Annotated in this window: 52 protein-coding genes (1 of these 52 running past the window's edge); 27 read left to right on the top strand and 25 right to left on the bottom strand. The window is 40.0% G+C overall.

The window, feature by feature from the left end; translation table 11 throughout:
- The 10 genes from ACWXWT_RS01355 to ACWXWT_RS01310 form a co-directional block, all read right to left on the bottom strand.
- A protein-coding gene (locus ACWXWT_RS01355; protein WP_456039828.1) for a methyl-accepting chemotaxis protein crosses the window boundary here: on the bottom strand, positions 1-1,471 show its 5' portion. The gene continues 476 nt to the left of window position 1, outside the view; 1,471 of the gene's 1,947 nt are visible here — the first part of the coding sequence; it begins with the start codon at positions 1,469-1,471; its stop codon lies beyond the left edge, outside the window.
- 186 nt (positions 1,472-1,657) lie between these two features.
- A complete protein-coding gene (envZ, locus tag ACWXWT_RS01350) occupies positions 1,658-2,998 on the bottom strand; it encodes a two-component system sensor histidine kinase EnvZ (protein WP_456039827.1) in 1,341 nt (446 codons plus the stop codon).
- A 3-nt stretch (positions 2,999-3,001) separates the two neighbouring features.
- Entirely contained in the window at positions 3,002-3,727 is a 726-nt protein-coding gene (gene ompR / locus ACWXWT_RS01345; protein WP_456039826.1) for an osmolarity response regulator transcription factor OmpR, read from the bottom strand.
- A 117-nt stretch (positions 3,728-3,844) separates the two neighbouring features.
- The gene (locus tag ACWXWT_RS01340; protein ID WP_456039825.1) at positions 3,845-4,642 is read right to left on the bottom strand and encodes a hypothetical protein; all 798 of its coding nucleotides are present in this window, start codon (positions 4,640-4,642) and stop codon (positions 3,845-3,847) included.
- 187 nt (positions 4,643-4,829) lie between these two features.
- On the bottom strand, positions 4,830-5,762 hold the full coding sequence (gene cyoE, locus ACWXWT_RS01335) for a heme o synthase (protein WP_456039824.1): 933 nt from the start codon (positions 5,760-5,762) through the stop codon (positions 4,830-4,832).
- A gap of 40 nt (positions 5,763-5,802) precedes the next feature.
- A complete protein-coding gene (cyoD, locus tag ACWXWT_RS01330) occupies positions 5,803-6,132 on the bottom strand; it encodes a cytochrome o ubiquinol oxidase subunit IV (protein WP_456039823.1) in 330 nt (109 codons plus the stop codon).
- Complete coding sequence (cyoC, locus tag ACWXWT_RS01325) at positions 6,132-6,752, bottom strand: cytochrome o ubiquinol oxidase subunit III (protein WP_456039822.1); 621 nt, start codon at positions 6,750-6,752, stop codon at positions 6,132-6,134. Before cyoC ends, cyoD begins: the two co-directional genes overlap by 1 nt.
- Positions 6,752-8,734 (bottom strand): cytochrome o ubiquinol oxidase subunit I, encoded by a 1,983-nt coding sequence (gene cyoB, locus ACWXWT_RS01320; protein WP_456039821.1) that lies wholly within the window; start codon positions 8,732-8,734, stop codon positions 6,752-6,754. Before cyoB ends, cyoC begins: the two co-directional genes overlap by 1 nt.
- 2 nt (positions 8,735-8,736) lie before the next feature.
- Complete coding sequence (gene cyoA / locus ACWXWT_RS01315) at positions 8,737-9,747, bottom strand: ubiquinol oxidase subunit II (protein WP_456039820.1); 1,011 nt, start codon at positions 9,745-9,747, stop codon at positions 8,737-8,739.
- Between the two features lie 182 nt (positions 9,748-9,929).
- Positions 9,930-10,328 carry a hypothetical protein gene (locus ACWXWT_RS01310; protein ID WP_456039819.1) on the bottom strand — a complete coding sequence of 133 codons (399 nt, stop codon included), beginning with the start codon at positions 10,326-10,328 and terminating at the stop codon, positions 9,930-9,932.
- 448 nt (positions 10,329-10,776) lie between these two features.
- Between ACWXWT_RS01310 and ACWXWT_RS01305 the strand changes: the two genes are divergently transcribed.
- The 4 genes from ACWXWT_RS01305 (at position 10,777) to ACWXWT_RS01290 (ending at position 15,402) form a co-directional block, all read left to right on the top strand.
- Positions 10,777-11,295 carry a TetR/AcrR family transcriptional regulator gene (locus ACWXWT_RS01305; protein ID WP_456039818.1) on the top strand — a complete coding sequence of 173 codons (519 nt, stop codon included), beginning with the start codon at positions 10,777-10,779 and terminating at the stop codon, positions 11,293-11,295.
- A gap of 2 nt (positions 11,296-11,297) precedes the next feature.
- Positions 11,298-12,347: an alcohol dehydrogenase family protein gene (locus ACWXWT_RS01300; RefSeq protein ID WP_456039817.1), complete on the top strand. Its 1,050-nt coding sequence runs from the start codon at positions 11,298-11,300 to the stop codon at positions 12,345-12,347.
- A 684-nt stretch (positions 12,348-13,031) separates the two neighbouring features.
- Positions 13,032-14,522: a SulP family inorganic anion transporter gene (locus ACWXWT_RS01295; protein ID WP_456039816.1), complete on the top strand. Its 1,491-nt coding sequence runs from the start codon at positions 13,032-13,034 to the stop codon at positions 14,520-14,522.
- A gap of 28 nt (positions 14,523-14,550) precedes the next feature.
- Complete coding sequence (locus ACWXWT_RS01290) at positions 14,551-15,402, top strand: universal stress protein (protein ID WP_456039815.1); 852 nt, start codon at positions 14,551-14,553, stop codon at positions 15,400-15,402.
- A 140-nt stretch (positions 15,403-15,542) separates the two neighbouring features.
- Here the strand turns inward: ACWXWT_RS01290 and ACWXWT_RS01285 are convergent, their stop codons facing one another.
- Entirely contained in the window at positions 15,543-16,457 is a 915-nt protein-coding gene (locus tag ACWXWT_RS01285) for a LysR family transcriptional regulator (RefSeq protein WP_456039814.1), read from the bottom strand.
- Positions 16,458-16,602: 145 nt separating this feature from the next.
- Here ACWXWT_RS01285 and ACWXWT_RS01280 point away from each other — a divergent pair, with 145 nt between their 5' ends.
- Together ACWXWT_RS01280 and ACWXWT_RS01275 are read left to right on the top strand one after the other, a co-directional pair.
- Complete coding sequence (locus ACWXWT_RS01280) at positions 16,603-16,998, top strand: DoxX family protein (protein WP_456039813.1); 396 nt, start codon at positions 16,603-16,605, stop codon at positions 16,996-16,998.
- Positions 16,999-17,170: 172 nt separating this feature from the next.
- Entirely contained in the window at positions 17,171-17,974 is an 804-nt protein-coding gene (locus tag ACWXWT_RS01275; protein ID WP_456039812.1) for a DODA-type extradiol aromatic ring-opening family dioxygenase, read from the top strand.
- A 241-nt stretch (positions 17,975-18,215) separates the two neighbouring features.
- On the opposite strand, the gene ACWXWT_RS01270 is transcribed toward ACWXWT_RS01275, so the two are convergent.
- Entirely contained in the window at positions 18,216-20,120 is a 1,905-nt protein-coding gene (locus tag ACWXWT_RS01270; protein ID WP_456039811.1) for a methyl-accepting chemotaxis protein, read from the bottom strand.
- Between the two features lie 525 nt (positions 20,121-20,645).
- Between ACWXWT_RS01270 and ACWXWT_RS01265 the strand changes: the two genes are divergently transcribed.
- Together ACWXWT_RS01265 and ACWXWT_RS01260 are read left to right on the top strand one after the other, a co-directional pair.
- A complete protein-coding gene (locus ACWXWT_RS01265) occupies positions 20,646-21,107 on the top strand; it encodes a cache domain-containing protein (protein WP_456039810.1) in 462 nt (153 codons plus the stop codon).
- A gap of 211 nt (positions 21,108-21,318) precedes the next feature.
- Complete coding sequence (locus tag ACWXWT_RS01260) at positions 21,319-22,920, top strand: methyl-accepting chemotaxis protein (protein ID WP_456039809.1); 1,602 nt, start codon at positions 21,319-21,321, stop codon at positions 22,918-22,920.
- Positions 22,921-23,487: 567 nt separating this feature from the next.
- Here the strand turns inward: ACWXWT_RS01260 and ACWXWT_RS01255 are convergent.
- Positions 23,488-24,501: a virulence RhuM family protein gene (locus ACWXWT_RS01255; protein WP_456039808.1), complete on the bottom strand. Its 1,014-nt coding sequence runs from the start codon at positions 24,499-24,501 to the stop codon at positions 23,488-23,490.
- Between the two features lie 85 nt (positions 24,502-24,586).
- Positions 24,587-25,324 carry a hypothetical protein gene (locus ACWXWT_RS01250; RefSeq protein ID WP_456039807.1) on the bottom strand — a complete coding sequence of 246 codons (738 nt, stop codon included), beginning with the start codon at positions 25,322-25,324 and terminating at the stop codon, positions 24,587-24,589.
- 133 nt (positions 25,325-25,457) lie between these two features.
- Between ACWXWT_RS01250 and ACWXWT_RS01245 the strand changes: the two genes are divergently transcribed.
- Positions 25,458-26,792: a hypothetical protein gene (locus ACWXWT_RS01245; RefSeq protein WP_456039806.1), complete on the top strand. Its 1,335-nt coding sequence runs from the start codon at positions 25,458-25,460 to the stop codon at positions 26,790-26,792.
- 127 nt (positions 26,793-26,919) lie between these two features.
- Here the strand turns inward: ACWXWT_RS01245 and ACWXWT_RS01240 are convergent, their stop codons facing one another.
- The 4 genes from ACWXWT_RS01240 to ACWXWT_RS01225 are packed head-to-tail and all read right to left on the bottom strand — an operon-like array spanning position 26,920 to position 29,880.
- Entirely contained in the window at positions 26,920-27,345 is a 426-nt protein-coding gene (locus ACWXWT_RS01240; protein ID WP_456039805.1) for a hypothetical protein, read from the bottom strand.
- Positions 27,346-27,370: 25 nt separating this feature from the next.
- Positions 27,371-27,511 carry a hypothetical protein gene (locus tag ACWXWT_RS01235; protein WP_456039804.1) on the bottom strand — a complete coding sequence of 47 codons (141 nt, stop codon included), beginning with the start codon at positions 27,509-27,511 and terminating at the stop codon, positions 27,371-27,373.
- Positions 27,512-27,566: 55 nt separating this feature from the next.
- Positions 27,567-29,051, bottom strand: a complete 1,485-nt coding sequence (locus tag ACWXWT_RS01230; protein ID WP_456039803.1) for a hypothetical protein — start codon at positions 29,049-29,051, stop codon at positions 27,567-27,569.
- 31 nt (positions 29,052-29,082) lie between these two features.
- Positions 29,083-29,880, bottom strand: a complete 798-nt coding sequence (locus ACWXWT_RS01225) for a hypothetical protein (protein WP_456039802.1) — start codon at positions 29,878-29,880, stop codon at positions 29,083-29,085.
- Between the two features lie 406 nt (positions 29,881-30,286).
- Here ACWXWT_RS01225 and ACWXWT_RS01220 point away from each other — a divergent pair, with 406 nt between their 5' ends.
- The 3 genes from ACWXWT_RS01220 (at position 30,287) to ACWXWT_RS01210 (ending at position 32,780) form a co-directional block, all read left to right on the top strand.
- Positions 30,287-30,826: an OST-HTH/LOTUS domain-containing protein gene (locus ACWXWT_RS01220; protein WP_456039801.1), complete on the top strand. Its 540-nt coding sequence runs from the start codon at positions 30,287-30,289 to the stop codon at positions 30,824-30,826.
- A gap of 116 nt (positions 30,827-30,942) precedes the next feature.
- On the top strand, positions 30,943-31,614 hold the full coding sequence (locus ACWXWT_RS01215; protein WP_456039800.1) for an amino acid adenylation: 672 nt from the start codon (positions 30,943-30,945) through the stop codon (positions 31,612-31,614).
- Between the two features lie 494 nt (positions 31,615-32,108).
- A complete protein-coding gene (locus ACWXWT_RS01210; RefSeq protein ID WP_456039799.1) occupies positions 32,109-32,780 on the top strand; it encodes an inovirus Gp2 family protein in 672 nt (223 codons plus the stop codon).
- Positions 32,781-32,833: 53 nt separating this feature from the next.
- On the opposite strand, the gene ACWXWT_RS01205 is transcribed toward ACWXWT_RS01210, so the two are convergent.
- The 4 genes from ACWXWT_RS01205 to radC form a co-directional block, all read right to left on the bottom strand.
- Entirely contained in the window at positions 32,834-34,294 is a 1,461-nt protein-coding gene (locus ACWXWT_RS01205) for an ATP-dependent DNA helicase (protein ID WP_456039798.1), read from the bottom strand.
- A 118-nt stretch (positions 34,295-34,412) separates the two neighbouring features.
- A complete protein-coding gene (locus ACWXWT_RS01200; protein WP_036957236.1) occupies positions 34,413-34,973 on the bottom strand; it encodes a tyrosine-type recombinase/integrase in 561 nt (186 codons plus the stop codon).
- Between the two features lie 66 nt (positions 34,974-35,039).
- Positions 35,040-35,459, bottom strand: coding sequence for a DUF2787 domain-containing protein (locus ACWXWT_RS01195; protein ID WP_456039797.1), 420 nt, complete (start codon positions 35,457-35,459; stop codon positions 35,040-35,042).
- Positions 35,460-35,530: 71 nt separating this feature from the next.
- A complete protein-coding gene (radC, locus tag ACWXWT_RS01190) occupies positions 35,531-36,007 on the bottom strand; it encodes a RadC family protein (RefSeq protein ID WP_036957230.1) in 477 nt (158 codons plus the stop codon).
- A 187-nt stretch (positions 36,008-36,194) separates the two neighbouring features.
- Between radC and ACWXWT_RS01185 the strand changes: the two genes are divergently transcribed.
- The 13 genes from ACWXWT_RS01185 (at position 36,195) to ACWXWT_RS01125 (ending at position 52,663) form a co-directional block, all read left to right on the top strand.
- The gene (locus tag ACWXWT_RS01185; protein WP_036957228.1) at positions 36,195-36,419 is read left to right on the top strand and encodes an AlpA family transcriptional regulator; all 225 of its coding nucleotides are present in this window, start codon (positions 36,195-36,197) and stop codon (positions 36,417-36,419) included.
- Entirely contained in the window at positions 36,416-37,210 is a 795-nt protein-coding gene (locus ACWXWT_RS01180; protein WP_456039796.1) for a hypothetical protein, read from the top strand. Before ACWXWT_RS01185 ends, ACWXWT_RS01180 begins: the two co-directional genes overlap by 4 nt.
- A gap of 141 nt (positions 37,211-37,351) precedes the next feature.
- Positions 37,352-37,540, top strand: coding sequence for a helix-turn-helix transcriptional regulator (locus ACWXWT_RS01175; protein ID WP_456039795.1), 189 nt, complete (start codon positions 37,352-37,354; stop codon positions 37,538-37,540).
- Complete coding sequence (locus ACWXWT_RS01170) at positions 37,540-38,181, top strand: YagK/YfjJ domain-containing protein (RefSeq protein WP_456039794.1); 642 nt, start codon at positions 37,540-37,542, stop codon at positions 38,179-38,181. The genes ACWXWT_RS01175 and ACWXWT_RS01170 overlap by 1 nt, the downstream gene beginning before the upstream one ends.
- A 204-nt stretch (positions 38,182-38,385) precedes the next feature.
- Positions 38,386-38,562 (top strand): methylation-associated defense system helix-turn-helix domain-containing protein MAD1, encoded by a 177-nt coding sequence (gene mads1 / locus ACWXWT_RS01165; RefSeq protein WP_182732271.1) that lies wholly within the window; start codon positions 38,386-38,388, stop codon positions 38,560-38,562.
- A complete protein-coding gene (locus ACWXWT_RS01160; protein ID WP_456039793.1) occupies positions 38,559-39,491 on the top strand; it encodes a restriction endonuclease in 933 nt (310 codons plus the stop codon). The genes mads1 and ACWXWT_RS01160 overlap by 4 nt, the downstream gene beginning before the upstream one ends.
- Before the next feature lie 54 nt (positions 39,492-39,545).
- The gene (locus ACWXWT_RS01155) at positions 39,546-42,185 is read left to right on the top strand and encodes a type I restriction-modification system subunit M (protein WP_456039792.1); all 2,640 of its coding nucleotides are present in this window, start codon (positions 39,546-39,548) and stop codon (positions 42,183-42,185) included.
- A gap of 1 nt (position 42,186) precedes the next feature.
- Positions 42,187-43,416, top strand: coding sequence for a restriction endonuclease subunit S (locus ACWXWT_RS01150; protein ID WP_456039791.1), 1,230 nt, complete (start codon positions 42,187-42,189; stop codon positions 43,414-43,416).
- A gap of 14 nt (positions 43,417-43,430) precedes the next feature.
- A complete protein-coding gene (locus ACWXWT_RS01145) occupies positions 43,431-47,255 on the top strand; it encodes a type I restriction endonuclease subunit R (RefSeq protein WP_456039790.1) in 3,825 nt (1,274 codons plus the stop codon).
- A gap of 16 nt (positions 47,256-47,271) precedes the next feature.
- The gene (locus ACWXWT_RS01140; RefSeq protein WP_456039789.1) at positions 47,272-47,820 is read left to right on the top strand and encodes a hypothetical protein; all 549 of its coding nucleotides are present in this window, start codon (positions 47,272-47,274) and stop codon (positions 47,818-47,820) included.
- Between the two features lie 3 nt (positions 47,821-47,823).
- Positions 47,824-48,657 carry an ATP F0F1 synthase synthase gene (locus tag ACWXWT_RS01135; RefSeq protein ID WP_456039788.1) on the top strand — a complete coding sequence of 278 codons (834 nt, stop codon included), beginning with the start codon at positions 47,824-47,826 and terminating at the stop codon, positions 48,655-48,657.
- A gap of 69 nt (positions 48,658-48,726) precedes the next feature.
- The gene (locus ACWXWT_RS01130; protein ID WP_456039787.1) at positions 48,727-49,560 is read left to right on the top strand and encodes a Hachiman antiphage defense system protein HamA; all 834 of its coding nucleotides are present in this window, start codon (positions 48,727-48,729) and stop codon (positions 49,558-49,560) included.
- Positions 49,550-52,663, top strand: a complete 3,114-nt coding sequence (locus tag ACWXWT_RS01125) for a DEAD/DEAH box helicase (protein WP_456039786.1) — start codon at positions 49,550-49,552, stop codon at positions 52,661-52,663. The genes ACWXWT_RS01130 and ACWXWT_RS01125 overlap by 11 nt, the downstream gene beginning before the upstream one ends.
- A gap of 21 nt (positions 52,664-52,684) precedes the next feature.
- Here the strand turns inward: ACWXWT_RS01125 and ACWXWT_RS01120 are convergent, their stop codons facing one another.
- Together ACWXWT_RS01120 and ACWXWT_RS01115 are read right to left on the bottom strand one after the other, a co-directional pair.
- Positions 52,685-53,905, bottom strand: a complete 1,221-nt coding sequence (locus ACWXWT_RS01120) for a tyrosine-type recombinase/integrase (protein ID WP_456039785.1) — start codon at positions 53,903-53,905, stop codon at positions 52,685-52,687.
- A gap of 197 nt (positions 53,906-54,102) precedes the next feature.
- Positions 54,103-54,966, bottom strand: coding sequence for a YicC/YloC family endoribonuclease (locus tag ACWXWT_RS01115; RefSeq protein ID WP_456039784.1), 864 nt, complete (start codon positions 54,964-54,966; stop codon positions 54,103-54,105).
- 176 nt (positions 54,967-55,142) lie between these two features.
- Here ACWXWT_RS01115 and rph point away from each other — a divergent pair, with 176 nt between their 5' ends.
- Both rph and pyrE read left to right on the top strand, forming a co-directional pair.
- Positions 55,143-55,856, top strand: a complete 714-nt coding sequence (gene rph / locus ACWXWT_RS01110; RefSeq protein ID WP_456039783.1) for a ribonuclease PH — start codon at positions 55,143-55,145, stop codon at positions 55,854-55,856.
- Between the two features lie 72 nt (positions 55,857-55,928).
- Entirely contained in the window at positions 55,929-56,570 is a 642-nt protein-coding gene (gene pyrE / locus ACWXWT_RS01105; RefSeq protein ID WP_456039782.1) for an orotate phosphoribosyltransferase, read from the top strand.
- A gap of 86 nt (positions 56,571-56,656) precedes the next feature.
- Here the strand turns inward: pyrE and folE are convergent, their stop codons facing one another.
- Positions 56,657-57,307: a GTP cyclohydrolase I FolE gene (gene folE / locus ACWXWT_RS01100; RefSeq protein WP_456039781.1), complete on the bottom strand. Its 651-nt coding sequence runs from the start codon at positions 57,305-57,307 to the stop codon at positions 56,657-56,659.
- Positions 57,308-57,671: the final 364 nt, after the last annotated feature.

Raw genomic sequence — 57,671 nt, 5'->3', positions numbered from 1 at the left:
TGCCAATGACATCAACTATTTTCGCCGCATCATTAACAGATGTACTCAATTGGGTTAGTGAGAGATTACACTGATGAACCTTGCTGACGGTGTGGTCTGTAGCGCTTAACACTGCTTGCGCTTCATTTTGACTCGATTGCATATCATACATGGTTTGTTCAGCGGTTATTGTTAGTTCGCTAGACGACAGGTTTACTTTATTTGCGAGTTCAATTAAGTCAGTGGTTTGGGCTTGGGCTTGTTGTACTACAGCTTGTGTTTGCTGAGTGCTATTTGACAGAGAGCCAATTCTGGCAACTAATTCGCTTAACGATTGTGACACCTTAGCGATATTATTTTTTTGCTGTTCGTCTTCTTGTTCAAACCGTTGCAACAGGTGATTAAAATGTGCCGCAATTTGGCCCGTTTCGCATTGACTTGTCACGGGTAAAGGCTCTCGTTGATTTGATTCACTTAACAGAAAGAAAGCTCGATTTAAGCGCCTTAAGGGAGTGACTACTCTTCGTTGTTGTAAGATTAGGTAACTTATTGAAAATAAAGTAAGCAAGGTCACCATGCCATACAATAACCATTGTAGATTAATCTTTAATTGTTGGTCGGTTTGAGTTTGTATATTTGCCAGGGTGACGAGTTGCTGCTCAACTTGACTAGTGGCGTGAATTAGGGCCGTTTGTACCTGCAAATTGTTATTGAGCATTTGCTTAGTATTAGCCACTTCTTTGCTGTAGCGCTGACTTAGACTTAACAATTCTGCTCGTGGGGTTTCACCTATTTCTAGGGGGGTGGGTTCATCATTACCCAAAGCAAATTCATCTACTTCTTCAGTGCGGTAAATACCTAATAATGGCAACTTAGCCAGTTGATCATGCCAGTGGTTGAGTGCATTAATGGAGAAGTTAAGACTTTTTTCTACGCTGGTATCTTTATCGATTAATAAGGCCTGAGTTTGCTGTGACAATGCGTAAACCAAGCTGGGTAGCTCACTACTGAGTATTTGATATTGCTGAGCGACATCGGAATGCGTAAGGTTGGCTTGAGCGTAACGGTGTAAACTATGGCTATAACTGAGCATTTCTGATTCAGCAAAAGCCAGTAGCTGGCGTGGGTTACCGGCCAGTTTTCCTGCGGCACGGTATTTAGTGTCTAAATCGTCCCTTAATTGTGTCATTAAGTTGGTTAAAGAGGTGCTGTTTAACTGCGGGTGTACCAGATGTAATTGAGTAATATTTTCAATAATACTGCTAATGTCAGTGCGCGCTTCTTCAAGATAATTGCTTTGGCCCGTTTGCAGGTAATTGTCTATGTTACGGCGCACATTATACTGATATATATGCTGGATTTGCTGTAAATTCTGATTGAGTTGCTCGCTGACTTGCCTTTGTTGGTTGCTCCACAGCACGGTTGCAGCTAGCAGTGCCGCAATGATAAGCAGTAATGCTGACGCACCGAGAGATAACGTTGATATTTTCATGTCACCAATACTTCAAATAAAAATCAATATGAGTATTTTATGGCACTAATGTTACAGTTTTTGGTGTCTGGCAAGGCTGGTACTTTTGAGGCTATTTACGAGTGTTGAACATGTATGAAAGGAAAGGGGGGGAAATTCATCGACGTAAATGGTTGAGGTAGATGTTGACCAAAACCGTGTTTAAAATTAGTTATATTGGTTTCTATCGATTAACGGCAGCCACACTTGTGCTTTTAAACCTCCTTGTGGGCGGTTAGATAATTTAACCTTGCCATGATGGCGATCGATAATGCGTTTAATAATGGCTAAACCTAAGCCTGAACCTACACTACCTCGTGCAGTATCGCCCTGAGTAAACGGTTGAAATAGCTGTTCCATTTGGTCTTCGTTAATTCCTGGTCCGTTGTCTTCAACACTAAAACACAAGTAATGACCTTGGTTGTATGAGCTTATCCTTACCCAACCGTTGCCATATCGAAATGCATTTTCGACCAAGTTACTTAATACGCGTTTAATCGCTACACTATTGATGGCAATTTCTGGGCAGTCTGCCAGAGATAATTCTATAGTGCCTTCTCGGTGAGATTCTTGTTGGCTGATTTCTTGGATCAGGCGGTTAATTTGATCAGGCTCGCGAATGCCTTCTTGGTCGTTACGGATATAAGCAATAAATTGATTAATAATGGCATCCATATCTTCAATGTCGGTAACGATGCCTTCTTTTAAATATTGATCGTCTTCCACCATCATTTCAGATGCTAATCGAATACGGGTTAATGGTGTACGTAAGTCATGTGATATACCCGCCATCAGTAAAGCGCGATCTTGCTCTAGTTGTTTCATGCTATAAGCCATTTGATTAAAGGCATGAGTGACTTCAACTATTTCGGTAGAACCGCTTAGCGGTAGCGCGGGAGGAAAGTCGCCCTTTGATACTGCGACCGCGGCTTTTTGCAGTCTTTTTAATGGGTGGTTTTGTCTGCGGGCGAATAACCAACCACCAGCGACACTGAGGGCCCCAATGACTAATAAATAGAGGGTTAATGGTGATAAGTCTGACTCATTAATGCCAGTAAGTGGCACTTTTATCCATAAGGATGGCGCTTGTGGTGGCTTTATCCACACATCGAGATTTTCACCCTGCGAAAAACGCACTTCGGCTTCGCCGCCAAGGTAAACCGACATTTGTTCAGACAAGAAACTGTAATAAGTGGCTTGACCCAATCCCGCTTCTTGAGCTTGTTTTTGGTTATAAACCGTCATGCCATCGTCACGCACCTTGGCATTCAAGGCGTCAACCATGGTGAGGTGTTCACGGCCAACATCAACCCCATCAACAAATAAAATATTAATCTGGCGAGCAATGAGTTGGTTGATTTGCTCGTAACTGGGCTTAATAAAGTAAACGGCGACAGACCAATATGATACTAATTGGTTGATTAATAATAAGCTACCAATGAGTAATACGGTTTGGCTAAAGGCGCTTCTGGGTAAGAAGCGCTGCCACCATTTCAATTTTAGCTTCATGGATTATTTTCGCGTGGTGCCGTCGGGTACAAAGACATAACCTAAGCCCCAAACCGTTTGAATGTAACGTGGATTAGTGGCATCTTTCTCAATCAGTCGACGTAGGCGTGAAACTTGTACATCAATTGAACGCTCAAGGGCTGAATAATCGCGACCTCTGGCAAGGTTCATTAGTTTGTCGCGAGACAGTGGTTCGCGAGGGTGGCTCACGAGTACTTTTAATACTGCAAATTCACCGCTTGTCAGGGCAATACTCTCATCGCCATGAAACATTTCTCGGGTGGCTAAGTTTAGTGAAAACTCACCAAAGGCAATCATTTCTTCTTGCTGCGCTGGTGCGCCAGGCACTTCGGCAATTTGGCGACGCATGACCGCTTTAATACGTGCTAATAACTCACGTGGATTAAATGGTTTAGGTAAATAATCATCTGCACCAAGTTCTAGACCAATAATACGGTCTACTTCATCACCTTTAGCGGTAAGCATCACAATGGGGATGGGGTTTTCTTGTTGGCGCAAACGACGGCAAATTGATAAACCATCTTCACCAGGTAACATTAGATCGAGTACTAAAAGGTGAAAGTTTTCACGTTCAAGTAATCTATCCATTTGTTCTGCATTGGCTGCGCTACGAACTTGGAAGCCTTGCTCAATCAAGTAACGTTCTAGTAATGAACGCAATCTCATGTCGTCATCGACAACGAGAATCTTAGAGGTTTCTTGGCCCATGAAATATCCTTTTAACACTAAATTGATACAAGTAATGACTCAGTATGAAGTGTAATCGCTTGAATTTGAATAGCTGATTGTGGCAGAAATTGTAACTAAATAGCTGTAAATGAAAGTTTATCGCGTAAATAGCTGGAAACGGTCACTTAAGTTGTCTTTATCGCTGTCAAAGGATAGTGCTAATTGTTGGCTGCGTTGATGATAAAAAATGCTTTGCAGTATGCCGAGATGACTAACACTTTGCTGTGGATGGTTATCAAAAATGGGATTGATGAAAAGTTGATGTTGTTGGATGTCGAAGTGTCCCCATTGTAAGTGAGTATAATGGGAATACGTTTGTGGGTCTTGGTGTAGGTTAATATTCACCACGGCGTAATAACCATTGTCGAGTAACAGCAAGCTGCTTAATGCTGAGGTCATTTGTTGGTGCCATACACCGTAGATTGATTGCATGGGGTAGGCTTGATAATCATGTTGTTCATCCACCACGCTGTCAGCATTAGTGTCGATATTAAAGACTAACCTGGCTGACTCGACAGTAAGTGCTATGTGCAATTTAGGATGAGCTATTTGATAGGCAACTAGACCCTGTTGTTGATTACTACTATAGCTTGGGATAAAGCGTACGCCTGAGGGGTGTATGTCTATTCGTCCCCATTCTGCGACGCTATTTTGTGGTTTAAGCAAGTTAAATTCAATGTGTAAGTAACTGAGATCCGGATTCAACTGCAACAGTGTTATTTGCTCTGGCGTGTCTATTATCCAATTGCCAAAGAGGTCATGATTGGATTTGGTGAGCAGTAATTGTGGGTTCGCATGCGTTGGGGTAAGAGTGAGTGCTAGCGTTAACAGCAGAGTGATGCTTTTAAAGGTGGTAAGCAAAGACGATATGAGTTGATTGCTATGTGGCACCATAAACATAAGATCCTTTTATGTTTGCTGCAGAAATTCCGATTTTTATCACCGTGAGCGGCAGTATTAGGTAGGTACTACATTAAGTGAGAACTAAATCTAATAAGAGCTAATCCTAGTCAAAATCGCCAATTAATCAAATAAAAAAGCCCGCAACATAATGTAGCGGGCTTAATTTTTTAGTATTAATTTATTGCACCCATGTCAGTAACGGCGTTTGGGCAACGACTTGAAAATCCAATGCCATCGTGACGCTTAATGCCGTGATGGTGATAATGGAAAATCCAAATACCTGTCTAGCCCAAGACTGCAAATTGATGCCGTGACGATAACCTTTTAACGCCATGGTTAACCACCACAAGCTGGTGGCACAGGTAACGGCCATAAAGGCGACACCTGTGTAACCCGCTAACGGTAATAGCGCACTCACTAATGCAAACACCGCAATATAGAGCACAATATGCAATTTTGCTTTAGCCATGCCCTCAGCCACAGGTAATACTGGAATGTTGGCTGCGGCGTAGTCGTCAAAGCGAAAAATCGCAATCGCATAAGAGTGGGGCATTTGCCATAGACTAAACATCAACAGTAAAATAACCGCGCCCATATCCATTTGCCCTGTGACAGCGCAATAACCCACAACGGGTGGAACCGCACCCGAAAAGCTACCGACTAAAGTGCCGTAAACCGAGTTGCGTTTCATATACAGGCTGTATACTCCGACATAAACCACATAACCAATGGCGGCAAATAATACCGCTAAACTATTAGTGAATATCGCCAGCATAGCAAAGCCAATAATCCCTAGCCCAATACCAAAGCTCAATACAGCTTGTACTGATATTTCACCGGTAACGGTAACTCGGTTACGAGTGCGCTGCATCTTGGCGTCGATGTCGCGATCAATGCAATTATTGATTGCGCAACCCGACGCTACCACCAAGGATAAACCTATCATGGTGGCAAACATCAAGGTCAAATCAACATTACCTTGAGCCGCGAGTAAAAATCCGCCTGCGACAGAAATTAAATTGCCCATGATGATGCCAGGCTTAGTGACCTGAACATATCCTCGTAAGCGTGAGGTTAATTGTGCTGACATAAATTGACCTTGATTATTCATGATGACTGTTTAGTTATGTACTGTGATTGCATTGCTCTGGTTACATCATCAAATCATTGGCTGCGTAGATAATCCACACAGACAAACCCACGACCATGACAATAATCAAGGCCGTGAATAAGAATGAAAATGTATTGAGCTTACCTTCTTTAGAAAAATCTAAATGAAGGAAGTATTTTAAATGCACCACGATTTGCACTAACGCCGTTATCACCACAACCCATAGCGTTGTCATGTGGTCAAACTGGTGCGTCATCACCGACCAAAATGGAATACCGGTTAACATTACCGATAACACAAAGCCGACCAAATAAGATTTAACGCTAGCGGCAAAATCGCCTTCGCCATGGCTTGCATGTGCATGACTCATCACAACACTCCTAACAAATAAACAACGGTAAACACACACACCCAAACGATGTCTAAAAAGTGCCAGAACAAACTTAAACAACTCAGGCGAGTAATGCTGCGGTTAGTTAAGCCAGTTTTGAGTACTTCAGCCATCATTATCAGCATCCAAATTAAGCCCGCAGTAACATGCAAACCATGCATGCCGACTAAGGCAAAAAATGCTGATAAAAAGGCGCTGCGATCTGGGCCATTGCCGTGTTCAATTAAGTGACTAAACTCGTACACTTCCATCGAAATAAACGCACAACCTAATGCGAAGGTGACCAGCAACCACATTAATGTGGCGGCCTTCTTTTGGTGTTTAGCGCAAATCATGGCAAAGCCATATGTAATACTACTGACCAACAAGGCAGCGGTTTCGATAAGCACGAAATCTAATTCGAAAATATCTTTACCCGACACACCACCATCGGTGTTCATGTACAGCACTGCATAAGTCGCAAAAACAGAAGCAAACAAAATACAGTCGGTCATTAGATAAATCCAAAAACCGAATAAGGTGCTACCACTAGTGTCATATTCATCATGGTGATCTGCAGCGTGAGCCACGTGTAAATCTGCTTTAATAGCAATACTCATTATCGACCCCTTGCTACGTTATCTATGTGTGCATTTTCAATACGCGCGACTTCATCTGGCTGCACGTAGTAGTCAACATCATTGTCGTAAGCACGCAGTAAGAACAACACAAATGCACCCGCAAAGCCGACAATGGCTAACCACCAAATATGCCAAATAGCAGCAAAGCCCATCGCGGTAATAGCCGCTGCCATTAATATTCCGCTAGCAGTATTTTTAGGCATATGGATAGGCTGGTATGTTTCACGACGTTGATAGGCTGTGCCTTTTTCTTTCATGTCGGTGAACGCATCAATGTCTGTTACGGGATCTAACTGGGCATAGTTATAGAACTGTGGTGGTGAAGAGGTTGACCACTCAAGCGTATTGCCATTCCACGGGTCGCCTGTTGTATCGAGGTTTTGCTCACGGTCTCGGAAGCTCACATACAATTGCACAAACTGTAAAATGATACCCACTAGAATGACAAAGGCACCCACAACCGCAAAATAAATCCAGAAGTTCCACGCTGGGTTATCGGTATGATTAAGACGACGTGTCATACCCATAAAGCCAAGCACGTACAGCGGCATAAAGGCCAAATAGAAGCCAATTTGCCAGCACCAAAAAGATGCTTTACCTAAACGTTCATTGAGTTTGAAGCCCATTGCTTTAGGGAACCAGTAGGCAAACCCCGCCATGTAGCCAAATACCGCACCGCCAATAATGGTGTTATGGAAATGGGCGATTAAAAACAAGCTGTTATGCAGTACATAATCAGCGCCCGGTAATGCTAACAATACTCCGGTCATGCCGCCGATGGTGAAGGTCACCATAAAGCCTAATGACCACAATACTGGCACGGTAAAGCGTAAACGGCCGCGATAAATGGTAAATAACCAATTAAACAGTTTCACCCCAGTCGGCACCGCAATCACCATGGTCATCACCCCGAAAAAGGCGTTAACGTTAGCGCTCGACCCCATGGTAAAGAAATGGTGTAACCACACAATAAAGCCAAGCACTGAAATGGCACCCGTCGCCCACACCATAGAGGTGTAACCAAATAAGCGCTTCGAGGTAAAGGTTGAAAACACTTCAGAGAAAATACCGAAAGCCGGTAATACCAAAATGTATACTTCAGGATGACCCCAAGCCCAAAATAGGTTGATGTACATCATGGCGTTTCCGCCACCATCATTGGTAAAGAAGTGGAAGTCTAAATAACGGTCTAAGGTCAACATACCTAAAACAGCGGTTAAAATTGGGAATGACGCAACGATTAGCACGTTAGCCCAAGTACAAGCCCAGGTGAAAATGGGCATTTGCATTAACTTCATGCCCGGAGCGCGCATTTTTAACACAGTGGCGATAAAGTTCACCCCGGTTAAGGTTGTCCCGATACCGGATATCTGTAAGGCCCAGATATAATAATCAACCCCCACACCCGGACTGTATGCCAACTCTGACAAGGGCGGGTAAGCTACCCAACCAGTTTTAGCAAACTCACCTAATCCGAGCGATATGTTAATTAACACAGCCCCAGATGTAGTGAGCCAAAAACTTAAGTTGTTTAAGAAAGGGAATGCCACATCGCGGGCACCAATCTGCAGCGGTACGACCAAGTTCATTAAACCAATCATAAATGGCATCGCCATAAAGATAATCATAATCACGCCATGGGCGGTGAAGATTTGGTCGTAATGTTCTGGTGGTAAATAACCCGCTGCGCCATTAGTGGCAAGAGCTTGCTGGGTTCGCATCATAATCGCGTCAGAAAACCCACGAACCAGCATTACCATCGCTAACACGATATACATAATACCGAGTTTTTTGTGGTCAACTGAGGTTAACCAGTCGTGCCAAAGCACACCCCATTTTTGATGTTTAGTGATTAAAGCCGCAATAATGACACCAATAATAGCGACAGCCGCAAGGGTCACCATAATAATGGGTTCGTGATACGGAATAGACTCGAGTGTTAATTTTCCAAGAAATGGCATGATTACTTCGCCTCCCCAGAAGCAATTGAAGAATGCTCTGTGGTTGAGTGTGTAGGGGATTGTCTAGAATGTGGTTCAGCGTCTGTGTCAGTCATGTGCTCCATGTTTTGCATATACTGGGTATGATCCATACCAGACATTGATTCCATATTGCCCATTGATTTCATGTTCGAGTCTGGATGCATGTACTGCATAACAATGTAATTAAACATGCCGTGTTGCACTGTCCCATAATATTGAACAGGGTTGTTTTCGCTTTTTTCAGCCAGCTGCTTATATTGTTCAACGTCTAAGGTGTTACCTTGTTGTTTTACCTTAGCAACCCAGGCATCAAAATCACCAGCAGTTGCCGTTGCAATGGCGTTAAACTTCATACCAGCAAAACCAGCACCACTGTAGTTAGCTGAAATACCTTCAAAGGTACCCGGCTCATTGGCAATGAGGTGTAGCTTGGTTGCCATGCCTGCCATTGAGTATATTTGGCTGCCTAACTGCGGAATGAAAAATGAATTCATCGCCGTATCTGAAGTGATTTTGAAATTAACTGGAACATTGGCAGGGAAGGCCAATTCGTTAACCGACGCAATGCCATATTCTGGATAGATAAATAACCACTTCCAATCCAGTGACACCACTTCTACGGTAACGGGTTTAGCGTCATGCACTAGCGGTTTATAGGGATCTAAATCATGAGTCGAATTCCAAGTGATAACACCCAAAATGATCACAATAACAATTGGAATGACCCACACGACAACTTCAATCGCGGTAGAGTGTGCCCATTTTGGCGCATAAATTTCTTCATCGCGGCCATCACGATATTTCCATGCAAAATACAAAGTCATGAAAATGACTGGAATGACCACAATCAGCATCAGCAATGTCGCCACAATAATGAGATGCTTCTCATCTATGCCTATCTGGCCTTTGGGATCCAGCACGCCGCCTTCACAACCCGCGAGCATAAATGCTAATGCAGCCAGCGCTAGTTTACTTAAATTTCGAATTAACAAAGGAAGATTCCTCTCACCTTAAAAGCTTACTACCCTGCCAATAGGGGGGATCGGCAGTTGCAGAATAATCATCGAACGCAAATAACCTCACCCAAGGACTAACCCAAATCAACTATTAATGATTTTGGCGAAGCGCTTAAGGCAATATCGTTTTTGCGAATGATGTATTTAAATTAAAAAATTTAAGCTTGTAGAGGTGGGGCGCGGCAACCGTGTGCCGTGTATTCAAGAGATTTAGGGACAACAACAGATAAGGCACTTAACGCGTAACTAAGTGCAAGGAGATTACAAAATGTAGAATTGAGGTTGAATAAACGCCAAAATTGCTGGATAACCAATGGATTTAATATCAACAGGCCCAGTAAGCTAGCGCCCATAATTTCAGCTAATAAGGTGTCAATAACGGCAATAAATTCACTGATGTCGATGAAGTGTCCCATCGACATAGACAATGAATCTGCCAAAGGTTGCAGCAACAGTAACCCGAAACACAGGGTTAAATGTGTTTTACTTAATTTGGAAAGCCTTGCGACGCGATTAAGCGGCTTAACAAGGTATTGGCAAAGGGTTAGGTTCAACAAACGTTTCCGGTTGAGCTCAAAGGAGTGGGCAGTTGAATCAACAGATCCAGCTAGTAATTATCATTGGCAGGAGAATAACAATAAGGGGCTAGTAATTGGAAGTAAATCACGCTAGGAAGACCTGGGAATTATTAAATAAATCTTAATTAGAACAATACTTAAACGATTATTTTACACATTTAACTCTTTGGTCATGATTTGATAGTGCAAAATGCACAAATTTGTGACTGAGCGCACTTATTTCAAATAAGAAACCGTGATCGGGTTTGCTGCCCTCTGGCCAGTAAAAACCAGCAGATACTGTTACAACTGGAGCGTCATATTCGCTATTAAACATTATAGAGATGCGCTGATACTTTAAATCAATATGATAATGGCTGTAAATTTGACAAGGTAGAACAAGTGCTCTACCTTGTAAGTAGAATACTTGTTCTACTTAATGGTTGTTATGTTAAAACATCAAATTGCGGCGAGCCTTGAACAGGCTTTTAGCACCCACGGATTTGCTGAGCCGAGCGTGGCTCAATTGAAAGCGGCATGTAATGTCAGCTTACGTACACTCTATAAACATTACCCATCAAAAGAAGCTATGATCGTTGCGGCGCTAGAGTACAGACACCAAAGATATCTGGCTTTTTTGCTTAACGACAATCCCCGTAAAGGCATCGAATCCGTCATACATATTTTTCAAATGCTCGAGCTATGGATGACAGAAAGTGCCCCGCATGGGTGCCTCTCAATGAATGCCATTGCAGCCTTTCCCGACAACGCGCTTATTAGTAAAGCCGTAAAAGAGCACAAAGCCGAAGTTCGTCATATGTTAGGTCAACAAAGCAACAGAGAAGATCTTGCTACAGCCCTTTTTATATTGCACGAAGGGGTATCTAGCGCATGGCCAGTATTAGGTACAGAGGCGGTAATATCTGCTCAAAAAACCGTACTACAATTTTTTAAACAGGAACAATGAATATGATGATCCCCAAAACAATGAAAGGCGTTCTACTGACCGGCCATGGCGGCCCAGAAGTACTCCAATACCGAGATGATATTGCCGTGCCGCTACCCAGAGAAAATGAAGTGCTTATTCGGGTTCATGCCGCGGGGGTTAATAATACTGATATCAATACTCGAATTGCATGGTATTCAAAAAATGATGGCGGTGACACCGACGCAAGCTGGTCTGGTAATGCGCTGGTTTTTCCTCGTATTCAAGGTGCCGACGTCTGTGGTGTGATTGTTGCTGTGGGCGAGAATGTCAGTGCTGCACGGATTGGTGAACGTGTACTAATTGAACCTTGTATTCGTGAAGCTAATGGCGAGGCACTTGAATCTCCTTGGTATAATGGCTCTGAGTGTGACGGTGGATTTGCTCAATACACTGTTATAGCAGCCAAACATGCATATGCAGTGAACAGCGCTTTGTCTGATATAGAACTGGCTTCATTTCCGTGCTCTTACTCAACCGCCGAAAATATGCTTACTCGGGCTAACGTAACAGCCCAAGACCGAGTGTTGATCTCGGGTGCTTCTGGTGGTGTTGGTTCTGCTGCTATTCAACTTGCCAAAGCTCGCGGAGCGCGGGTAATCGCGATTACTAGCCCAAGTAAAAATCAGCAATTGTTGGATCTAGGGGCTGATCAAGTCATATCGCGAGATGCTGATTTTGTTGACACATTAGGTGAAAACAGTATTGATGTTGTCATCGATCTGGTTGCTGGCCCACAATGGCCGCAGTTTTTACAAGTATTAACACCAGGCGGAAGATATGCCGTGTCGGGTGCGATTGGCGGCGCCATAGTTGAGTTAGACATCAGAACTCTTTATCTAAAAGACTTAAGCTTTTTCGGCTGCACCGTGCTTGAACCTAACGTTTTTCAAAACTTAGTTCATTGTATTGAACAAGGGAAAATCAATCCCATTGTGGCGCAAACCTTTCCGCTAGAGGCGATCGTTCAGGCCCAAGACGTGTTCTTGAAAAAGAAACATGTTGGTAAAATTGTATTAACGATACCTGAGTAACCATTGTTGGTTATTTTTCACAATTAACGATTCCCCCGAAGGCCATGGCTATACGGGGGCTCAAAATGATGACGCTCAATGATTTGGTTTAGTGCCGTAACATCCATTTTCTTTATTATCTAACACCTCTTAAGTATTGTTGTTTATTTTGTGTGGTTGAATTACTACTGCTTATTGAAAAATGATTATTGAAAAGATGATGGTTAAGCGGACTGACGTTGAACGGATAAAAACGGCTTTGATAATGAACAATAAAACCGTTTCTATTAGCGATCTAAAAGAGTGACAATATTGCTTTTTGTTATCACCTACGCAATTCAACTCACTGTAGATTGAATTGTTTGGGGTTAGGCATTTTGACTTTTAACCCGTTCAGCGCTATTCTTCTGCGCTGTTTTAGGTTGTACTTGTATAATTTAAAACCAAACCTTACGCTTTTTAGCGTTTAACGAGGTTATTTTTTATAATGAACATTAAGCCGCATTAGTTAATCCTTCCTTCTTGGATCACTACGATCCATCTGTAGTGGCTACCTGCTTGGTGGTTGTTTTGCTTTACCCCATAATCTCAATAGCATCTCGTCGTTTGACGAATCAAAATCTTAGTAGGTGTACGCAGATGTATATGTCTAGCGTTGACGGATGTTGTTGGAATAAATGACTAATTTTAAACAGAGTGAATAACATGATACAAACCATGAAGAAAGAGTGGTTCTCCAACATACGCGGAGATCTGTTAGCCGGTATTGTGGTTGCACTGGCGCTAATCCCAGAGGCGATAGCCTTTTCTATTATTGCAGGGGTAGACCCTAAAGTCGGCCTATATGCTTCGTTTTGTATTGCGGTTGTGATTGCCTTTACTGGTGGCCGTCCAGGGATGATCTCTGCTGCAACAGGTGCTATGGCACTGTTAATGGTGACCTTGGTTAGAGAGCACGGGCTTGAATACTTACTCGCGGCAACCTTATTAACGGGTGTGCTGCAAATTGTTGCTGGTTACTTAAAGCTAGGTAATTTGATGCGTTTTGTTTCGCGCTCAGTGGTGACAGGCTTTGTAAATGCCTTGGCTATTTTAATCTTTATGGCTCAAGTGCCAGAATTAATTGATGTGACTTGGCATGTGTACGCCATGACCGCAGCAGGGCTTGGCATTATCTATTTATTCCCATTAATTCCTGTTATTGGTAAATCCTTGCCTTCGCCTTTAGTGTGTATTGTTGGGCTGACCATTTTTGCGGTGTTTATGGGTATCGATATCCGCACCGTAGGTGATATGGGCCAGCTGCCTGACACCTTGCCTATTTTCCTATGGCCTGAAGTGCCATTAACCCTTGAAACCTTAATGATCATCTTCCCTTATTCAGCGGGTCTTGCCGTAGTGGGTTTATTGGAATCGATGATGACAGCCACAATTGTTGATGACTTAACCGATACCCCAAGTGATAAGAACCGTGAGTGTAAAGGCCAAGGTATTGCCAATATTGGTGCGGGTTTAATGGGCGGTATGGCTGGTTGTGCCATGATTGGTCAATCTATTATCAATGTTAAATCTGGTGGTCGCGGACGTTTATCAACATTCTCGGCGGGTGTCTTTTTGCTTATCTTGATCGTATTTCTCGGTGAATGGTTAAAGCTTATTCCTATGGCGGCATTGGTTGCGGTAATGATCATGGTATCTATTGGTACCTTCTCTTGGGATTCAATCCGTAATCTTAAACATCACCCAATGTCGACTAACCTTGTGATGGTGGCCACGGTTGTGGTGGTTGTTGCTACCCATAACCTCGCGATTGGGGTATTTGTAGGGGTGTTATTGGCATCGTTATTCTTTGCCAATAAAGTCGGCCGATTCATGGTGGTTAAAAGTTCAGATATCACGGTAGAAACAGGCCGTCATTATCAAATTATTGGTCAAGTCTTTTTCGCTTCGGCGGATAAGTTCAGTAACTCATTTGATTTTAAAGAAGTGGTTGATAAGGTCACTATCGATTTGTCTCAGGCGCATTTTTGGGATATTACTGCGGTATCGTCACTCGATAAAGTGGTAATTAAGTTCCGTCGTGATGGTACAGAGGTTGACTTGATCGGTCTTAATGAGGCCAGTGCCACCATTGTTGACAAATTCGGTGTGCACGATAAGCCGGAAGAAGTTGAAAAAATGATGGCTGGTCACTAACCCTGAGCAACACAATAAAAGGAGAATAATGATGACAAATGTGATTGCCTGTATCGACGGTTCAAAAGCGACTTTGGCCGTATGTGATGCCAGTGGATGGGCTGCTATGCAATTAAGTGCCCCAGTGACCTTATTACATGTATTAGATAAATCAGTCTATCCAACCGAACTCAATTTATCGGGAAATATTGGTTTAGGCACGCGTGAGCACTTGCTTGATGAAATGGTTGAGCTGGATGGACGCAGGAGCAAATTGGCACTCGAGCAAGGCAAGTATATGCTTCAAGATGCTAAAATGCGTGTTGTTGACCAACAACCTGCTGCAACAGTTGATATATTACAGCGTCATGGTGATTTGGTTGAAACCTTGTTAGAGCAAGAAGCAAATGCAAGATTGGTTGTGATGGGGCGTCAAGGTGAGCAACATCAAGACCAAGCTATTGGTAGCCACTTAGAAAGTGTAATCCGCACGCTTAAGCAGCCGATATTGGTCGTTATGGCCGAGTTTACGACACCAAAGAGATTTGTTTTTGCTTATGATGGTAGTGCCACCGCAAAAAAAGCCCTTAGCCGCGTCGCAGTTAGCCCATTACTTAAAGGGTTGGATTGTCATCTGGTTATGGTGTCAGACAATCAATCTCAGGCTGAAGCCGAATTGGCATTAGCAGTCGAAACGCTAAACGAAGCTGACTTTAACGTGGTCAGTGCAGTCTGCCAAGGCGACGTTCAAAACGCTTTAGAGGCTTACCAATCGACACATAAAATTGATCTTATGGTCATGGGGGCTTACGGTCACTCACGTATTCGTGAATTTTTTGTCGGTAGCAATACCACCAAAATGATCAGCAAAAGCAAGATTCCATTGTTGTTATTGCGCTAATCAATATTTGATTTTTGCCACTGGACACTTGAGCTCGTTAATGCTCATTTATAAACATTATGCAGGGCCTTGCTCTGCATAATGTGATAAAGGATGTACAACATCATTAATTCTTAAAATCGTAGCAACCTTGTACCAATTTATAACGACGGAAGGGAGACTACTGGTTGGTGCTTTAACAGACTAATTTGGTCCCATAACTTATTTGCAACGGGCCCTAACACTTGGCCTTTTAACTTCATTACATAACTGTTAACTTCAATTTCCATTTTGCTATCGACAAGCTCAAACGGAATAAGTCTACCATTTTCAATATCTTGTTTTACCATGGAATAGGGTAAACGTCCCCAGCCAATTCCACTTAAGCACAAAGTTCGTTTACTATGAAAATCATTTACATACCACTTTCTTTGGCCTATTAGCACATCAAGTTCGACATTTTGGGTTAAGCTTCCTGAGTCTTGTACGATAATTTGATACTCATCTTTTAATTGGGATTGTTCAGTCAGAACGTTATGTCTTGATATCATCTTTGGTGCGGCAACATTAACAATACTTTGGGTGTTTATGTGTTGAGTCACTAATTTGAAATTCTTCAAAAAATTCGCTTCTGAGGCCGATATCGCTAATTGCGATCTTTTATTCACAACAGAATCAATACCGCCAGTGATAAATTCTTGCTTCAAAATAATTTGTGTTTGCGGAAATTCATTTTGAATATGTTCAAATATTGGTACTAACTTTTCTAAATCAAACATTGCGTCCACTGCAATGACAACCTTGGCTTCATAACCGGTTTTATAATGCTTTGCCATTTGACTTAGCTGATCACTCTGTTCAAGCAGCATAAGAGCTTTTTGATAAATGAGTTCCCCTTGTTGAGTGAGTTTCAATTTATGGCCTGAACGGTCTAATAAGGTGATCCCTAAAGCTGACTCTAGTTGTTGTAAACCCTTACTAATAGCGGGTTGAGTTTTAAACAGTCGTTGACTCGCGCCTTGCAATGAACCTTCTTGAATCACTGCTTTTAGCATCGTTAATTGCGCTAATGTCATGGGGTATCCTCGCTGCTGATAGACTCATATATTTGCTTGCTTGAATATAACCTAAAGTTAAGTACTACATGAAATACAATCAATTTTAATTAAGTATCCTTGCCCTATAATCTTTAAAACCAACCACTACCCATACAAGTGACTTATGAATAAATTTAAAAAATACGGACTCTGGAGCATCATTATATTATCAGCGTTAGCTTTTTTTGCTGGTGGAATCGGAAAATTAATGGGTGTTGAAATGATGCACCAATCATTTGCAACGCTTGGTTTGCCAGTATTCTTCGGTTACTTCATTGGAGTATGTGAGCTTGCTGGTGCTATTGGGCTCTTTATAAAGCGGTTTAGCGCAGTAGCTGCAATGGGGCTAGGGATTATCATGATTGGCGCTATTTATTATCACATTCAATATGATCTACAAGGTTTACCTGCAGCAGCCTTACTATTTGTTTTTTCTATTGTCATTTTCTTTACTCGCAAAAAAGACAGTATTTTACGAGCGAAGAAACAAGATCAAAACGCTCAAGTCTCTTCATCATAGATACAAGATTAACGCAAAGTCGTATTTCTGAGTCAATAAAGGGCCAAGTGCTAGCGCTTGGTTTTTGTCTAAGAATGCCTATTAGCGTGTTAAATCAAACTCTAATGTTTTGCAGCGGTGTCATGTATACGATGACATTATCACGATATTACTCGCTAGAAAGGTATTTTTGATGACTGAATTTAATAATATTGATGAAAACACGTTAATGCCGGTTTTATATTTACCCCATGGGGGTGGGCCTTTACCTATTTTGGGCGAACCTGGTCATAAAGATTTGATCAACTTTTTAAAAAGTGTGCCAGAAGTACTACCAAATCCAAAAGCCATTTTAATGATAAGTGCTCATTGGGAAAGCCATATTGTTGCCATCTCATCATCTTCCCATCCTAAGATGATTTACGATTATGGTGGATTTCCACCTGAATGTTATGAATATGAATACGCAGCGACAGGAAATGTTGCGTTAGCTCATTCTGTTGCTGAGTTATTAAGGTCGCACAATATAGAGTATGTTTTAGACGACACTCGTGGTTATGACCATGGTACATTTGTACCGTTAATGATGATGTATCCAAACGCAAATATTCCCGTAGTACAATTATCGTTATTGAACTCTTTAGATCCTGCAAAACATATTGAATTAGGACAAGCGATAGCTTTGCTACGTGAGCAAGGAGTGTTAATTATTGGCTCTGGAATGTCGTATCATGCCCACAATGGAACCTTTGAACATAGTGTTGAGTTTGATGATTGGTTAACAGAAACCCTAGTATCTTCTCCAGCTGAAGCCACAAAGACCAGACTCATCAATTGGCACTCAGCACCTTCAGCGAGAGATTGTCATCGTAGGGAGGAGCATTTATTGCCTTTGCATGTGTGTTTTGGTGCGGCGGCGGCTCACACTTATCATGTTCAAAAAGTGTATTCTGGGTTGTTGTTTGGTAAAAAAATATCCGGATTTTTATGGCGTTAAAAGTTTTTTGATGGTTATAGAGGAGGTGATAAACAGAGTTTACCTCGATTGATTCCTCGTCACTAACTCGTACGCGGGAAGCGACGTTTCAAGCATTTCTACATCACAAGCCTTGAATTTGAGTAAACTTGAGACACTCTGAATCGATAAGCATAGTCATAAGTAAATGAATTGAATATGACTCTATTATAAGTATTAGCGCCGTAAATATATTTCAGCGACGCTAATCTCGTGATGAACCCTATAATTTAAAACGTCCTAATAATCCTTTTAATGTAACTCCAAGGTCTGCGAGCTCTTCTGCTGAATGGGCTGTTTCTTCTGCTCCTTCTGCGGTTTGCTCTGCAATATCGCGTACTCTTACCACACTTTTGTTAATATCTTCTGCAACGGAATTTTGTTGTTCGGATGCGGCAGCTATTTGATGAGTCATGTCTTGAATACGGTTAACGGCTGTCGCAATATCAGCTAACATAAGTCCTGATTCTTGCGATAATGAAACAGCATCATCGCTTAAAGTACGGCTTTTAGCCATCATGTGTACCGACTCTAATGTCCCTTGTTGTAGATTTATAATTAGATCTTCAATTTCTTTTGTAGAGGATTGAGTCCGGCTAGCCAAACTTCTAACTTCATCTGCTACTACCGCAAACCCTCGGCCAGCTTCGCCAGCTCTTGCAGCTTCGATAGCTGCATTTAATGCCAATAGGTTAGTTTGATCTGCAATTGATTTTATGACATCTAGAACAGAGCCAATACTGTCACTCTCAGATTGTAATCGCTCCATAGCTTTTGCGGCCGAAGTAATTTCTTTCGCTAGTAGTTCTATTTGGCTTACAGCTTCTACAACTTTTTTATGGCCAGTTTCGGTGGTTACATCGGCTTCTTTTGCTGCTAAGGCTGCTGTTTCAGCGCTGATAGACACCTCTTGTACGGTCGCCACCATTTCATTAATGGCAACTGCTACTTGATCAGTTTCACTACGCTGATTTTGCATCCCAGAGCTATTTTGTTCAGTTACTGCAGACAGTTGTTCTGCAGAAGATGCCAGCTGTACTACGCTATCATCTATTTGGATTAACACTTCTTTTAGGGTGCTATTCATGTCACCTATTGCACGTAACAATTCACCCATCTCATCTTTGCGATCAGAGCTAATATTTTTACTCAAATCTCCTGTGGCAATTGTTTTTGCCGTCACAAGAATTAGCTTTAGTGGGTCGACAATCAGACTAGTTATAAACCAAGTAAGAAATTGTCCTACTAAAAACGCTATGATGACAATAACAATGACCTCTGTTTTTGCGTGACTGTTGGCTTGCTCGCGTTTAATGCTCAGATCGCTAATCATCGACTGAATGTTAGCCATTAGAGATTTTGCCGCTTGTGTCATAGATTTATCAGCACTATTTATATTTTGGTTTACAACAACTAATGCATCGAGATCGCGCTCATAAGTCTTTAATATCTGTATGGCTTCGGTATTATTTTCGTCTGTCAGTGTGATAGTTTTTTGCAATAAAATGGCAATTGCATTTTTGACGGTAGCCAAATTTCTATCATTGGCATCATAAACATAACCTCGCATATAGTAACGCAGCATAGTCATTTGCTGGCTGACGCTAAAGGCTTCGTGAAGTAATGCTGTATCATTTGTTTCCTGTGCTTTATTTGTCATTTGGTCGACTAGCTGAGTGTAAGCGGTTACTAACTTGTCACCGACCTCAGCTCCGGTGACTTTGAGAGCTTGTTTCTGCTGGAATACTTTTTCAAATTGTTCAATCGCATGATTGTAATTTTTAATCATAACCAATGATTGCTGTAATAGCTTTCTGCCTTTGATATCGCTTACATGAACTAGATGTTGCTGAAGATTATTTCGTACTTCCTCAATTAGTCTATGTAATTCATCTAATTTTGTTGTGTCGCCGTTACTTATGAATTCCATTCGGGTTGCTTTTGCTGCCAGTAACGTGTTGTCTATAGTGGCAATGGATTCTAATTTTTTTGTGTCATTACCTATCGAGATAAGACTCCAATATCCTATCGCTGCAACAATCAATACCAATAATAGGAGTGTACCAAAACCCAATCTTAGCTTATTGGCTACTGATATATTGTTAAGCAGGCGTCGTAAGCCTTTCATTTAGTTATACCTCATATCTAATGTGCAACTCAGTTGCAAATGCATTTATAATGGTAACGTTTTTGAGTTTTCATTTTTTGAAGTAGTTAACTAAATTTGAAAATATCTTACATGGATAACATTTTTTTAGTGGTTAATTATACGCAGTACACATAATTGAGTGATGACGCCAAAGAAGAGTAATGGTCAAAAGTGTAATTCCCCTTTTTATAGGGCTGTGGCTTGCCTCTAAAGCTATCACCACGAGTTGATTCAGTGAGTACAAACGATTTACCTAATGAGTCAGCTAACTATCCCCGCAAACGTTTTTGGTAAAGATCACATGAATAGCCTCTTCGTTAAGTGATTTTACTCACTAAATTTCGTATCCCTCACACCATTATTGATTGCCGTTTGACTTACAACGGTTAGGTTCTAGACTTGTATTCATTAGGTTGCTTTTGTGTGAAATATTTGCTGATAACTTAATAAAGCCAAGGTTTATATTTGTAAGCTATCGATTAATTATTCAATAGAGGTGATGTTGTGAACTTAACTACTAAAAAGATTATATTTATTTTTATTACTTTTTTCCTATCTGTTCAAGGAGCGTTTGCTACTCAAGAGGATGAAGCATGGAAACTTGTTGATAAAGCTATCGCTCATATTGAAGCTAATGGTGTGGAAAAGGCTAAAAGCGACTTTATGGATCGAAATGGCGCATACCAAACCGATGAACTATTTGTATTTGTGATTAGTTTCGATGGTGTGATGCTTACGCACGCAAGAACAGGGGCGTTAAATGGACGCAACGTAATGAATTTAAAAGATCCAAAAGGCAACTTTTTTGTTAAAGACATGATCGATGCGGCTAAAGCAAACCCTGAAAAGGCTGAAACTGAATATATGTGGACTCATTCAGAAACAAAAAAGCTATCTAGAAAGCTAGCGCACATCAAAAAGGTCCCTTCCATGGATGTGCTTGTGGCTGTTGGTGTTTATCAATAAATAAACAAGCACTTGTATTGAATGAAATAAGCTAGGCTTAATAGCTTTCAATTATGTTGACGCTTATCACTTAAGCTTCCAAGGGTGCTTATCGGTTTACGGTTGAGATTGTTTGAACCTTTGATGAATAAACAACAAAAATGATAAAAGGGTTACATTTCCAATATTACTGGTAATGAGAACTCTTTTATCATAGCCATAGGTGTGCGTTATGAAAGTAAAATATAAGTTACTGTTCAGTCCGTTAATTGTTCTGTTATTTCTCGTCATTATGACCATAAGCGCTTATTTGATTTTGAATAATCAGAAAGAAGAGTCTTTTCCCAATCTTCGTTCAGATTCGCAAAAACACAGCGAAATATCTCTTATCGTTAACCAGCTTTTAGTTATCCATGGTGAAATTTATCGAAGCTTCAACTTTCTGATGTTAGGTAGTGATGCAGGGATAGTTTATCCAAAATTAAAAGCACTTCCTGAAAAGGTAATCAAATTAAAAGAAAAATTTGAACTTCTTGTTAAAGGTGATGGTTTACAGTATCAATCCATTTATGGGCTTTTCGACAAATATCATGCTGAAATATCAGAAGCGATCACATGGGCTGAAATTGAAGCGGCAGGGGCATCGATGATGGCTGAAAATGCTGGGACAACTTTTGAAGCGCTATATGCTGAAACTTCATCTGTTTTGGACAAAACTAAAGCCTCTACTGAAATGAATCTTAGTAATGAAATCGTCAAGGCTGACAGAGCGATCCAGCTTTATGTCACTCTATTTTTTATTGCGTTAGTCACGTCTTTAGCATTTACATTCTTTATAACGCGCAAGATAACTACCCAAATTTTATTGTTAACCAATGGTATTCAGACCGTGTCGAACGGTAATCTTAACATTACTCTCGAGAGCAACAGCCAAGATGAAATTGGTGAGACACTTTTGCTTTTTAATCAATTTGCAGAAGAGCTCAGGCAGGTTATTGGGACAATCGGTAAGTCAGTCAATAATACCCGTTTGTCTTCTAGCCACCTAGAAGACATCACAATTGAAAGTAATAATGCCTTGGTCAAAGAAAACGAGTATATCAATGAAATGGCTGACTCGATTCAAGGTATGGTTGAGATGATTGAACGGATATCTCAAGCCGCACAATCAACAACTGTGTTTGCCGATGAAGCGACTCAGCATACAGAGGAAGGAAACCGAAAAGTTGATGAAACCATTATATTTATCGAAAAACTATCCAGTGAGCTAAAAGACATATCCGTTGTCGCAGAAAATTTAAAATCTGAATCAAAAAGTATTGTTGATGTAGTTGCCGTTATTCGTGACATTGCAGAACAGACTAATTTACTTGCATTAAATGCGTCAATTGAAGCGGCTAGGGCAGGAGATCAGGGACGTGGTTTTGCCGTCGTTGCTGATGAGGTACGTAATTTAGCGAGTAGAACTCAGGAAGCGACACAACGTGTTCAAGATATGAACAGCCAAATACTCTCATTAGCCTCTGAAATGTTTAATGGTATTGCATCCATTAATGATATATCGGAAGAAACTAATCACAAAAGCTCCGAAGCTCAGACTATTTTGAGAAAAATTAATGACACAACCAAACAGATACATAATATGAACTCTGAGTATGCCTCCATGACCGAAGAGTACAGTACAAATACATTGCAAATTAGAGACAACATAGAAAAAATTCGTGAGCTAGGGGAAACATCTAAAGGTAAAGTTGCACAAACGAATACAGCAAGCAAACAGCTGTCAGATCAAGCAAAAGAGTTAGAAGAGCGAATTCAGCACTTCCGTTTATAGTCGTATCGACTGCAGCAACTTCAGCTACAGTCATATTGCTTGTTGTAAGGTTTGAGGTCCACTAACTTGTTACCGTGCCTAAATAACTACTTCAAATACAGTAACGCATCATTGGCAGTTGTTGGTTTGTTTTGAGTAATTTTCTGAAGATAACCCTAATATCCCCAGCATTGACTTGAATTAAAGGCATTTCTCCTATGGCGGCACTTTATAAGTGCAGCATCTAATAAGGAGTGGCATTGTGTCTTACTACGAAGTAGAGGCCGCCATATAGTGGCAGCCTTATTGGAGACAGTTTGTATTTGTTGTGATTATTGCCATCACTTTGCTTGCCCACCACAAATATGACAACAACTGCGATCAAACAAAAAAGCCTCAATATTTGAGGCTTATAGAGTTTTTAATGTTCTAGCGTGACCGCAAAAACATTATTCAACGTTTTGGATCTGAATATTTTTATATTTAACTTAGTTTTTATTTATCAAGTGCTTGCAAATTTATTTGGCCGGAATGTAGAGTGGTACTCACCAATTAACTCACCACTGTTATTTAAAGCGCTTTGGTGAACTATTTTTTCTGAGTTAATTGCTTTTCTTTATTAACTAACTCATCAAAATCGCTGACTTCATTTTTCAGCTCAACCCTGCGTATTTCGACAAATTTCTCGTATTCACTTTCAGCCAGTTGTTGGGCTACTTTATGTGAGATTTTTCCTGCATTGGTTAATACATTTTGATCGTTAAACTCTAAAAATGCATCCAGCTTAGTCGCCCACTGGGCCATTGTCATAGGAACTTTTTTCTTAGCTTGTAAGTCAGCAAAGTCTAAGTACATAGTGACAATTTGGTTTAACTCACTCAACTCTTCTTGCGTTAAATAGTTTTTAGCTACCGATACATCTTTTTTAGTAACTCGTTCACCGCCCCAAGACTTGAGGCCCATATTTGGTAGCTCGCTATTAGCACGTTCTTTAACTAGCTCAGCAGCCGTATGTCCATGTATTGCCCAATGAAGCTTATTTTGAACAGTGGCGAAGAAGCTTTGACTTTCAGGAGCATTTTTATTGTAGTCACTTGCAGTAGCGTAAATGTCAGTGATTTTTTGATAAAATCTGCGCTCTGAAGCACGTATATCGCGAATGCGTTCAAGTAATTCATCAAAGTAGTCTGAACTCAGATCTTTATCAGGGTTTTTAAGGCGTTCGTCATCCATAGCGAACCCTTTAATTAAAAACTCTTTTAGTACTTGATTAGCCCACTGCCTAAACTGTGTACCTCGTGACGAACGAACTCTGTAACCAACAGAAAGTACCGCCTCTAAATTGTAATGATCTAGCAGCCTTTCTACTTCCCTTGCGCCTTCTAGGGCAACTGTCCGGAATTTCCGGATAGTTGAAGTGGGGTCTAACTCACCTTCATCGTAAATATTATTGATATGTTCACTGATTGTTTTATTTGAACGCTCAAATAGATCTGCAATTTGTTTCTGCGTTAACCAAAGCGAGTCCTCTTGCATACGAATTTGTAGGCGAGTTTTACCGTCATTAGACGTAAACATTGCAAGAGGTGGATGCTGGGCCATTTAACTTCCTTTCATCAACAAATAAAGTGAGAATTTCATTTTCAAAGATTTTACAGAAAAAAGCAGCATCATCCTAATTTAAATACTAAGCAACTTTAGTCGCTTTATTTCTAGCATCTTCAAAGGATGCAATCATACTTTGAGCTAGTTCTTTAGCTTGCTTTAATTCTTCATCAGATAAAGGGTCAATACCATTGGATTCGTATCGTTCAAGAGTGATGAGTTGCTGTGAGAACATCTCTGTCATCGTCACCAGTTTTTGTTGTGCAATTTCTAATTCTTGCTGCAATTTATGATTTTCTTTTTTTAGCTTTAGTAGTCTAGTATTGTTAAGCAAACCAGAAACCATTGTTTTATCTTTCATTGCCGCTTTGCTTTTCGCAACTATATCTCTGTCTAGTTTTTTATTGGCTAGCAGCTCTTTATGTTCGTTATTCAGAATAGAAGACACTACATCACTGACTGATGATAACCCAGCTTCTTCAGCTAACACCCTCATCTTGTTTTTGTCTGAGTCAGTTAACTTAACATTAGTGTAATTTCCGGAACTCCTATTAAGAGATTCTTTATGATGCCTACGCCATGCTTCTTTAGTTCTTCTTATAATGCCTCGGGTATCAAATTGAGTTTCCTGTATAAGCTTGCAAAACAAATTATGAACAGAGTTTTGTTTGCTATCACTCCAATTTGGTGGAATGTTTTGAGCAACCTCTAAAGGCCACCTTGCTCGGATATACTCAATAGCATAGTCGTACTTCTCTTCATTTTTATCACTTAACCAAGCCTCATCCCACTTGGATAGTTTGTTACTGTTTCCAACCATATTCCACCACCAGTAATCTGCGTACAAATACGCAAATCAATACGCAACATAGATAAACTATAGTTTATTTGTGTTTTAAGCACCAGTACTTCATTATGTAGCTAGGACATCGAATATTAACTATAGAAAAGTAATGATGAAAAAAAGCACTTTAGGAGCGAAGCCTCTGCTCTTTTTAAGGAAATTATTAGCGCATTATCCGGGGCTTACTTTCTCTGTTCCTCACAAAGCAATTGCTGATAACTTTGCTATGCCACCATCTACGGTTAGCAAATACTTAAAGTTATTAGTTGAGTCTGGTTTAGTTATTCAAAAAAAAGTTGAAGATATCTTTAAGGATAAGGGTGTAGCAAAATATCGATATCAAATATCTGAAGCTGGCGTTAAATTAGTAAATTCACTCGCACCTACCAACTCAGCCCATCAAGAATTAATAGCTCAAATTCAAAGTGACGACTTTAAAACAAATTTAAAAAAGCTATACGAAAACCATACATTGCCAGAAGAAGATAAGCGATATGCGGTTAATACCGATGACTGTGTACATCTGTTAGGTGTATTGCTGAATCAAGCTAACCAATATGGAGTGGTATTAGGGTTAACTAGAAGCAACTTATCAAATATCGTTGGGTTTAAAGTTGCTAAAATACAACGTCTAACGAAGATTTTGCGATCTTTGGGTTTAATAACCCAAGTTACTCCTGGGCTTTCTGGTTTTTTTGGAATCCAACCTAGCATTTATCAAATAGCTTTAACTCATCCCCTATATGAAGCTAAAAGTGCTACCCAATTGCTACCTAACATAAGCATCAACTTTCAATACGGTGAAAAACTAAAACTTCCCGCTGCTGATTTAATAGAACAAATAGTTTATATCGACACACTGAAAGAAGCTGTTGGCCCAAAAGCTATTGATGAAAAATATCAACAAAGATTAGACACGCTGGATAAACTGAAAGAACATTTAACCGCATCTAGAAACAAAATGATCACTTATTGCAATAGCTTAATGACAGCCTTTGCCGTGCAAGTACTTAGTGAAATCGAAGAGTTTAATAAACTTGAAGCTGTTTTGAATAATAGTGAGGCGGATGATGCAAACGAGATAAAAGCTAATGTGCTTAGCCAATTTAAAACATTTTTGGAATTAACTATCTTATCAAGCACAAAAAAAACAAGTGATATTGATGCTGTTGTCAGAGTACTTATGCCATTTTTTTTAGAGAATTTATTGCATATTGGCTTATTATTGAGTGAGCTAGAAAAGCTTAATGACAGAAAAACAATTTCGATTAGTAGCACTATCGTCGCCTTACGTGAGCCACAACTAAATATATTGGTAACTTTTGAATCACAAGATTCAATAAAAGGCTTAGAGTGCATAAACTACAATGGGAAGCTTTATCGCCAATGGCAAAATCAACAGTTGAAAGTAAGCTTAAAGCCCGATCTTAAAGGACTAATATAAATCACCAAATAGACACTAAAAATTATTTTTATAGAATAATATGCATTTAAAAATGATTGGTTACTAATGTTAAAATTAAAGAAAACAGGGAGATGTCTGAGCTATTTCTCCCCAAATTGTAGGCTTCTTACATTTCAGACCACCATACCTGATCTTTGTTATCGTAAATATCATACTCAGTCAGTTCGTAGGATGTATCGCCATTAGAAGTTTTAACAACAATGATTGCCCAAGGCTCTAGTTCATCATAATTAGAAACCAACTTTTGCTGGCAGGAAACAAACAGCTCACGATTCATCCCACGCTTAGTTTCTATATTAGGGGCGATATCATCGTCGTACTCAATTTTAAGTTTTAGTTTAGCTTTAGTGCCCATCTCCAGAAATTTATCTTCGAGCAGCCCTTCATTCTCATCAAATGCATCTTCACACATATCAGCTAGTTCATTACGCAAAGCTGCTTCTTTTGATGTATTACCTGTTGCCATTGCCCATAAGGCAGCTATTACACATAGGCCTAGCCAGCCGACTATAATTTTCTTTATCAAAGTCATGTTACGTTCCTTATTTAAAACTGAGTTATTTTTTGTTTTTGCTACCACTAAATAAAATAATGGCAATTACAAATAGCCATACAGGTAAACTTTTAATACCGAACAATGCAGAGATACCAAGCCCAATCGCAAGTGCGGCTACCAAGAAGCCTGCTATTAATTTCATCGATAATCCTTTTGATATAAGGGGCAATAGCCCCCAAGAAGTAAAAGTGTGGTTTTTATTCAGTACAATCAACCAAACTAGATTCGCCACCAGACCATGTGCCGCAAAGCTTGCTGTGTGTACCATCTGGACGATAAGTTGTCACAGTGTACTCATCAACAGAGTTGTGCATGTGAACGACCTGGTCTTCTTCCCAAAAGTTTTCTGAGGCATAACGATTATCTCGACGCTCCCATGTATCAGCATTGTAACCGTAATTATCTTCGAAACTTAAAGAGAGATGAGACATAGCATCGCTTAATACACCACCATTCAAGTCATTTGCATTAGCGCCAATCATATCGGTGAGTTTGAATTCATTGTCCTTAAGGTACTGATGTTGTGACTGAGTTTTCACGGTTGAACCATCACTGTAGAAGGTTTTAGTAATAAAAAGTTGAGAAGAGTTATTTGTTAAGCGGTCTAGGTTGTAACATTCGTTCCAACTTAAATCAGTCGCGCCAGCAACATTTGCAAGTCCATAGCCAGAATCGCCATTAAACTCAGTGAAATATTCCGTTATCGTGCACTGACCACTGTTAAAACTAATGGCTACTTCTGTTTCAAATCCAGTTGATTTAGATGTACGTTGCTGGTTTCGGTATATTAAAGCCCCGATGCTTTGTAAGCCACCACTCATAGCATTAACAGCTTCATCCCAGTTACCAGGGCTCTGCTGAATAAACTCACGGCGACTCCAAGCTTTAGATGATAAACCGCCGCCATTTTCCGTATCAAAATAGTATTCTACGAAAACGTAGTCGGCATTGGGATTGGCATTTTCCAGTGTAACAGTGTCAGCATAAGACTTAGCAAGTCCTGGTACTAAAGAGCGTGCTAGACCATGTAAGTCAGAGTTGCCGTTAGCAACATAATCACTGTAAAGCGAATCTACAGTTATGTTGTAACGCTGTGCTACTCGTATCCCTTGAGCAATGAGACGCTGTTCAATATCTTGACGTAATTGTTGATTATCAAGGATTGATTCACATGACAGTTCAGCACCACCAGCATAAAGCTCCTGCTCAACCGAATTCCAAATTACGGTTGTAAGTGGCGTTACGTTAAGTAAGTCTTCATCCGTTTGCAAAGCAAAACTTGGCGGAATGACGAGGTCATATGCCTCGGCTATTGGATTGTCAGGGTCATCTAAATCGATAGCGCCAACAGGAACATGCGTAATTAATGGAACGTATTGACCGCAATCCTCATGCACTGCTGGAATTTCTATAATCCAACTAGGATTATCTTCAGTAGGCTCTACGGTCACAGCTGATGGCTCACCATCATCATGGGCACCATTAAAGTTTAAATCCATAAATATTGTTGCACCAACAATATAACCATCGATGGCCATGCCTTTGATTTTGGTAAGTTCGACTATTGGAGGAGTTGTTGAGGTTGGTGATTTATCTGTAGTTGAGGTTTCGGAGCCGCCACCGCAGGCAGTAAGGGTGGCACTAATTACCACAGCTAAAGTTGTTTTTACTATATTTTTCATACGGATTCCTTTTAGTTGTATGAGTGTGATGTTATTTGTTGTTTTGATTGTTCAAAAGATTAATAAATCGAATGGGCTCATGATGAGCCTGGTTAGCAGAATTGCTTGCTAAGTTTGATTTTGAGATGTGTTGGTCTTGATAATTCTTGAGGTTAAAGTCATCAGGGTATTTAAAGTTAAAGGTAGATAAGTTGGCATCTTGAATTTTTTCTATTTCAATGTGCTGGTAATCATACTCAAGGCATCGAAAGACAATAAAAAGTGTATTGCTATGAATCCACAAACTTAATGGTTCAATACTTAGTTCACTCTCATCAAGTACAATATTCACTATTTGTTGTTGAATGATGCCGTATGTCAGTTGTTCAAAGACCGCATTAAACTTTGTGCTGTAATTTTTAATGAGTGACTGTGATTGAACATCTGAATAGGGTTGGTGATTGTCGTTTTGGGTAGAGGCAGATTGAGTTTTTACTTGATGTATCTCGGTAAAAATTGAGTTGATAATTGATTTATATTCAAGAGGAAAAATTTGAGTTAACCAGCCTTCAGCAAGCTGAAGAAGCATACTTTCTCGTGGCCCAAATGTTTTAATTGGTAGAGATGCACGATGATAACCATAAGGTCGGTCTCGCGTGTCTTTATAAACATTAAGGTGACGCACCAATACGTCAAGGTTTCTTTGTACTGTTCGAATATCACGCACCACAGCAACATCAGCTAATTGCTGCTGCAGCTCAATTGCCGTTACTCTACTTAAACGAGGGATACGATTATACAGCTCAAATAGTAGCGATACGTGGTCATTCAGGTTTGGTTTTGTTGCCATAACTGACTGCCTTTTATGACAAAGCACAGCTTCTGGCTAAGATCAAAAGATCAGCCGATTATGCTATGAATGAAAGTTAAATAAAGTGGATGTTATTGATTGATGCGGCATTACTTGCCGGATGGATTTTAAAAGTGGTTTTTACAAGAACGACAAAAAGGCCTAGGTTAAACTTAGGCTATTATGCTGGTGGCAAATTGTGGTGAATTTATATACTCCTTATCTAATTAGGTTACTATAGCAGGGGAGTAATATAGGTTTGAAAATTATTGGGATCAGATTATTCAAAGTCAGTCTCCGCAGAACCTTCGACTTCATTGTCAGTAACAAATCAAACTGGAAGTAATAAAAGGGGGAAAAATATTGATCAATGCAGTTTATGATTTAAAGGAACGATTGTATAAGGTTGAATACCGCGATTGATTTATTTAAGTATAAAGTAGATGAGCAGGCGGAAAAGATTAGGCTAGAGATTAACAATGTGCAATCAATTGCTAAAGCTTTACATAAAGGCCGTGAGGAATTAGGTTCTTACTTACAATCTGAGCAAGCCAGAAAAGAGCTTGAGCTATCGTTTATAAGGCAAAGTCGTTTAGTACTGATGCTTGGTGATATTGCTACCCAGATGAGCCGAGAAGATGGATGGGCTCTAATAAGCACCGCAGGAAATATCGTTAAACAACATGCCCCAGAAGAGCTGGTGGGTATGAAAGAAAAGTACGGTTATAACTCACTAATGAAACTAATCCAGGCAAGTAACTTATTTGACCTTTATGAAGAGGTTACTCCTAAAGGAGGGCGTAGAATTTTATATAGGTTAAAAACTGGTTGGGAGATTTCATCGATTAAAAGCCGTTTTGTAAGTAGTCATTTTGATGTATTACGGCGAAAAGACAGCTTCAGACTGCTAATTATACTAGAGGCCTTGATATATCTGGCTTCGTAAGGGCTCATTATATCAATAAAGGACCTTTCACACCTACGGGCATTTAATTGTACTTAATCACCATTTTTACTTTAGAATATTAGCCATAAGCAAACAAGCATCTTAACCCCAATATCATGCAGTTATTCTATTCAACAAGCAAAACTCTGGATAAGTGGTTAAAAGCCGAACTGCCTACCTTAGAGGGAACTCAGAAGGGTCGAAATACCATAGTATCTGATGCAAATACATTTAGTTGGCAACTGCATCTTATTGATAATAGCTACAGGTCATCTCACAAGACCGTTATAGCAACAGAAGCACATAGTCGCTTTACCTGCTTTCTTCCTGTATACGCACCACTGAGCCTAGCTGAATTGCATCAACAGTTATCAATGCAATGGCAACAGTTATTAGTCGAAATGATAAGAGCTAATCAACTCCTACCCAATAGTGATGCTGTTATATTACTAAGTAAGTTAGATGAGCTGAAATTTGATATTAGCTGGGCTAAGAATACTGATTTAAGCATCAATGGTCATATTACCGATGCCGCCTTATGGGTAACGCAAACACTAGCAGAGCAAAGGTTAGATGCTATGCCATTAGAGCTAGCAGATGATTTAGCTATATACCTTAATGGGCAAGTTAAACGTATCAAAAAACGTAAAGAAAAATTTATCCCTTTAGATAGGCTCTTTGAGTATTGCCAAAACATGACGCAACATGATGGCGGTATAACGCCTGAGATTAAGTCAAACGATGCTTTACCTGCAAATGTTCTAAAGTTTAGTGATTATAAAAAATAACTCAGGAATATTATTTCCTATCCATAGTTTATTGAATTTAGCTTTATTATTTAATTAGTATTTACAGGGTAGACTTCAAGAGTCTACCTAATGGTTTATTGTTAATATTTAAAAAAGAAATAATGATGGTTTCATTGCATGAAACGCTATTAAAGACTTTTCACCCCCAAACCCCCATTAAGACATCATGAGCAGTTTTCATATAATAGGTATAAACATGTAAAAAAATTAGGAGGGTCAATACCTCCTAACCAGCAAGGTTGATACTTCTTTTGCTATTAATGATTTAGCACACAAGTAAATCGAACTTTGTATTTGTTATCAGAGTAATCTGCAATCAGTAAAACCATTTAAACACGGCAATTCAATTTTCTTTACAATAGTTATGACCTGAACTCAAAAACAGCTAACTGTCTGATTGTTAATATATAACACTTCTCTTAAATATTACTCAAAGGTTACTTCTAGTGATAATTAATCAATAGGAGTCAATCATGACTAAATACTCAAACAATCGAAATCTAACTATTCACGATGAACCTAAGTTTAATAACTGGGATGTACTAGCCTATTACCAGTTAAGCCAAGAGTATCTTGGTAAAATACAAAACGTATTAAATAACTCATTACAACAATACCCTAGAACCTTTGTGGTCCGAGTCGATTTGCACTTACCTAAAGTTATGTCCTGTCCTGATAACCCTTCAGGTTTTAGCACTGAAGCTATTACTCGATTTATTGAATCGTTAAAATCTCAACTTAAAGCACATCAAGAACGAAGCAGGCGTGAGCACAAGCGAGTTCATCCTAATACTCTGCGTTTCATATGGGCTAAAGAGCAATGCGAATCAGTGATGCCTCATTACCATTTAGCGCTATTGTTAAATAATGATGCTTACTACACATTAGGTGACTACAAAACTGTTCAAGACAACCTAGCCGGTAGGATATATACAGCATGGGCAAGGGCCTTAAATATTGAACCAGCAAAGGCAATGGGCCTGGTGCATTTTCCTGAACGTAACCCTACATATCATTTGAATGCTAATTCATGTGATTTTGCAGATAGTTTCAACAGTATTTTCATTCGTGTCAGCTATTTAGCTAAGTTTCATACGAAGCATTTTGGTGATAGAACAAAAAATTTTTCATGTAGTTGGCGATGACTAATTAAGAGAGGGATAACCCCTCTCTTATGCTGACTTGATATTTAGTTGATTTATTGACTGATGTACAGCTTATCTGATGTTCTTGTAATCGCAGTGTATAGCCAACGATAATCCTTAGTTATTTTACCATGGTGATAAGCATCAACAAAAACATGTTGCCACTCGCTACCCTGAGCCTTATGGCAGGTAATAGCATAACCAAACTTAAGATGAAGAAAATTTAAATAAGGGTCATCCTTTTTTAATTCTTGGTAATCATCACCTTGCGGCTTGTAATAAGTGAAAAATCGTTCGTTAAAATCTGCACGTAAAGCTTGATATAAAACCCCCTCTAACCTAGGAGTTGGCTCATACATCAAATTTAACAGAACTTTATGCTCAAGAAGAAAAGGTTTTCCGTAGTCATCTCTAAACTCGATTGACAAGTCCACAAATTGCAATTCGATTGGCGTGACCAAAATCCCACTAGGCAATTTCTCCTGAACGTTAATGCACCTGGATTCAACCGCAGACAGAACTTTAATTACGCGACCAAATTCACCATTAGATATAAATGTATCACCAGCATAGTAGTTGTTTGTACACATTACCTTTTCATTTACCTGAATAGGAGCCCTAGGAAAAAACAACCTAGCCCTAATATCACATATATAGTCATAAACTTTCCTGTTAGTGCGAGCGATAATAGTCAGGTTATCAGTGTTCTCAACCTTTCCGTCACAAAGGTCAAAATATTTATCAATAAAACTTACGCTTGGTAGGCGGCACACGTCTTGGGAAGAAACATCAAATTCAAAGTCAATATAGTCCTCAAACTCCATAGCATCTCGCAAAGTTTGAGCATTTTTCATTACGCCTGATTCAGATTTTTGTCTGACAACTTGTGTTAGTTCAAACGACCGACATGCAAGTCTATAAACGCAATTGAGAACATTTTCACTAAGTGCTGGAGAATAAAAATTTCTAACAGGAGGTAGCTGCGCGTTATCGCCTATAAAAATGACTTTTCTTTGAGGGTTATTTTTAAAGTCAATATACTGTATCAAATCTTGCAATAAGTACCCTGAACCAAATTTTCCTATATGAGAAGCGCTAAACTTATCTGAAATCATTGATGACTCATCAACAATATAGATGGTATCAGGCTCATCACTGTTGGCGTTAAGGTAAGAGAAACTATCAGGCGTTCTCTCAAGGTATTCATCGATTGGTTCCTCGTCTTTTTCATAGAATTTGTAGATAATCCTATGAATGGTTGTAGCTTTGAATTTAGTCTTATTAGCAATTACTTTTGCCGCCTTACCTGTTGGGGCAATAATCACAAACTCCTTACCCAGCCAACTTAAGTATCGTGTAACTCCTGCCATAATGTAAGACTTGCCTGTCCCAGCATAACCTTTCAATAAAAAAACGGGCGCATAACGGGCCTCCAAGAAAGACTCCAACTCCGTAAGTAATTCCTGTTGGTCATTGGTTAGTTCCTGACCATTAAAGTGATTTAAAATTGACATGCAATTCTCCTGGTTAATTCAATCAGAAAAATTGTGTATTAATTAATTTTTGGATTAATTGCGGATTACTCGCCGCCAGAAGGCCAGTGGATATTAAAAAAAATAGAGGCCGAAGCCCCTAGATTTCAAGCTCAACAAAATCAGTATCTATAACTTCCTGGTCGATGCCTATATAACGCAATGTTACGCCTTCAGAACTATGCCTGAGCATTTTCATTACTCGGGCAATATCATTAGTTTTCTTGTATAAATGAAAACCACGTGACTTGCGCATGGAATGGGTACCTAACCTAATGCCTAACTCTTCACCCACTAACATAAAGGCTTTAGTGACAGACCTCCTATTCAGTGGTTTAGGCTTTCGGTTGATAGATTGCCGGTTTCGATAGGATTGAAATAAATAGATGTGGTTTCGGTGCTTCAACTGAATGTTGTTAATTAAAAGCTGCGCTTTGTCATTTAACTTTATTTCAGCTCGCTTGCCAGTTTTCCCCTCGAAGATGATTAAACGACCATCTCTGATATCAGTAAATTTAATTGATAATAAATCTGATATCCGTAATGCCAAGTTAAGGCCAATGTTCCAAATATCTGCCATCTGTTTTGAGCATCGTATTTCAAGCAAGTGGCTTATTAGACGAACCTTGTCCAGGTCCTTTATTGCTTCAACTTCTGCCATAATGTTAACTCCTCACATAAAAACGCCAGCATCATTTAAAGTAATAATGCTGGCGCTATAGGTTGCTTAATCAAAGCTCACGCTTACCTGGTAACAATCATTGATGTAGTACTCAATAAAATTGTTAACAAACAGGGTAAGTAGTTCTTTGGCATTTCTGTTTTGCAGCCAGCCAATAAACAAATTGAACACTTGCTTACTAATAAAACAGACATCAATTTCTTTAACCAGCTCTGGGAAAGGTCCTCCCTGGTACGAAAAGTCTGTTATATAAACGAGTTGCCATAACTCATTTTGTTTCTCCATACGTATTTCAACCGGATGATATCCACCAGCATCAGCAGAGTAATCGGGGTCCCGAAAGTTAAGTGTAATGGCAGTAAAGGCATTGTTCGGTGCTGAAGTGCCAGCTAGTGATTGGTTAATCAGTTGAAATAATTTTGCAGGTACAGGAAAACCCTGCACTTCATTAAAGTTCAGTTTCATGGTGTTGATCTCTTAAGTTGTATGCCAGGGTTCGTCCGGCATTAAAGAATTAATTTGAGGAAGTAAAAAGACTAAAGCAGTCCGCGTTCGGCAAATGACGTTGCACCATTACCAACAACAATGTGATCAAGCACCTGAACATCTATTAAGGCTAAGGCATCTTTTAATCGTTTAGTTATGGCAATGTCAGCTTGTGACGGCTCTAGCTCACCAGATGGATGGTTATGCGCAAAAATAACTGCGGCACCATTTTGATGTAATACTTCTTTCACTACTTCTCGCGGGTATACGCTAGCGGCGTTAATGGTGCCAAAGAATAACTCCTTGTACTCAATCAACTTATGCTGACTATTAAGCACCAAAATCGCGAATACCTCCTTTTCATATCTACCCAGTTTAAACTGTAAAAAGTCGAGTGTTGCTTGGCTACTAGTAAACGCTTCGCCAGACATATACTTGCTCTGCAATATCTCAGCAGCTTTTTCCAGTACCTGTTCAGCTGTCATGGGCTCTTCGGTGATGTATTTAATTGATAGGTCATTAGGCATAACACACTCCTTTAATGATTCGTTGGTCTATGCCTTTTAGTAATATGTGTTTGATTATTTTTGGAATCGATAAATTGGCCTTGCAGACCTAGAGTAAACACATCAGGACGTCTACGAACAAAAATTACATAACATGCTCTTTTGATGAGTGAGTACAACTCGCAAAAATTCAAATGAGGATAATGTAATGCAAACAAGATTAATTAGATTAAAAGAAGTCATGACGCTAACAGGCTTAAGCCGTTCAGGAATTTATAAATACATCAGTGAAGATAGATTTCCAGAAAATGTCAGCCTTGGCGGTCGAGCTGTAGCTTGGGTAGAAAGCGAAATTCAGCAGTGGATTGACAATGTTATCGGTCGTCGTGATGACAATCGATTAACAGGCTACGACATGGAGACTGAGCTATGATTTTTTCAGATAAATATAGCGGTAATAAAAAAGAATTAGTAAAGAGTGATAAGTATAAAGAATTCAGTTTAATTCAGAGTGAAGTTGAATACACAACTCGTTCACTAGGATTAATTTATGATATGTATTGCAGATGGCTTAACACTAATCACGGGATTTATTTGGTAAAGGCTAACCTGTCTATTCCTGATGATTCTGATGAATGTAGCGAGTCAGTAATAGACTACTTATTCCATATGGTTCAAGGAAACATCAAACATCGAAATGTACGTTCTGACAATTCGATAGGTTTGATATGGAAAACTTATCGCAAAGATTTTTCAACAATTCATGAAGGCTACTTTTTGATATCAATGACTGAGGCTGAATATGATAAGCCACGAGATAAGAAGATGTCCTTATTTTCATTGGATGTTTTTAACTCTGTTGGAGATACCATGTCTCAACTTAAAGCGAAATTTGATAACGAGTTTGATAAAGAACCTGATAAAAAAATAGGACTGTACTTTGAGTTCTTATTTAGCAATAACGGGAAAGGTGGGTTATTTCATGATTCAAGCTTTGAAGTACATGAACAAGGCTTTGCTACGCTTTGTGAAATAGCTCAACTTTCAATAGATAAACCAGATACTGAGTTTCCTCTATTGAGAACTAGGTATGGTTATAGCCCAGTTCACTGGCATTTTGGTAATGATTCTCTTGAACCATTTGTAGCTCAAACTCAACGAGCTAAACCATTTTTAGATAGTGACTGGGGAGAGTACAAGGTTAACAGCCAACAACTTTGGTGAGCTTAGTAACGCCAGGTTTATTCCTGGCGTTATTCGATTAAGTAAAACATATCACATAGACATCTACGAACAAAAAATACGCAACTCGCTTCTCTATTGATTAAAGGCAACAAAGCCAAAAACAACCAATAGGAAATTAACATGGCGAGTGAATACATCAGATTACCAGAAGTTTTATATCTAACAGGATTAAAACGAACAAGCATATATAAGCTAATGAAAAATAATACCTTTCCCCAGGCGACTTCGTTTGGGGCAAGACGTATTGCATGGAAACGTAGTGATATCCAAAACTGGATTGAGAGCAAAATCCAAGCGAGGAAGTCATAATGAGCAACAAAAAAAGTGCAGAAGTTAAGCGTTTAGAGCGAGGGTATTACAAAAGCTACTCAGTTGATATCGATTCGGGAGAGCTGTCTATCCCCCTATTACAAAAGTTAACCGCGGGCTTTGAAAATTCCATCCGACGATTACCAAATTGTTATGTATTCAGGTTTAAGTTAAGGGTTCCTAAAGCCTATCAACAAGATGCGAATAAAAAATTAAACAAATGGTTTTATTATTTATCTAAAAAAATCTCAGTATCTGAGGCGATGAATATGATTTGGGCAAAAGATATGTCTGATGACGGCTCAGTATTTTATCATATAGCGCTCTTTTTTAGGGCACCAGAATGCGCGACTGAAAAGGGGGCACTTAACACAAAAGCGTTTTTTACAAAGACAATAAAAGCAACATGGCCACATATTTTATTTATCAGCGACTCTAATGCTGATTCGTTGTGTTCATTTACAACCGCAAACATAATTCCACTAAACCCCAGCAAGAAGTCGTACAACCAAGACGCTCGTTACTGCTTCTTCATTTTAAGCAAGCTAGCAAGAAAGTCTCGTTACCCTACTAACAATCTTGACGATGTGTTTGGCATTAAATACAGCAGAAATCCAAACAAGAGGAGGAATAGACGTTAGTAAAGGGACCTGATACTAAGCCAGGCATGAGAACAATAACTAAGGATACCTTAAAGTAAAAACCACCAAATAGCCCAGGTCATCGATGGCCTGGCTTTTCTGCCGTTTATTATCAATTTACCAAATAGGCGTAATTGGGTAATTACATTGACCATTCCGCAATTTTCTCATATGCTGACTTTGTTCACAGTTAGAGATGAAGCAATGAGTGACGAAATACTGACGATTCAAGAGCTTGCAGAATACCTAAAGCTTAATGAAAAAACTGCCTACCGATTAGCTGGAGAAGGAAAACTACCTGGCTTTAAAGTAGGTGGTTCATGGCGTTTTAAGCGAGTAGATATAGAAGCATGGATAGAAAAACAAAAGGATAAGGAATGATACCTAGCTATAAACAATTTATGCGACCTTTTTTAGAAATAGCAAAAGAAGCTAACGGATCAGAAGTAAAACTTAGAGATGTTATCAATCAGCTCGCTGATAAATTTAATTTAACAGATGAAGAACGCGCAGAAACTTTTTCTAGTGGTAAGCAGACGGTATTAGATAACCGTGTTGGTTGGGCACGAACCTATATTACTAAAGCTGGATTATTAGAAGCCACTAAACGCGCACACTTTGTTATTACCCAAAGAGGTTTAGATGCTTTAGCAGACCCAAACACTGTTATTGATAATAAATACCTCAGCCAATTCGATGAATTTGTCGCTTTTAAAGGACAAAAATACGATAACATTTCTGCAAACATTGATGAGCAAGTCCTAACAGATGACAGTGCTGATGAAGATGCTACCCCTGACGAAGCTTTACGCATTGCATATAAGAAAATCAATGATGCATTATCCGCTGATATCCTCGATCGTACACGTAAAGTTACTCCTGCTTTTTTTGAAGATTTACTCATTAAATTACTTCTTGCCATGGGCTATGGCGGTACAGGTGAAGGTGCAGCGCATGCGTTAGGGCAAAGCGGAGATAATGGTATTGATGGTGTTATAGATCAAGACCCTCTAGGTGTTGACCAAATTTATATACAAGCGAAACGTTATGCTCATGGGAATAATGTTGGCTCTGGTGATATTCGAAATTTCTTTGGTGCGTTAAACCTTAAAAAAGCACAGAAAGGTATTTTTATCACCACCTCTGATTTCACACCATCCGCAGTACAAACCGCCAAAGACTTAGGCATGCGCATTGTACTTATCAACGGAAAAGAATTAGCCAAGCTCATGTTGCGTTACAACATAGGTTCTAGAGACGAACAGGTATTACACCTGAAGAAAATAGACGAAGAATTTTTTGACGTGTAAACAAACACAACCATGTGCTCACGCGCTACTTAAGCATTAGGAATAGTTTTATATATGAACAAGCAACAACTGGCCGCAAAAATCTGGGAATCAGCAAACCAGATGCGTTCGAAAATCGAAGCCAACGAATACAAAGATTACATCTTAGGTTTTATCTTTTACAAGTATCTAAGCGACCAATTAGTGCAGTTTGTCACCAAAGAGGGCATGACCCCTGAAGACATTAAAGCCCTAAACGAAGAAGACGCGGAAACGGTCAAATACATTCAAGACAATCTAGGCTATTTCATCGCTTACGATAATTTGTTTTCTACTTGGGTTGATCCTACCTTCGAGTTTGACGAGTCCAACGTGCGCGATGCACTCTCCGCCTTTGGTCGTTTAATTTCCCCTACCTACAAAAAACTGTTTGAAGGCATTTTTACCACCTTAGAAACAGGCTTAAGCAAACTCGGTGAAAGCGCAGGCAAACGCACCAAAGCCATTAGCGATTTACTGCACCTGATTAAAAGCATCCCCATGAATAGCCAGCAAGGCTACGATGTACTGGGTTACATTTACGAATACCTGATTGAAAAATTTGCCGCCAACGCCGGTAAAAAAGCCGGTGAATTTTACACGCCCCATGAAATCTCGGTGTTGATGTCGCACATTATCGCCCACGAATTAAAACACAAAGACACCATCGAGATTTACGACCCAACTTCCGGCTCTGGCTCGCTACTGATCAATATCGGTGAAGCCGTCGAAAAATACGCAAAAAACAAAGACTCCATTACTTATTACGCCCAAGAACTAAAAGCCAACACCTACAACTTAACGCGCATGAACTTAATCATGCGCGGCATAAAAGCCAGCAACATTAAAACCCGTAATGGCGATACCCTAGAAGACGATTGGCCATACTTTGATGAAAACGACCCGCAAGGCTCTTACCACGCCCTGTATGTCGATGCGGTGGTCTCTAACCCGCCTTATTCGCAACAGTGGGACCCAAGCTTTAAAGACAGCGATCCGCGCTATTCCCGCTTTGGCCTCGCGCCTAAAGCCAAAGCCGACTTTGCCTTTTTGCTTCACGACCTTTACCACCTAAAACCCGATGGCATTATGACCATTGTATTGCCGCATGGCGTGTTGTTCCGTGGCGGTGAAGAAGGCGAAATTCGCAAGCAATTAATTGAGCAAAACCACATTGATGCCATTATCGGCTTACCTTCTAATATCTTTTTTGGTACTGGTATTCCTACCGTTATTTTGGTGCTTAAGCAGAAGCGTGAAAACAATGACGTATTGATTGTGGATGCCTCCAAGCACTTTGTTAAAGAAGGTAAAAACAACAAACTGCAAGCCAGTGACATCAAGCGCATTGTTGATTCCGTCATCAATCGCGACAGCATCGAAAAATTCTCGCAATTAGTCAGTAAGCAAACTCTGCGCGACAACGGCTATAACTTAAATATTCCCCGTTATGTCGACTCGTCAGCCGCCGCGCCAAGCTGGGATTTACACGCCACCATGTTAGGCGGCATTCCCAACAGCGAAATTACCGAGCTAACCAACTACTGGCAAACCCTGCCAGCGTTACATGCCGCGTTGTTTACGCCAACCTCCAGCGCTTACAGCGAGCTAGCCATTACTAAAGACGCGGTAAACGCCACCATTACCCAGCACCCGCAAGTCATCGAGTTTATTAATACTTACAACCAAGCTTTTGAAGGCGGCAGTCATGGTGTTAGTGGCAACAGCAGCTTTGATGACTATTTAAACAATTCCCTTATTCAAGGCTGGCAAGCCGTTAACCGTAACCAGCAAGAGCCTGAATTAAGCACCGAGTTATTCACACGCTTAAGCAGCATTGCCCTCATCGACAAGTACCAGGCCTATCAGTTTTTAAACAACCAATGGCAAGTTATCAGTACCGATTTGGAAGTGATGCAAACCGAAGGCTTTGCCGCCACTAAGCAAGTTGACCCCAATATCGTGGTTAAAAAGGTTAAGGGCAAAGACACCGAAGTACAAGACGGCTGGAAAGGCCACATCATGCCATTTGATTTAGTACAGCAAACCCACTTGAGCGAAGACCTAGCGGCTCTGGCAAAACAAGAAAACCGCCTTGTCGAAATCGCAAGCCTACTTGAAGAAATACTCGAATCCCTAAGCGAAGAAGACAAAGAGCAAGACACAGTAAAAGAAAGCAAAGACGGCTTTGCCAATGCCGAAGTCGCCAAGGCGGCGAAAGCTTTCCTAAAAGAGCAAAAAGAGACCAAAACTAAGTTCTCAGCCGACAGCCCTGAGCCAGAAGAAAGTTATAAAGCGAAAATCATTAAGGCCAATAAACTCATTGATGAAGAAAAAGCCCTGAAAAAAGCGGTCAAAGAAGCACAAGTCGCCCTGCACTTAAAAACGAAAACCACCATCGAAGGCTTAACCGACGAGCAAGCCAATGAATTACTGCACTTAAAGTGGATAACGCCATTAAGTACGGAGCTCGCTGCCATGCCAAGTGCCGTGATCACCCAGCTCACCAGCAAAGTACAAGCCCTTGCCGATAAATACGCGGTGACTTATTCGCAAGTCGCCAATGAGATTAAAACAACCGAGCAAGAACTGGCCGAAATGATGGGCGAACTGACGGGCAATGAGTTTGATATGCAGGGTTTGACAGAACTTACCAGTTTGTTGAAGGGTGCATAAGATGATCATTGAAAATAAGTCACCTGAAATTCGCCACCAAGGGTTTAGTTGTGATTGGCAGAATAAAGAAATCGGAAGCATCTTGGCTGAAACAAAGCGCCCAGTTGAATTGCTTGATAATGAATTATATCAATTGGTGACAGTGAAGCGCCGCAATGAAGGCTTAGTGCCTAGAGCTACGCTGAAAGGAAAGAACATATTAGTTAAAAACTATTATGGGGTTAAAGCTGGTGATTATCTGATATCAAAGCGGCAGGTTGTCCATGGTGCTAACGGGATAGTGCCAGAGAGCTTGGATAATGCTGTTGTCTCCAATGAGTATCTTGTCTTAACTGATAGTGATGAAATTACTGCCAAATTTTGGACTTTGATTTCAAAAAGACCTGAAATGCATAAGCTTTTTTTCATTAGTTCTTATGGGGTCGATATTGAAAAGTTAGTTTTTGATGTTTCTGACTGGAAAAGTAGATCTATCACAATCCCAGATGTGGCAGAACAAAATGCGATAACAAATCACTTCCAAAAACTCGACAGCCTAATCAACCAACACCAACAAAAGCATGACAAGCTCAGCAACATTAAAAAAGCCATGCTGGAAAAGATGTTTCCCAAGCAAGGCAAAACGATCCCTGAAATTCGCTTTAAAGGGTTTAGTGGGGAGTGGATGGAAGTTCAATTTAAGAGCATTGCTGGAGTAAGGAGAGGACTTACTTACAAGCCAGATGATATCGCTGAAAATGGAATTATTGTTTTGCGTTCATCAAATATTAATGTTGACAGATTCGAATTAAGAAAAGATGACGTGCAAGTCAATAAAAATGCAGTGAATATTAACCGTGTTAAAAATGGCGACATATTAATAACATCAGCAAATGGCTCAAGCAATTTAGTTGGAAAACATGTTGTAGTGTGCGGCTTAACTTTAGATGCAGTGCATGGAGGCTTTATGTTGCTAGCCGAAACAGATGTACCTCATTTCTTAAATGCTTCAATGAATACATATTGGTACGATCGATTTCGTTCTATAAATGTAGCCGGTGGAAACGGAGCTATTGGAAACATTAAAGGAAGTGCTTTAGAGGAAGAATATCTTTATATCCCTAAAAAGGAAGAGCAGATCGCCATCGGTAACTACTTCCAAAAACTCGATGCGCTGATTAACCAACACCAACAACAAATCACCAAACTCAATAACATCAAGCAGGCCTGCTTGAGCAAAATGTTTGTTTAGCAGGGAGCCAAACCATGACGACGTTTAAAACCGAAGCACAATTTGAGCAGGCCTTTATCGAGGTACTGACCCACAAGGGCTGGGAAAGCGAGATACTCAAAAACAAAACCGAAGCGGATTTACTGCAAAACTGGGCGAATATATTATTTGAAAACAATCGCCAGCAAGATCGCTTAAACGACGTGCCACTGACGGCAACGGAAATGCAGCAGATTATTGAGCAGATTAAAGAACTGAAAACCCCGCTCAAACTCAACGGGCTAATCAACGGTAAAACCGTGGCCATTAAGCGCAATAACCCCGCAGATAAGCTGCATCTTGGCAAAGAAGTCAGCCTAAAAATCTACGACCGCCAAGAAATTGCAGCAGGCCAAAGCCGTTACCAAATTGTGCAACAGCCTAAATTTGAACGTGGTAGTCCACTGCGCAATGACCGCCGTGGTGATGTGTTGTTACTGATTAACGGCATGCCGGTTATTCATGTGGAGCTAAAGCGCAGCGGTGTGCCAGTAAGCCAAGCGGTTAACCAAATTGAAAAGTATTCCAAAGAAGGTATTTTTAGCGGGCTGTTTTCACTCATTCAAGTGTTTGTTGCCATGGAGCCTAATGAGGCCAAATACTTTGCTAACCCAGGGCTAGATGGCAAATTTAACCCAGATTACCAATTCAATTGGGCCGATTTTAACAACGAGCCCATGAACCATTGGAAAGACATTGCCTCGACGTTGTTATCCATCCCCATGGCGCACCAGTTGATTGGCTTTTACACCGTTGCTGATGATACCGATGGCGTGCTTAAAGTGATGCGCAGTTATCAGTATTACGCCGCCAATGCGATATCGGATAAGGTAGCCAAAACCAACTGGCAACAATTGGGTAGCGCTGCTAATAACCCAGACCGCTTGGGCGGCTATGTGTGGCATACCACAGGTTCTGGTAAAACCATGACCAGCTTTAAATCGGCGCAGCTGATTGCCCAGTCAAAAGATGCCGATAAAGTCATTTTTTTGATGGATCGCATCGAGCTGGGCACACAATCGCTGGCGGAATACCGTAATTTTGCAGGCGATGGTGAAGATGTACAAGCGACCGAAAATACCCATGTATTGGTAACTAAGTTAAAAAGCACGTCGCCAGCCGATACCCTCATTGTTAGCTCTATTCAAAAAATGAGTAATATTTTTGAAGAAGTGGATGATGAAGGCACTGCAACTAACTCGGCCGACATTGAAAAAATCCGCGCTAAACGCTTGGTATTTATTATTGATGAGGCGCATCGTTCAACGTTTGGCGACATGCTGATTGTTATTAAACGCACCTTTCCACGCGCCTTGTTTTTTGGTTTTACTGGCACTCCGATCCAAGAAGAAAATGAAAAAAACGGCAATACCACCAGTACCGTATTTGGCAACGAGCTGCACCGCTACAGCATAGCCGATGGTATTCGCGATGGTAACGTACTCGGCTTTGATCCCTATAAAGTACCTACTTTTAGGGACGGTGACTTGAGGCAGGCTGTCGCCCTAGAGCAAGCTAAGGCGGGATCTGTAGCGGAAGCAATGGATAATCCTGCCAAAAAGAAAAAATTTAATTATTTTATGAATGAAGTGCCTATGGCTGGCTACAAAGACGCTACAGGTAAATACTTCAAAGGTATTGAAGATTACGTACCTAAAAGTCAGTACCTAAGCGAGACTCACCAAGCCAAAGTGGTAGAAGATATTCTGCTCAAATGGGATGTGCTAAGCCAAGGCAATAAATTTCATGCGATTTTGGCTACTAACAGTATTGCTGAAGCCATTGATTATTACCGTCTGTTAAAGGCTGCTAAGCCTGATTTAAAAGTATCAGCTCTGTTTGACCCCAACATTGATAATGACGGCAGTGGCGACCGTGGGCCAACGTTTAAAGGTGATGGCTTGGATGAGATTATGCGTGACTATAATGCGCGTTATGGCCACGATTTTAATTTTGCCCGTCATGCAGCATTTAAGAAAGATCTAGCCGCACGCCTTGCTCACAAAAAACCTTATGAGCGTATTCATACTGAACCCGCAAAGCAGTTAGATTTACTCATTGTTGTGGATCAAATGCTCACCGGTTTTGACTCCAAGTGGCTAAATGTCTTGTATTTAGATAAGGTAATTAAATACCAAAATATCATCCAAGCCTTCTCTCGTACCAATCGGTTGTTTGGCCCCGATAAGCCTCATGGTGTTATCCGTTACTATCGTTACCCGCATACGATGGAGCAACATATTAACGATGCGGTAAAACTATACTCAGGCGACAGACCCATAGGGTTATTTGTTGATAGGCTAGAAAGTAACTTAGAAGCAATGAATGAACTATTCGGTGATATTACCGAGTTGTTCATCAGTGCCGGTGTGGCAAATTTTGAAAAACTGCCAGAAGATGTTGAAGCGTGCGCAAAGTTTGCTGAACTATTTAAAGTATTTAACCAGCATCTAGAAGCCGCGAAGGTACAAGGTTTACATTGGGAGCAGTCGGTTTATACATTCACGACGGACGCTTCAACAGGCGAAAATGGCACTGAACATGAGGTTACTCTCGCCATTAATGAACAAACCTACCTGAGCCTTGCGCTGCGTTATAAAGAGCTCGCATCAAAAGGTGATGGTGGTGGTGCGGGTGGCGGCGATGTGCCTTTTGATATTAGTGGCTATTTGACGGAAATTGATACTGGAAAGATTGATGCCGACTATATGAATAGTCGTTTTGATAAATATTTAAAAGAGCTAAATCAGCATAATGATCAAGCCAGCATTGAGCGCACGCTTAACGAACTGCATAAATCGTTCGCATCGCTGACACAGGCCGAGCAAAAATACGCCAAACTGTTTTTACACGATTTACAGCGCGGCGATGCGCAATTAACCGAAAACCACAGCTTTAGAGATTACATCAACGACTACAAAGACAATGCAGAAAACGCGCAAATCAACGCAGTGGTAAACGCTTTAGGGTTAGATAAAAACAAGCTGATGGCCTTAATGACCGATAAGGTAGCCGAGACAAACCTCAACAACTTTGGCCGTTTTGATGCGCTAAAAGAAACGGTGGATAAAGAAAAAGCCAAAGCTTATTTTGAAAAGGTAGACAGCGTTAGCATTCCACCTTTTAAGCTCAATATCCGCATCGATCAGTTTCTAAAACAGTTTATTTTTGCACAAGCAGACAGCGAGTTTATTCATGAACTAGGTGATGCAATTATTGACGCTACAACCTCTTTGCCTGTCCCCTTAGTTTTTGGTGATAAAAAGCTTTATAGGGCTTCTCAAATATTTAAACTTAGCAATACTCAAGAATTAGGTGCTATAACGTTAAAAACTGATTTACCGTTTGAGGATAATCCAGCGTCTTTAATGGCGAGCGGCCATTATGCTGAATTAACAAAACTTGGTGTCGTTTCGTCGCGTGTGTTAGATGCAACGATTACTGCGCTAATTGAACTTGAATTGATTACCAAAGAGCTTGAACTACCTTTGTACCAAGAAGGTAAAAGCGGAATAGTGTGGGCACTTAAAGAGGCCAGTGAAGGCAGTATTTACAACGAATTTATCGCATATGCTGTTCAACTAGCTGGAGATGAAAGTTTCAAGACCTATATTGAGAGTGGGATTTATGATTTGAGTAAAATGGCTTTCGGCGCAGCTTTTATTTCGTTACCCAAAGTTTTGATTGCAAAATTAAAAGAAAAGCGAAAGATAACCCAAGAAAAAAATGCTGACAAAGAACAAATTAAAAGTTCACCTAATGTGGTCGATTTCCAAGCAAATCCAAAATTACTGGAGAAGTGGAAAGGTACGGAACATTAACAAGGAATAGTTTAGTATGACAAATTTAGCGTATCGCTTTTTATTAACCATATCAGCAACGTCATTGTTGATGATAATTTTTGCTGTACAAAAAGGTTATACGGTTGGATTTTTCTTTGATCAGTGCACTTATTTAGTTGAATTGCCGAATGCAGTTTCTTATGCCCTTTACCTTCTCATACCCATTTTTTTAACAGGGCTAAGCATATTTTTAAGTAAATTTCTTGGTAAGGATGAATTTAAGGCAGGTGAGGTAGTTGCTATTGAACATGCGAATAATAGCTTTCTTCCAAGCTACTTAGGCTACTTCTTTGTAGCATTAAGTATAGGTAACTGGGAAACTTTGATTTTTATTTATAGTATCTTGTTTGTTTTTACTTTCCTCTCGCAAGCACTCTACTTCAACCCACTGTTTCTGTTATTTGGTTTTGAGTTTTATAACATCAAAACGAAAAGCGGAGCAACAATCTTTCTGATAAGCCGAGAACGCTATAAAACACCAAGTAACGTAGTGATAAATAAAGCTTATAGAATCAATAATTATACATTTATAGAGCGAGGATAGTTCGTGGATCAAGTACTGACCAAAGTTAAAGGACGTAGCAAAAAAACAATATTTAAATTGTTATCTGATCAAACACTTTTTGATGAGTTAATTATCACGGATGATGCTTGCGTCGAGTACGTTCCTGATCATAATTTAGATGAAGATTCCTGGTTTAAGATAGATCGATTTAGTGAGCAACAATATTGTATTGAAATACTAAAAAAAGATTTTGATTCTAAAGACTACGATAATTTATCTAAAACCAAGTTTAAAGATATAACTCAACTATATGCTATACAGGGAGATAATGTTTATTTTCAGAAAATTACTCCGTCTCTATTCGTAAGTAAGAAGATGATAGCGTTTGGTGAAGCTGCTACGTTGGAAAGTAGTGACAAGCGACTTGTTGTAAATGCTTTTCCTGATGCCGTTTATTTTAAAAATACTGATAAGTTGGTCTTTAAGAGCTTAGCAACGATATCTAGCATTTTCAAAGGTATCGATGTGCTATACAAAGAAGCGACTAATGAGGAAGTTGAAACCTTTCTTGATGAAGACTTTATTGAGCTTTCAGGCGATTTTAATATTGAAAAAGTATCAAAGCCTAATCGTAAAAGAGTTGCATTAGCGATGGATACACTTGCTACTATGCCAGCTGAAGATAGAGAACAAATGTGTTCATATATTCATAGCTACTGTGAGAAAAAATTAAAATTCGATAAGGATAACAGTAAGTTTGAAGTAACGAATGATGATGAACTTAAGTACTTACTTTATGGTATCGAACAGCGCTTTTATACAACCCCTCTAGGGCACGAGAAACGTTTAGCTAACTCAGTTCAAGCGATGGATTAATATAGAGATAACATAAGCTCCAAAAAGAATTGATGACTATATTGGAGAATATTATTAAGGAAATACAATATGCCATGGACAAATCAACATCTGAAATGGCTAGAAGATACAGGTGAAAGAATAACTACTGCTTGCGGTAAAGAAGCCCCTATTTACACTTTTAATCCTGATATGACTGACGAAGTCACTTTGTCTGCATGGGCAAAGCATTTCAGGAATCACTATTGTGATGATAATGAAATTGATGAATTAAGAGATGGTACAGAGTTATCTAGGGAAGAGTATTTATTACAATTAAAGCTCCCAGTTCAGAAAATATCAGAGCCACATGAAAGAACTGGTCCTGGTACTCGATCGGGAGATTTTTCTGAAATACTGGTGTCAGACTTTTTGGAATTTAACTTGAATTACTGGGTTCCAAGAACGCGCTACGAATTTAAGGTAAACCCAAACTTATCTGAAAATGGTTCAGATGTTATTGGATTTAAGTTTTCACCCGATGACAACGCTAAAAAAGATGAGTTAATGATTTACGAAGTAAAAGGCTCATTGACCGGGAATAAACCCATTAATCGACTTCAAGTTGCAGTTAAGGATTCAGATAAAGATCGTTTTAGAGTTGCAGAATCTCTTAATGCAATAAAACAACGATTAAAATTAAAAGGTTTTCAAGAAGATGTACCAAAGGTGCAGCGCTTCCAAAACTCAGCAGATCGCCCTTATATAGAGAAATACGGAGCCGCAGCAGTTTTAACTAATACAATGTACTCGGATGTAGAATTAGGTAAAACAGATACTACGGGACATGTTAATAATTCTTCTTTGAGTTTATTGGTTATCAAGGGAGATGCTTTAATGGATTTAGTTCATTTCTTATATCAGAGGGCTGCAAATGAAGCTTGAACGTAGCTCAAAAATATATTTAGCCATTACTAAATCTAAAGCAAAAATGTATGAATTTGGTGTCGAAGAAGAACATCATATTGACCTAACTATTGAACCTCAAAAATTACTTTTGTTAACTATTGGCATATTAGGTGAACTATCTGCTATCGAAGCCTCTGATCTAGTAGAGGGTAATATCAACGCAGATTATCTAGATTTAAAAAAACAATTAATTGATGTAAGCCAGTATTTCGATTCATTAAATAATTCCAGATTAGAAAGTCCATTATCTGATTATTTAAATATATTGGGTTCTGCTTCTTATTACTTAGCTGATATGCCTGGAAGCTCGTTAGTTTTGATAAAAAATATAGATTACGATATTGATGAACTAACGCCTTCATATATCGAAGGAACGTTAATATGGCTTTTAAAAGGAGATTTAGATCGCGACTGGTATCTAGCAGATAGTTGTGATTTTGAAGCAGAGCTAGAATATTTTACCTCAAGTATAACTAACTGCTTCAAGCAGGAAGTCCCCCTTGTCCAGCTCGATCACTCAATTAAGAAGTTAAGGGAAGCTGTATATGAGTGTGGTAATGATCGTGAATTACTAATCGTTGATATTTTATCTGCAATAGCTAAGAGAAAACTGCAATATTCATCTTTAATTTGTCTACCCCAATATACAGGTTTAACAATTGACCTATGGCAATCTGCGCTAACTAAAGATAATTTCATAAAGGAATTTTGGCCCGCGCAACGCTTGTTGGGTGAGAAAGGGGTGTTTGAAGGAAAATCTGCTGTTGTTCAGATGCCTACAAGTGCTGGTAAAACTAAATCTACTGAATTAATTATACGTAGCTCTTTTTTATCACATCGAAGTAATTTAGCTGTTGTGGTTGCACCTTTTAGAGCATTGTGTAGAGAGATCGCTGATTCATTTAAAAAATCATTTTTAAATGAAGAAATAAAAATAAATGAGCTACAAGATGTTCCTCAATTAAATCCAACTGATTTAGCAATGATTAACGATCTTTTGAATATTGATGATGAGGTCAGTAATTCCGTTATTGTATCCACACCAGAAAAGCTCGTTTATTTATTACGTCACGAACCTGAACTAGCTTCTAATATAGGCTTATTAATTTTTGATGAGGGACATCAGTTTGATTCTGGCTCTAGAGGTGTTACCTATGAATTATTGCTTGCATCTTTAAAGTCAAACATTCCCGCCAATTCTCAAGTCGTACTTATTTCAGCTGTGATGTCTAACGCTGAAACTATTGGAGACTGGTTATATGGTGAGAATGGAACTGAAGTTAAAGGTACTCACTGTTTACCAACAATTAGAGAAACAGCATTCGCTAGTTCATCTGGACAATTGCAGTACATAGATAAAGAATTTGTTGGGGAAAGAGAGTTTTTCGTTCCTCGAATTATCGAACGAATAAACTTAGGAACGAGAGGAAAAGAAAAGGATGATCGAATATTTCCTAAAGCGGGTGATAATTCAGCAGTATCGGCTTACTTAGGCATTAAGCTAGCTCAACAATCTCCTACAGCAATATTTTGCGGGACTAAAGCCTCTATCACAACTATTTGTACAACATTGGTAGATTGTTACTCTAGAGGGTTGGAACTCCCCCCACCAATCATTAAAAGTGATTCACAGGAAATTTTGAAGATTGAGAATTTAAGCAAATTGCACTTTTCAGATAATAGCATCTTCTCAAAAGCTATTGCCTTTGGAGTTTTACCGCACGGTTCCAATATTCCTAATGGACTCAGAGTTTCTGCTGAATGGGCCATGGAAAACAATAAAGCTTCGCTTGTTGTTTGTACCTCAACATTAGCTCAAGGTGTAAATCTTCCAATTAAATATTTGATCATTTCCAGTACTGCTCAAGGCAAAGATAAAATATCTACTAGAGACTTTCATAATTTGATCGGTCGTGCTGGCAGAGCTGGGTATCACACAGAGGGGAGTGTCATTTTTGCCAACACAAAATTATATGATGAGAGGCTTACGTATCGTGGTCGTTTAAGGTGGACGGAGATAAGGTCTTTATTAGATCCATCTAATTCAGAAGCATGTGTTAGTAGTCTCAAATCACTGATCGAGCCAATTAGATTTGGATTACATTTATTGGATCCTATCGAGTTTATAAAAGATCCCAACAGATTTAAGGAGTTGTGCCTAGAAGCTGTAGAGAAAAATGGAATAACAGAGCAGGAACTGAAGGATTTTTGGTTCAATATTAATAGTAAGGAAAGAACAATTCAGGCTATTGAAAGTTACATGATGTCTTATTTAAAAGATGTAACGACAGAGCAAAATGAAGATGTATTTTTAAGTTTAGCAAAAGGGACATTCGCTCATCATTTATGTAATGAAGACGAGAAACCCTTATTAATAGAAGCGTTTGAATTGATCTATAAATCAGTAAGTAATGTTCAGCCAGATAAACTTCCGTTTTATGGTAAAGCTCTTTTAGGAATACAAGACTTGGAGTTTATTGAAAAATGGTTAGAGGACAACTATGAACCTTTGAGTGAGCAAGAAGATATATATGAGCTATTTAAATTTGTCTGGCCACTATTGTTAGATGTATGTAGAAATGAACTTTTTGAAAAGCTTAGTCCATTGGAAGTTGTATTGGAATCGTCATGTTTATGGATATCAGGAGCGAGTTATAATGAAATATTTATTTTTATGGATGAGAACAAAGTAAGATACCAAGCGGGCACGCAATCTCGCAAAGTTACAATGGACCAGATAGTTAAATATACTGATAACACACTAGGTTACGATGCTATGTTAATAGTAGGTGCATTATCTGATTTGTGTAATGGTAAATTCAATAACGATGAGTTAGAAGAAAAGCTTAAACATTTGCAAAATAGCTTAAAGCTTGGACTATCTGATAGTTTTGAGCTTTGGCTGCATTCAAAAGGTTATGTAGACAGAGAAATATGTAAACTGCTATCAAATGCATTCAATGATTCAAGTATCAATATTGCCAGCTTTAAAAATAATATTTTAGAAAAAAATAGCGAATTGGTGACCAAAGTTATGTGTGAAATGCCGACTTATTTTTCACAGGTTCAAGTTAAGTAACAACGTAGTCTATTCTTCAATCTAACTAATAGAGGCTATTTTTTTAGCTAAAAGACAAGTAGCCTCCTTCCGCTCATCCAGATAATCATGCTTGTTATAGATCCCTTCAACACCTTTCAACTTGTGGTTGAGGCAACGTTCAGCAACATGTCCAGGCGTCCCTTGCTGAGCAAGCAAAGTACGGCACGTGCGGCGTAAGTCGTGAACAGTAAAATGAGGCATGTCGCCCATTAAGTTGGGTGGTTGCTTCTTTTTGCCGGCTTCATGGCCGAAAAGCTTTGTAATAGCCCTATTAAGGGTATCAGCGCCCATATGAGGCTTCTTGCTAGTTCTGCGACTAGGAAACACATATTCAGACCCAAAGGCTCGTACTTTTAACTCATCAAGCCAGTTTAGTACTTCAGGTGCTAACGGGACCGTAAAGCCAACATTGGTTTTACTTCTTTCAGCTGGTAGATTCCATACCTCTTTTTCTAAATTAAACTCATCCCACTTAGCTTCGCACAACTCTGATTTACGAACGCCTAAGCAAACCAACAATAAACAGGCTAGGTAGTTCTCTCTACTAAAGCTGTCGTTATGTTTTTTGGCTGTAGCAAAAAATTGTTTGAGTTCATCTTCACTCAATGCTCGTTCTCTGCTTTTTTCTACACCGCCAGCATCCTTAAAAGTAAAGGCGGCAGCCGGGTTGTAGGCGAGTAAATCGAGTTTTATGCCGTGATTGAATAACTGTTTACAATAGCCTAGTGCATCATTAGCGATAGCTAGCCTACCTGAAGCCTTTATATCTTCTATCGTGGTACGGATATCTCTGGCGGTTACCTGGTCAACTTTAAATTCACCAATATGTGGGGCAATATCTTTGGTATAAATGCGTTTGGGGATTTTTGGGTGTTTAAGTCTCGCTTCGAGCGTTGGATACCAATCTTCGAATAGGTCATCCACTGTTTTAATGCTTTCTTGCTCGGCACGTTTTTTTGCTAGCAGCGGATCAAGGCCTTCTCTGAGTTGCTTCATTTTAGAAGCGGCTTCAAATCGTGCATCTTTTAACGAAAGATCAGAGTACTTACCCAGTGTCATTTCTTTACGCTTTTTATTGGAAGTGTAGCGAACCATCCAATAAGCTGAACCAGACTTTGGCACAACAAAATACAACCCACCACCATCGGCGTAGCGACCGGCCTCTTCTTTTTTTATTTTAGAGTCTAGTTCTTTAACCGTTAAGTTACCCGTAGTACTCATAGTGCTCCCCAAGCCTTATATCTCTTGAGGTTCAGTTTACCCACCACTAGTGCATTTGTAAACACCCACCTACCCACCAATTAACCCACCACTTAGATATGGATTTCGGTGGGTAACTGTGAACGACTACGAACGGTGTTTTTAATTTATTCCTTTAAAATCAGTAATTAAAAGACATTTATAGAGCTTGGTGAATATTATTCAATATTTTGGATCTGCTCGCGCATCTGCTCAATCAATACTTTTAATTCTACAGCTGCTGAAGTAATTTCTGCGCTGATTGATTTTGAGGCTAAAGTATTTGATTCGCGGTTAAATTCTTGCATCATAAAGTCTAGGCGACGACCTTCGCTGCCACCTTTTTTAAGGATACGGCGAGCTTCTACTACGTGGGCTTCAAGACGGTCCATTTCTTCGGCAACATCTTGTTTTTGTGCCAGTAACACCATTTCTTGTTCGATACGAGCAGGATCTAACTCGCCAGCAATGTCTGCTAAGCGGTTAGTGAGTTTTTCACGTTGGTACTTCATTACGGTTGGCATATGCTCACGCACAACGTTCACTTGTTCCATTACGCCGTCTAAGCGAGTCAGTAGCATATCTTTGATGGCTTCACCTTCACGGCCACGAGCTTCGATAAATTGATCGATAGCACTGTCGAACGCGGTCATTAGCTCTGCACCAATGCTGTCCATGTCTTGTTCGGCTGAGGCTAGCACGCCAGGCCAGCGTAATACGTCTGTTAGGCTGAGTTCGCCTTGACCTGCTTCTTGCTTTAACCAGTTGGCCGCATTGAGCAATTGTTTGGCTAGGTCTTGGTTTAGTTGTAATTCGTTGCTGCTGTTATCGGCGAGTTCATAACGCAAGTTCACTTCTACTTTGCCACGGTTAAGGCGTTTACGTAGACGATCGCGTAAGACAGGTTCAAAGCTGCGGAACTGCTCAGGTAGGCGCAGGTAGGTTTCTAGGTAGCGCTGGTTAACTGAACGGATTTCCCATGAGGCGGTGCCCCATTGTGCTTTGTGCTCGATACGAGAGTAGGCTGTCATGCTTTGGATCATGAAGTGTCCTATTATATTATTTCGCGAATGTGGGTTGATTATAGCCGTTTTAGGTGGCTGGATTAAAGGATTAGTCGATAGATTTGTCGCTTATCGTTGCTTGCCATGGCATCTAACGGCGTGAAGCTCTATAATATGCGCTCAAATATGATCTGAAATCGACTACAGGACTTTTCATGCGCCCAAGTAACCGTACACCTGCTCAAACTCGCCCTATTACTATTACGCGTTCTTTTACTGCACATGCTGAAGGCTCTGTTTTAGTTGAGTTTGGCGATACGAAAGTATTATGTACAGCAAGTTTCACCGAAGGCGTTCCGCGTTTTCTGAAAGGTCAGGGCCAAGGTTGGGTTACTGCTGAATACGGTATGTTACCGCGTTCAACCCATAGCCGTATGGACCGTGAAGCAGCTCGCGGTAAGCAATCTGGTCGCACTCAAGAAATTCAACGTTTAATCGGCCGCGCATTACGTGCCGCTGTTGATATGAAATTGCTAGGTGAAAACACCATTGTTATCGATTGTGATGTGATTCAAGCTGATGGCGGTACACGTACTGCGGCAATTACAGGTGCTTGTGTGGCATTGGTTGATGCGCTGAACTGGGCTCGTGGGAAAGGTATTATTAAAGCAAACCCGCTTAAGTTTTTAATTGCCGCAGTAAGTGTGGGTATTTTTGATGGCGAAGCGATCAGCGATTTAGAGTACATTGAAGACAGCGCAGCTGAAACTGATATGAATGTCGTGATGACGGAGACTGGTAAGATTATTGAAATTCAAGGTACGGCAGAAGGTGAGCCATTTAGCCATGAAGAATTGATTGAACTGCTTGGTCTGGCTAAAAACAGTATTCGCGAAATTGTCGATGTACAGAAAGCCGCATTAAGTTAATATGCTGTTGAAAAATGAGGACCGATTACGGTCCTTTTTTTTAAGCTAAATTTTGATTATAGAGGAATAACCGTGAAAGCCTATCAACGCGAATTTATCGAGTTTGCCTTAGCCCGCCAAGTATTACGTTTTGGTGAGTTTACCCTTAAATCTGGCCGTACGAGCCCGTACTTTTTTAATGCTGGATTGTTTAATACGGGTAAAGATTTAGCGCGTTTAGGCCGCTTTTATGCTGCGGCGTTAATGGATTCGGGTATTGAGTTCGATTTGTTGTTTGGTCCGGCGTATAAAGGTATTCCGATTGCGACAACCACAGCCGTTGCTTTGTGCGATCATCACGATGTAGACATTCCATACTGTTTTAACCGCAAAGAAGCCAAAACTCACGGTGAAGGTGGCAGTTTGGTGGGCAGCGAGCTAAAAGGCAAAGTGATGCTGGTGGACGATGTTATCACCGCCGGTACGGCGATTCGTGAATCAATGGAAATCATTAATGCCCATAATGCAAAGCTTGCAGGCGTGTTGATAGCACTTGATCGCCAAGAAAAAGGCAAGGGGGAGTTGTCGGCGATTCAAGAAGTTGAGCGTGATTTTGGTTGTCAGATTGTGTCGATTATTAAGCTTGCTGATTTAATCCATTATTTGTCTGAAAAGCCGGGTATGGAAGCAGAGTTAGCATCTGTTAGTGCTTATCGTGAGCAATACGGGATTTAATGTTATTCCAGTTTAAAGCAAAAAAGCAGCCCCCTAGATGATTAAATTAGGTGGCTGCGTTTTTGTTTGTGTTTTATTTACACACATTATTTTACTTGGTGTAAAAACTCGGCGCGGGTCGCCGGATTTGATTTAAAAATACCGCCAAGTGCTGTAGTGGTTGTCGAGCTGGTTGAGTCCATCACGCCGCGGGATTTAACGCAGTAATGCACCGCATCCATTTTTACCGCAACGTCTTTGGTTTCAAGCAGGGTTTGCAGAGCCACTAACACTTGTTGGGTTAGGCGCTCTTGTACTTGTGGGCGTTGGGAAAAGAAGCGCACGATACGATTGATTTTAGACAAGCCAATAATTTTTGTACGGGGTAAATAAGCGACTGTTGCGAAGCCATCAATGGTCACTAGGTGATGTTCGCAGGTGCTGGTAAGACTGATGTTTTGTACTCGCACCATTTCATCAACCCCCATTTTATTTTCGATAACCGTGATTTTTGGGAAGTTTTCGTAATCAAGGCCTGAGAAGATTTCGTCCACATACATTTTAGCAATGCGGCGTGGAGTATCTGCCAAGCTGTCGTCGGTTAGGTCGAGTGACATTAAGGTCAAAATTTCACGCATATGGTGTTCAATTTTAACTTTACGTTGTTCAGGCGTGGAAGTTTTTGGCAGCATTGGGGTTTCTAATCCGCGATCTTTTAACGCTGCTTGTACTTTTATTGCGGCTTCACTGAGTGCCATATATCCTCCAACAACTCTGTTATATTGCTGTCATTATACCTTAAAAAACCTTATGACGTGTATGTCATAAGGGGGATGGAGAATAGCGTGTATTGTTATAAATTAACACTATAGGTGATAAAAATAGTAAATAAAAAAAGCTGACATCTTTCTTTAAGAGCAGATTTAAGTTGTATTAAATAAAGGTGATTACGCTTTTATGTTTAGATTCTCTTTAAGAAATATGAGCATTTTGGGGTAATACCAATCCTATTAAATATGTGATCTTTCAGCGGGAGTTCAAAGTGCTGTAGGCAAGGCAGATGATTGAAGCGAATAGTGATCCTCGGTAACAAGCTCCTGCGTTACTCTACCTCCAGCATCT

The sequence above is a fragment of the Shewanella sp. A22 genome (assembly GCF_053850585.1).
The sequence above is the reverse complement of the archived record's forward strand: the minus strand, read 5'-3'. Positions and strand labels throughout refer to the sequence as shown.

Bases quoted from the DNA above. Each gene is read 5' to 3' on its own strand.
- ACWXWT_RS01210 (WP_456039799.1), top strand. From the start codon at position 32,109: ATGACTAAATACTCAAACAATCGAAATCTAACTATTCACGATGAACCT.
- cyoE (WP_456039824.1), bottom strand. From the start codon at position 5,762: ATGAATAATCAAGGTCAATTTATGTCAGCACAATTAACCTCACGCTTA.
- ACWXWT_RS01170 (WP_456039794.1), top strand. From the start codon at position 37,540: ATGAGCAACAAAAAAAGTGCAGAAGTTAAGCGTTTAGAGCGAGGGTAT.
- ACWXWT_RS01200 (WP_036957236.1), bottom strand. From the start codon at position 34,973: ATGGCAGAAGTTGAAGCAATAAAGGACCTGGACAAGGTTCGTCTAATA.
- ACWXWT_RS01275 (WP_456039812.1), top strand. From the start codon at position 17,171: ATGACTGAATTTAATAATATTGATGAAAACACGTTAATGCCGGTTTTA.
- radC (WP_036957230.1), bottom strand. From the start codon at position 36,007: ATGCCTAATGACCTATCAATTAAATACATCACCGAAGAGCCCATGACA.
- ACWXWT_RS01300 (WP_456039817.1), top strand. From the start codon at position 11,298: ATGATGATCCCCAAAACAATGAAAGGCGTTCTACTGACCGGCCATGGC.
- ACWXWT_RS01295 (WP_456039816.1), top strand. From the start codon at position 13,032: ATGATACAAACCATGAAGAAAGAGTGGTTCTCCAACATACGCGGAGAT.
- rph (WP_456039783.1), top strand. From the start codon at position 55,143: ATGCGCCCAAGTAACCGTACACCTGCTCAAACTCGCCCTATTACTATT.
- ACWXWT_RS01160 (WP_456039793.1), top strand. From the start codon at position 38,559: ATGATACCTAGCTATAAACAATTTATGCGACCTTTTTTAGAAATAGCA.
- mads1 (WP_182732271.1), top strand. From the start codon at position 38,386: ATGAGTGACGAAATACTGACGATTCAAGAGCTTGCAGAATACCTAAAG.
- cyoD (WP_456039823.1), bottom strand. From the start codon at position 6,132: ATGAGTCATGCACATGCAAGCCATGGCGAAGGCGATTTTGCCGCTAGC.
- ACWXWT_RS01255 (WP_456039808.1), bottom strand. From the start codon at position 24,501: ATGGCCCAGCATCCACCTCTTGCAATGTTTACGTCTAATGACGGTAAA.
- ACWXWT_RS01235 (WP_456039804.1), bottom strand. From the start codon at position 27,511: ATGAAATTAATAGCAGGCTTCTTGGTAGCCGCACTTGCGATTGGGCTT.
- ACWXWT_RS01225 (WP_456039802.1), bottom strand. From the start codon at position 29,880: ATGGCAACAAAACCAAACCTGAATGACCACGTATCGCTACTATTTGAG.
- ACWXWT_RS01155 (WP_456039792.1), top strand. From the start codon at position 39,546: ATGAACAAGCAACAACTGGCCGCAAAAATCTGGGAATCAGCAAACCAG.
- ACWXWT_RS01195 (WP_456039797.1), bottom strand. From the start codon at position 35,459: ATGAAACTGAACTTTAATGAAGTGCAGGGTTTTCCTGTACCTGCAAAA.
- ACWXWT_RS01125 (WP_456039786.1), top strand. From the start codon at position 49,550: ATGAAGCTTGAACGTAGCTCAAAAATATATTTAGCCATTACTAAATCT.
- folE (WP_456039781.1), bottom strand. From the start codon at position 57,307: ATGGCACTCAGTGAAGCCGCAATAAAAGTACAAGCAGCGTTAAAAGAT.
- ompR (WP_456039826.1), bottom strand. From the start codon at position 3,727: ATGGGCCAAGAAACCTCTAAGATTCTCGTTGTCGATGACGACATGAGA.
- ACWXWT_RS01115 (WP_456039784.1), bottom strand. From the start codon at position 54,966: ATGATCCAAAGCATGACAGCCTACTCTCGTATCGAGCACAAAGCACAA.
- ACWXWT_RS01290 (WP_456039815.1), top strand. From the start codon at position 14,551: ATGATGACAAATGTGATTGCCTGTATCGACGGTTCAAAAGCGACTTTG.
- ACWXWT_RS01145 (WP_456039790.1), top strand. From the start codon at position 43,431: ATGACGACGTTTAAAACCGAAGCACAATTTGAGCAGGCCTTTATCGAG.
- ACWXWT_RS01305 (WP_456039818.1), top strand. From the start codon at position 10,777: ATGTTAAAACATCAAATTGCGGCGAGCCTTGAACAGGCTTTTAGCACC.
- ACWXWT_RS01240 (WP_456039805.1), bottom strand. From the start codon at position 27,345: ATGACTTTGATAAAGAAAATTATAGTCGGCTGGCTAGGCCTATGTGTA.
- ACWXWT_RS01250 (WP_456039807.1), bottom strand. From the start codon at position 25,324: ATGGTTGGAAACAGTAACAAACTATCCAAGTGGGATGAGGCTTGGTTA.
- envZ (WP_456039827.1), bottom strand. From the start codon at position 2,998: ATGAAGCTAAAATTGAAATGGTGGCAGCGCTTCTTACCCAGAAGCGCC.
- cyoC (WP_456039822.1), bottom strand. From the start codon at position 6,752: ATGAGTATTGCTATTAAAGCAGATTTACACGTGGCTCACGCTGCAGAT.
- ACWXWT_RS01260 (WP_456039809.1), top strand. From the start codon at position 21,319: ATGAAAGTAAAATATAAGTTACTGTTCAGTCCGTTAATTGTTCTGTTA.
- cyoB (WP_456039821.1), bottom strand. From the start codon at position 8,734: ATGCCATTTCTTGGAAAATTAACACTCGAGTCTATTCCGTATCACGAA.
- ACWXWT_RS01340 (WP_456039825.1), bottom strand. From the start codon at position 4,642: ATGGTGCCACATAGCAATCAACTCATATCGTCTTTGCTTACCACCTTT.
- ACWXWT_RS01120 (WP_456039785.1), bottom strand. From the start codon at position 53,905: ATGAGTACTACGGGTAACTTAACGGTTAAAGAACTAGACTCTAAAATA.
- ACWXWT_RS01130 (WP_456039787.1), top strand. From the start codon at position 48,727: ATGCCATGGACAAATCAACATCTGAAATGGCTAGAAGATACAGGTGAA.
- ACWXWT_RS01175 (WP_456039795.1), top strand. From the start codon at position 37,352: ATGGCGAGTGAATACATCAGATTACCAGAAGTTTTATATCTAACAGGA.
- ACWXWT_RS01150 (WP_456039791.1), top strand. From the start codon at position 42,187: ATGATCATTGAAAATAAGTCACCTGAAATTCGCCACCAAGGGTTTAGT.
- ACWXWT_RS01205 (WP_456039798.1), bottom strand. From the start codon at position 34,294: ATGTCAATTTTAAATCACTTTAATGGTCAGGAACTAACCAATGACCAA.
- ACWXWT_RS01280 (WP_456039813.1), top strand. From the start codon at position 16,603: ATGAATAAATTTAAAAAATACGGACTCTGGAGCATCATTATATTATCA.
- ACWXWT_RS01180 (WP_456039796.1), top strand. From the start codon at position 36,416: ATGATTTTTTCAGATAAATATAGCGGTAATAAAAAAGAATTAGTAAAG.
- ACWXWT_RS01185 (WP_036957228.1), top strand. From the start codon at position 36,195: ATGCAAACAAGATTAATTAGATTAAAAGAAGTCATGACGCTAACAGGC.
- ACWXWT_RS01270 (WP_456039811.1), bottom strand. From the start codon at position 20,120: ATGAAAGGCTTACGACGCCTGCTTAACAATATATCAGTAGCCAATAAG.
- ACWXWT_RS01230 (WP_456039803.1), bottom strand. From the start codon at position 29,051: ATGAAAAATATAGTAAAAACAACTTTAGCTGTGGTAATTAGTGCCACC.
- ACWXWT_RS01285 (WP_456039814.1), bottom strand. From the start codon at position 16,457: ATGACATTAGCGCAATTAACGATGCTAAAAGCAGTGATTCAAGAAGGT.
- ACWXWT_RS01140 (WP_456039789.1), top strand. From the start codon at position 47,272: ATGACAAATTTAGCGTATCGCTTTTTATTAACCATATCAGCAACGTCA.
- ACWXWT_RS01215 (WP_456039800.1), top strand. From the start codon at position 30,943: ATGCAGTTATTCTATTCAACAAGCAAAACTCTGGATAAGTGGTTAAAA.
- ACWXWT_RS01245 (WP_456039806.1), top strand. From the start codon at position 25,458: ATGATGAAAAAAAGCACTTTAGGAGCGAAGCCTCTGCTCTTTTTAAGG.